Below are 56,590 nucleotides of genomic sequence, written 5' to 3'. Positions count from 1 at the left end.
GACTTTGCGACTGCCGCTAAGATAATGTCAGGTGTGATTAAATCGGATGTCGATGGGAAATTAAAGATGGCGCCCGGACTTATAACTCGTCGCGCAGAGGAAAGCGCGCCGTTCCGTAATGCAGCGGAAATTTCTAGGCAAGAAAGCAAATAGGATCGTTAACATGGGATATTCGCATTGCCCCGCCTTGCGCCAGCGGCTGCGTTCGTTTCCATCGGTGGCAGCCATCACGTTAGCGGCATGGTCGCCATTGCCATCTCAAGCTGCGCAGCCCGGGCATGAGGTTATCGGGAAATGGAAATTCGTCTCCGCTCTGGATTTTACCGTCCCGTCGTCATTGGACGAACAAGAGGCTCAACAACTTCTCGGCCACGTCCTCACGATAAGCAAAAATTGGTCGCGATTTGACGACGGCCAGGATTGCGGGGTACCAGGTTTCGAAACGAAGCGTGTTGAGCCAAGTCTTTATCTACAACGGGAAGCGGGAATCGGCGCTTCAAAGCTAAAGTTGCCAAACCCCGTCACCGTTGTTGATATTAACTGCACTCAAGTCTTCGTCAAGAAACCCAATCGGGTGGTTATATTTTGGGAGGGCTTTTTCTTTGAAGCGGTCCGGGTGAGTCGCTAGCTGCTGCAGCCGGTAAAACACACCGTCCTCAGTCCTCACTGCCCTTCACCTCCAGTAGCTCCTTGTACGGCGCCACCGGCATGTGCATCATGAAAAAGCGGTCCACCTGGAGATGCTCGCGCTCGACCGCCTGAACCAGCTCGCTCACCTGCTGCGGCTGGTTATAGGTGCCGGTCGCCCGGTCCTTCTGGAACGGGTCGCTGCCGTAGAGCAGTTTGTGCGCGGGCAAGTAGGCCATCATCTGGCGCTCCGTGGTGGCGCCGCGCAGCGGGTAAAGCTCAATGCGGTTCGGACCGGTGCCGATCACCGTCTTGCCGCCGACCAGACGCAGGTCGGCCTTGCGGGGCGCATTATGCAGCGTATCGCCACGCCACGAGTACGGCGCACTCAAGGTACGGCGCACGATCGGCTCGGACAGGTCGAGCGCATAGACAGGAATGCCGCGCGCCACATATTCGCGGATGCCGGCCAGGTGCGGCCAGGAGTCGGACGTCGTCACCATCGCCTTGATCGGCTTGCCGGGATAGCGGCGCTCGGCCTCGGCCAGCACTTTGCGCGAATAGCTTGAAGAAATCGGCGCCTCGATCACGACCAGGCCGTCGCCCTGATCCACCAGGGCCGTGTTCCACGCACCCTCAATCAGCACGATGCCAGGAGCGATCTCGGGGTGCTTGGCGCCGAGCGGCATCTCGGCCGGGTCACGTGGCGGCGCGTCCGGCTTGAACTGCGCGGCAATCGCCTGCGGCACCTCAACCAGGGGCCGGTCGTAGTCGGTTGATACCTTGAACGCTCGCAACATCATGGTGCGGTCCGGCATGCCGTTAATCTGGACGTCCCACTGCATCGGATAACGCAGGCCGCTCTTGTCCAGCCGCCAAAAGCTCCACGCCGTGCGCTGCACCACATCGCCCAGGTAGGCGGCATTGCCGCCGCGTGCGAGCGGGCCGGCGTAATCGATCGCGGAAGGCAGGTGCGTATATTGATTGAGGTAGATGTGCGCGCGCCCCCCGTCCAGCGTGAACCCGACGACCTGGTGCGGCACGCCGTGCAGCACGGTGTCGGCTTCGCGATGGGTGTCGGCGGCGTCCAGTGCGGTGAGCAGTACCCGTTCCGGACTGAGGGCAAGCGCTTCGGCCGCGATCTTAACGTCCTGGCTGGTGCCCGGCATTTGCCTGGTACCAAAGGTCTGCATGGCAACCTGATTCGCCACGGTCATCGTCGAGGTGTAGCTTTCAAGCGGCGTGCGCACCTGCAGGTGGCGGAACAGCCCCCGGTTCGCGTGGTCGCGCAGTTCGGCCAGATCATGAAACTCGATCAGGTACGGGCCTTCGGGCCGTTCGGACTGCTCGAGCATATTGCGGTAGCCTGAAGACTCGAACGAAATTGATTTCACCGAGCGAAGCAACGGTTCGCCGCCCTGGGCTGCAAGCGCCTGCTTCAGGAGTGTCTGGCTGGCCGGGTCCGCAGCAAATGCGGACGAGGCGATGCCAAATGCAGCTAATACGAAGAAATTCCTTGGCTTCATGTCATCCTTGGTCTTTTGGAATTTGACCGGAGGATAGCCCAGGATTTGAGCACCAACAAGCTGTTCATTTTTCCATATGCACAAGCCGGCAGGTGCGCAGAGAGGGTCGGCTTATCGTTCGTTGAAGGGAAAATGCCCCCAGTTTACGGGGTGATGTTGCTCTGATTGCAAGTCAGGGTCTTTGTCAGGCGCTCTGTTATTTATTTACAATTGGAAGCGGGAACCGCACGGCGAATCTCAATCCCCTCCCCTGGGGCATGTCCGACAGCTCGATCCGCGCCCGATGCGCCAGCGCGATGTCACGCACCACGGCCAGTCCCAGCCCGCTGCCCGGCACCTTGTCGTCCAGCCGCACGAAACGGTTGAATACCAGCGCCCGCTTTTCTAGCGGGATGCCTGGGCCTGAATCCTCGACGATCAACCAGGCGCCCTCTCCGCCCGAGCCGCAGCGTACTGTCACCGTACCGCCCGCCGGCGTGTAGCGCAGCGCGTTGTCGATCAGGTTGTCGATGAGGTCGCGCAGCAGGAAAGGGTTGCCCGCCACCAGCGCGCGCTCCAGGTCGAAGCCGAGATCCTGTCCCTTCTTGTCGGCCTCGCCGACGAAGTACTGCACGGACTCCTGCACCAGTTGCGCCAGATCCACGGTCTCCAGCCTCGCCTGCGCGACCCCGCCCGGCGTGGCGCGCGCCAGCGCAAGCAGCTGGTTGGTCTGGCGGATCATGCGCTCGTTCGCCACGCGCATCAGGTTCAGCGAGCCGGCGGTCTCGGGGTCGCCTGCGTGGCGCGCCGCCAGCCATTCGAGTTGCACCAGCATTCCCGCCAGCGGCGTGCGCAGCTGGTGCGCCATGTCGGCCAAAAAGTCGTGGCGCGCCTGCGCGCCTGCCTGCACCTTGTCCAGCAGCTCGTTGAAGGCGCCGACCACGGGGACCAGCTCGTGTGGAACGTCGTCCAGCTGCACCGGGGTCAGGTCCTCGCCGTCGCGTGCGGCCAAGTTGGCGCGGGTGCGCGACAGCGGCAGCAGGCCGTTGGTCACCGACAGCCAGAGCAGGCCGATCAGGCCAAGCGAGAGTGCCAGCTCGATCAGCGCGAGCGAACGCAGCGTGGCCGAGCGGATCCGGTGCAGTTTGCGCATGGTGCGCGCGACGCCGATCTGGACCGTCTGTCCGTTCGCCGTCTCGGTCGTCAACGCCACCGCGCGCACCGGCTCGCCGCCGATGGTGGCGTCGTGCGCCGCCCCGTCCCTGGCTACCAGCGGCACCACGGCATCGCCCGCCAGCAGGTGTCCTTCACTGTCGCGGACCGAGAACCAAGTGGCATCGACCAGGTCGGCGCGCGGCATCTGCAGCGGCGCGTCGGGATCGCCGCCCTGCACCTGCGCCGCCAGCATGGCTGCGGCGTCGAGCAGCGCCTGGTCGAACGCGACCTGCGCCGGCGCCCACGCCAGCAGGTAGGTCAGCGCGGCGCCGGCCAGGTTGACGACGACGATCGGCCCGACCAGCCATTTGAGCAGCCGGACCCGGATGCTGCTCATGCCGCCATCTCGAGCATGTAACCGAAGCCGCGCACGGTTCGGATGTTCACGCCCGCACCTTCCAGCTTGTTGCGCAGCCGCGAGACGTAGACCTCGACCGCGTTCAGGGTCAGGTCTTCACCCCACGGGGCGATCGCATCGATGATCTGCTGCTTGGATACCACCCGGCCCGCGTGCCGCAGCAGGTATTCGAGCACCGCCCATTCGCGCACCGACAGTTCGAGTTCGCGCGCGCCCACGCAGGCGCGGCGCGCCGCGACGTCCAGCGTCAGCTGGCCGAACGTCTGCGCGGCCGGGTGGGCCGCGTTCCTGCGCGCGAGGGCACGGATGCGTGCCACCAGCTCTGCGCTGGCAAACGGCTTGACCAGGTAATCGTCCGCGCCCAGCTCCAGCCCGTGCACCCGGTCCTCGACCGCATCGCGGGCGGTGAGCAATAAGACCGGAAGCAGGCTGCCGCGCGCGCGCAGGCGCCGCACGACCTCGAAGCCGTCGATGCCGGGCAGGCCGATATCGAGCACCGCCACCGCCGGGCTGCTTGCCTGCAGCAGCTGGTCGGCGCGCAGGCCGTCGGCCGCCAGCTCGACCTGCATGCCCTGGGCCTGCAGGACCCGGACCAGGCCGTCGGCGAGAACGGTGTCATCTTCGACCAGTAAAACGTGCATGCGCAGGGGAAAGTGATTTTGGATGGCCCCATTATCGGGCATTTCATTGCGCGCCCCCAAGAAAAACGATAACGGCCGGCATTTTGTCTAGTAGGACTGGGCTGACAAAACATCATGCAAACAGCCTACACCGTTGCGACGGCTAATCTTATGTTCGGCACCGGACTATAGCTTTAATGTACTTCCATCGCGATGAGGCAAGAAAGCAGCCCCTGCATCTGCCCATCGCCCCAGCTGTAAGTCAGAGATAAAAGGACAGAAAATGAACAACACTCAACTTGGTGGTGCCACGCAAAAAGCGAAAACGGTAAACCAGATTCCTTCGTCGAGCGAGGAATTGAAAGTTGCGTCCCGTCCGGTTGTCAGTTACAGCGGCACCCAGCAGAATGAACTGCTCGCCGCGCTCCCACGCCAAGACCTGGAAACCCTGTTTGAGCACTTGGAACTGGTGGCAATGCCGTTCAGCAAAGAGCTGTTTGAATACGGCAGCAAGCTCGACTATGTCTATTTCCCGACCACCGCGATCGTGTCGCTGGTGTACGTGATGGAAGACGGCGCCACCACCGAAATCGCGGTGGTCGGCCACGAGGGCGTGGTCGGGGTGTCGCTGTTCATGGGCGAGCGCGCCATGTGCAGCGCGGTGGTGCAAAGCGCCGGCTACGGCTACCGCCTGAAGACCCAGTACCTGCGCGACGCCTTCGTCAAGGGCGGCACCCTGCCCCAGCTCTTGATGCGCTACACCAATGCGCTGTTTGCCCAGATGGCGCAGAACGCGGTCGGCGGCCGGCACAGTTCCATTGAGCAAAAACTGTGCCGCTGGCTGCTCGACCGTCTGGACCGCTCGCCTTCCAACGAGCTGAAGGTCACCCAGGAACTCATTTCGATCATGCTGGGTGTGCGCCGCGAGAGCATCACGGCCGCCGCCGGCAAGCTGCAGGACGAGGGCCTGATCCAGTACCGCCGCGGCAACATCACCGTGCTGGACCGCCAGGGCCTGGAGGACTATGCCGGCGAATGCTACAAGGTGGCCAAGTCGGAATACGACCGCCTGCTCATGGATGTCGCCCGCTAGCGCAGCGCGGCCCCGTTCGCCCGCTGTGCCGGCGCGGGGGCGGCGGTGCCATTGTCAACGAATGCTGTATGCTCCACCGGCTTTTCCAGCACCTCCGGCAACCGCCCCTGCGGCGCCGGCCTGGCCTTGCCACCGTTCTCGCCGTCGGACGCCGCGACCGGTATCCAGGCGCTGACGCAGGTGCCCGTACCGCCCGCGCCGCGCTCCACCTTCAGCGATCCGCCCAGCAGCAAGGCGCGTTCGCGCATGCCGAGCAAACCGTGCGACTTGGGCCGCGCCAAGGCATCCGGCGCGATGCCGATGCCGTCATCCTCCACCAGCAGGGACAGGGCCTTTTCCTCGCGCACCAGGTGCACCGTCACATGCCGCGCCTGGGCGTACTTGGCCACGTTGTTGAGCGCTTCCTGGGTGATCCTGAACAGCGCGATCGCCTGCATCGGCGCCACCGCGTCGACCTCGCCTTCGATCAGCACATCGCATTCGATCCCGGTTACACGAGCGTAATCCCCGCCGTAGCTGTGCAGCGCAGCCGACAGGCCCATGTTGTCGAGCAGGCTGGGGCGCAGGTTTTCGATGATGCGGCGCTTGAGCTGGACCGTGTCCACCAGCGTCACGCGCGCACGCGCGAGCATGGCCGCCAGTTCCGGCTCGCTGCGCTCCAGCCGGTCGCGCACGGTCGCCAGGTCCATGCCGATGGCCGTCAGGTTGGCGCCCATCTCGTCGTGCAGCTCGCGCGCCAGGCGCGACTTTTCCTCTTCCGCCACCCGGATCAGGTGGCGCGAGAGCACCGACAGCTGCTCGGTGCGCAGCGCCACTGTCGTTTCCAGCTGGTCGTTGGCCTGCTGCAGCGCCTGCTCGGCGCGCAGGCGCAGGCCAAAGCTGCGCCGGATGCCGGTATAGAACAGCAGGATGACGGCGATTGCCGCGGCGTTGATGCCCAATCCCACCCACACCGCCTGGTGGTACTGGTGATAGAACTCGGCATGCCGTTTGGCCAGCAATTCGTTTTGCTCTCCCGTCATGATCACCACCTGCAACCGGATCTCGTCCATGTGCGCCTTGTTGTCGGGCGCGCTGGCGATGGCCACGATGTCCTGCAAGCCACCCGTGCGGTAGACGTCGAGCGCCTGCTGCATGCTGGCGATGCGGCGCTCGACCAGGTTGCGCAGCTGGGCCAGGTTTTTCAGTTGCGAAGGATTGTCGGCAAGCAGCGTCGTCAGCTTGCCGAATTCACGGTCGACCTCCTGCGGCGCGTGGCGCACCGGCCCCAGGTAAGCGTCGGAGCCGGACAGGAAATAGCCGCGCACGCCGCTTTCGGCATCCGTGACCAGCAGATTCACGTATTGGAGCTCGTCGGCAACGCGCGCGCTTTGCGTCTGCAGCGCATTGGTGGCCTTGAGGGCGTCGAGGTTGCGCAGCAGGGAAAAACCGTTGGCGAGCAGGATCGCGACGCAGGCGCAACAGAGCAAGGTTTTGTAGCGCGGCAGGCTGCGCGCCGGCCGGGCCGTGGTCTCTTTGTTCATCCTCGGTTCCTTTCGCGCGACAAACACTGCCATTATAGTTCCGGACTTGGTCCCCGGCAGTCAAGCAAGCTGAACTGTGCGCAGGTGCGGGATGAGGGTGGCATGGGCGCGCGCAGTGCGCCCGCCAGGCGCGGGCTTAATCCAGCAGATTGTTTTTCATGGCGTAATAAGTCAGGTCGCTGTTGGACTGCAGGCCCATCTTTTCCATGATGCGGGTACGGTAGGTCGACACGGTTTTGATCGAGAGCGACAGGGCGGTACCGATATCGGACACCGTGGCGCCCTTGGCCAGGCGCAGGAACACCTGGAATTCACGGTCCGATAGTTCCGTGTGCAGCGCCGTGTTCGGATCGCGGTCGAAGCTTTGCGCCAGCAGTTCGCCCACTTGCGAGCTGACATAGCGCCGGCCCTGGTGCACGGTGCGCACCGCCGTCTTGAGCTCTTCCGCTTCGCATTCCTTGTTCAGGTAACCGTTGGCTCCCATCTTGAACAGGTTCAGCGCGTATTGCTGCGCCGGATAGCCGGACAGGATCAGCACCGGCAAGTTGGGCTGGCCCTGGCGGATGGTACGCAAGATGTCGATGCCGCTCTGGTCCGGCATCGCAATGTCGAGCAGGAGCACGTCGCAAATCTCGCGCCGCGCGATGTCCAGTGCTTCGCGCCCGGTTGCGCCCTCGGCGACGACATCGAATTCGCTGGACGACGAAAAAATCTGTTTGAAACCTGCTCGAACTATCTGGTGATCGTCACAAATGGCAACGCGTATCATTGTCTTCCCTTAGTTTTCCCTAGTACAGGAAAGAACCGAAGCTGACCCGCACGCTCGGTTGCGCGCTTATTTCAGCAAAAACTGCAAGAGACATTCTAGCACTCTGGCGTTTCGGTACAACAGGCGCACGAATGCCTGAGCACAGGGTCCGTCAGGCCGTGCGGGTACCGTGTTTTAGCAGGTCGAGTATGCCCAGCAGCTCCGTGCGCAGCTGGTCGCTGTCGATGCATGGAACTGCCGGCTCGGCCACGGGTGCCTCGCCTGGGCCAGCCAGCTCGCTGCCACGATTGTCGAGCTTGTTGCGGGCGCCGCTGATGGTGAAGCCCTGTTCGTACAACAGCTCACGGATCCGCCGGATCAGCAACACCTCATGGTGCTGGTAATAGCGGCGATTTCCACGGCGTTTGACCGGTTTGAGCTGGGTGAATTCCTGCTCCCAGTAGCGCAGCACATGGGGTTTGACCCCGCACAACTCGCTGACTTCGCCGATCGTGAAATAGCGCTTGGCCGGGATCGGCGGCAATGTGGTCAGTTCAATCTTGGTCGGACGGTCGTTCATTGGCAACTATTAAGCAGCACGCGCCATCGACGGGGCCGGGCTGGTCTCTTCGACCATGCCCTTGAGCTTCTGGCTGGCATGGAAAGTCACGACGCGGCGCGCCGTGATCGGGATCTCTTCCCCGGTTTTTGGATTGCGGCCAGGCCGCTGCGGCTTGTCGCGCAATTGGAAATTGCCGAAGCCGGACAGCTTGACTGCCTCGCCGCGCTCGAGCGCATTGCGGATCTCGTCGAAGAAGGTCTCGACCATGTCCTTGGCCTCGCGCTTGTTCAGGCCGACCTGCTCGAACAGCAGTTCGGCCAGCTCGGCCTTGGTCAGGGTCGGCAGTTCCTTTTCCGCTTCCCGCCGTACCCGGGCGACCTGCATCGCACGATGCAAGTCGGCCGCAAGCGCCTCCTGGAGTACGGTCGAATCAACGTCGTTGTTGTTAATTTTGAAGCCCTGCCTTCAGTTCAAAACGTTCGTTTTGGAGTGGTCATGCGCGCAGACGCGCGTCGCGTTGTTCTATTGCAGAGCGCGCCAGCGCGGTCATTACGGTCTCGACGGCTTCGTCCTGCAATGTCGACTGAGTATCTTGCAAGCTAAAGCGGAACGCAAGACTTTTTTCATCTTGTTGCAATCCCTTGCCGCGATATTCGTCAAATAAAACAACGGCTTGCACGATATTACCCAACGGGTGCGCCTTGATCGCGGCCTCAAATGTGTCCAGCACGTCCTGCGCGGCGACATCTTGCTTGACCACCAGCGCCAGGTCGCGCGTGGCGCCCGGGAACTTCGAAATCTCGGCATGCCGCGGCACCACGCGCGTGGAGAGCGCCTCGGCGTCGACCTCGAACAGCACCGGCGCCTGCGGCAACTCGTACTTTTGCAGCCAGCGGGGATGCAGTTCGCCGATCACGCCGACCGGCTTGCCGTCGATCTCGATCACGGCCGAACGGCCCGGATGCAGCGCCGGATGCGTGGCCTTGGCAAAGCGCAGCTGGCGCGGCGCGAACAGCGCTTCCAGGTCGCCCTTGACGTCGAAATAGTCGACCGGACGCGAAGCCGCGCCCCACTGCTCGTCCAGCGCCGGGCCGTAGGCAATCGCCGCCACGCGCTTGGGCTGGTCGATGCCGGCGACCGACAGCGGGCCGTCGCAGGTTTTCGGGTCACGCCGGAACACAGCGCCCACCTCGAACACGCGCACCCGGCCCGCCTTGCGGTTCAAGTTGTAGCGCACGTTGGCGACCAGGCTGCCGATCAGGATCGAGCGCATCACGCTCATCTGGCTCGCGATCGGATTTTGCAGGCGGATCGGCTGGTCGTTGGCGGCAAAGTCGCGCTCCCAGGCTTCTTCCACGAAGCTCATGTTGACCACCTCCTGGTAGCCCAGGTCGGCCAGCTGGTGGCGGATCGCGAACAGCGAACGGGTGTTCTCCGGCTCGATCAGCATCGCCGACGGTGCTTTCGGGGGCAGCGCCGGGATGTTCTCGAAGCCGTACACGCGCGCGACCTCCTCGATCAGGTCTTCCTCGATCTCGATGTCGAAGCGGTACGAGGGCGCGGTCACGTGGAAAACACCGGGCTCGCAGGTGAACGGCAGGTGCAGGCGCGTGAACACATCGGCCACCACCGCGTCGGTCAGGGGCACGCCAATCACCTGCGCCGCACGCGCGGTACGCATGCTCACCGGTTCGCGCTTTGGCAGGTTCACCGCCTGGTCGTCGACCGGGCCGACTTTGGTGTCAAGCGTGCCGCAGATTTCCACGATCAGCGCGGTCAGGCGCTCGATGTGTTCCACGGTCGTGGCGTAGTCGACCCCGCGCTCGAAGCGGTGCGCGGCGTCGGTCGAGAAGTTGTAACGGCGCGCGCGGCCGCGGATCGCGTCCGGCCACCAGAACGCGGCCTCGAGGTAGATGTCCGTGGTGTCCAGCGTCACCGCGGTCGAATCGCCGCCCATGATGCCGGCCAGCGATTCGATTTGGGCGGCGTCGGCGATCACGCCCACCGTCTCGTCCACCTGCACCGTGTTCCCGTTCAGGAGCTTGAGCTCTTCGCCCTTGCGGCCCCAGCGCACATCCAGGCCGCCGTGCATCTTGGCCAGGTCAAACACGTGCGACGGACGGCCCAGCTCCAGCATCACGTAGTTCGAGATGTCGACCAGGGCCGACACCGAACGCTGGCCGCTGCGCTCGATGCGGCGCTTGAGCCATTCGGGCGTGGCGGCCCGGGCGTTCAGGCCGCGGATCACGCGGCCGGTAAAGCGGCCGCACAGGTCTGGCGCGCTGATGGTCACCGGCAGCACTTCGTCAAGCGTGACCTCCACCTTGCGCGCCGTCGGCACCGACAGCGGCTCGCCGGTCAGGGCCGACACTTCGCGCGCCACGCCCAGCACCGACAGGCAATCGGCGCGGTTCGGGGTGAGCTTGATGGTCAGCTTCAGGTCGTTGAGCAGCAGGTAGTCGCGGATGTTCTGGCCGACCGGCGCGTCTTCCGGCAGCTCCAGCAGGCCACTGCTCTCTTCCGAAATCTTCAGCTCCTTGGCCGAGCACATCATGCCCTGCGACTCGACGCCGCGCAGCTTGCCGACCTTGATCTCGAACGGCTTGCCGTCCGCGCTAGGTGGCAGCACCGCGCCGGCCATCGCGCACGGCGCCTTCATCCCGGCGCGCACGTTGGGCGCGCCGCACACGATATTGAGCATGGTGCCGGTGCCGACGTTCACGGTGCACACGTTCAGGCGGTCGGCGTTCGGATGGCGCGTCACTTCCAGCACCTCGGCCACCACCACGTTGGTAAACGGCGGCGCGACCGGTTCGACCTCTTCGACTTCAAGGCCGGACATCGTCAACAGGTGGGTCAGTTCGTCCGAAGTCATCTTCGGATCGACCATGGTACGGAGCCATTTTTCGGAAAATTGCATATTCGTTGCCTTCTACTGCAGGAGGATTGTCAGTTGAACTGCTTCAGGAAGCGCAGGTCGCCTTCGTAGAACAGGCGCAGGTCGTTGATCCCGTAGCGCAGCATCGTCAGGCGCTCAAGGCCGGAGCCGAACGCGAAGCCGATGAACCGCTCGGGATCCAGGCCGTAGTTGCGCACCACCGTCGGGTGCACCTGGCCGGCGCCCGACACTTCCAGCCAGCGTCCCTTGAGCGGGCCGCTGCCAAACGCGATGTCGATCTCGGCCGACGGTTCGGTGAACGGGAAGTACGACGGGCGGAAGCGCACCTGCAGGTCTTCGGTCTCGAAGAAGGCTTTCACGAAGTTCAGGTATACGCCCTTCAGGTCGGCAAAGCTGATGTCCTCGCCGATCCACAACCCCTCGACCTGATGGAACATCGGCGAATGGGTGGCGTCGCTGTCGACGCGGTAGGTGCGGCCCGGCGCGATCACCTTGATCGGCGGCGTGTGGGTGCGCGCGTAGCGAACCTGCATCGGGCTGGTGTGGGTGCGCAGCAGCAGCGGCTTGCCGGTGCTGTCGTCACCCTCGATATAAAAGGTATCCTGCATCGAACGCGCCGGGTGGTTTTCCGGGCTGTTCAGCGCAGTGAAGTTGAACCAATCGGTCTCGATCTCGGGGCCGTCGGCCACGTCGAAACCGATCGAGCGGAAGATTTGCTCGACACGTTCCCAGGTGCGCATCACCGGGTGGATGCCGCCCATCGAACGGCCGCGGCCCGGCAGCGTGACGTCGATCGCCTCGGCGTTCAGGCGCGCTTCCAGCTGCGCGTTCGCCAGCTGATCGCGGCGATCAAGCAGCGCCTGTTCGATCCGGCCCTTGGCCACGTTGATCAGGGCGCCCTGTGCGCGGCGCTGTTCAGGGTCGAGCTTGCCGAGGCCCTTCATCAGTTCGGTCACCTGGCCAGTCTTGCCCAGGTATTTCGCTTTTGCGTTTTCCAGGGCCGCGGCATCCAGCGCGGCCTCGAAGTCAGCCTGGGCCGAGACGACGAGTTCTTCCAGCGAGTTCATGTGTTCTGTTCCTGTCTTTCAGGTGGCCTTTTCGACGCCACAATCAAAAACGGGGCACAGGTGTGACCCTCTGCCCCGCTTCTCGAGCGCCGCGGTACAGCCGGCGCTGGTATTACATTTGCAAAGAATCGCTTAGGCAGCGAGCTTTGCCTTAGCCGCATTGACAATCGCGGCGAATGCCGGCTTGTCATGCACAGCCATGTCGGCCAGGACTTTGCGGTCCAGTTCAATCGCGGCTTTCTTCAGGCCGTTCATGAATGCGCTGTAGGTCATGCCGTGCGAACGCGAAGCAGCATTGATACGGGTGATCCACAGGGCGCGGAAGACACGCTTCTTGTTGCGGCGGTCACGGTATGCGTACTGGCCAGCGCGCATGACTGCTTGCTTGGCAATACGGAATACTTTGCTGCGGCGACCACGGTAGCCTTTGGCAAGTTCAAGAACCTTCTTGTGACGGGCACGTGCAGTAACCCCACGTTTTACTCGAGGCATAGTAGCTCCTTAGGTATGTGAGATTAAGCAGACGGCATCATGCGGTAGACGCTTTGGACGTCGGACGCATTGATGTTACGGGTACCGCGCAGTTGGCGCTTGTTTTTGGTGGTTTTCTTGGTCAGGATGTGACGCTTGAACGCCATACCCGATTTCACAGTACCACCCGGACGCACGCGAAAACGCTTCTTCGCGGAGCTTTTGGTTTTCATTTTTGGCATAGTCATCTGCCCGTTACGGGCAGCTCCATAGCTGACAGGATTGCAGGTGGCAGCCCTTTGCTGCTCTTAGATGCCTGCTTTCACTTGTCTTGCAGCGGATGCGCGGGGTGCCGACGCTCCACTACAACCTGTTTCTACAAACAGGAAACGCGGATTGTAGCACAGTCCAGGGCAAACAATATAGGGGGTGATTCGGCATTCGTAGGGGACGCGGGGCCGCCGAGGACCTGTGCGCACGCGGTACGTTTGAATGTCGTTGGCTCCAGAATGCACACGTACTGTGCGCACGCTGTACGGTTGTATGCCGTGGGCGCTGGTACGCACCCGTGCCGCGTGCGCACGGGTGCGCACCCTACGCCGCGACATGAAATAAGACCGGGCCCGGACCACAGGTTGACACCCGCAGCCCGGGCCCGGCCCGGAGCAATTTCAGCGAAAACGCGAAAGCTTACTTCTTCTTTTTCGGCGCAACCACCATGATCATCTGGCGCCCTTCGAGCTTGGGGAACTGCTCGACCTGGCCATACGGCTCCAGGTCGCCGCGCAGACGCTCGAGCATGCGCATGCCAATGTCCTGGTGTGCCATCTCGCGGCCGCGGAAGCGCAGCGTGATCTTGGTCTTGTCACCATCCTCCAGGAACTTGATGAGGTTGCGCAGCTTGATGCTGTAATCGCCCTCGTCAGTACCCGGACGGAATTTGACTTCCTTGACCTGGATGACCTTTTGCTTGAGCTTGGCTTCGTGCGCTTTCTTCTGTTCCGAATACTTGAACTTACCGTAGTCCATCAGGCGGCAGACTGGCGGACTCGCGTTCGGCGCGATCTCCACCAGGTCTACGTTCGCCTCTTCGGCCAGACGAAATGCTTCAGCCAGGCCCACAATGCCCAGCGGCTCGTTATTCACCCCGTTCAGACGCATTTCCGGGTAGGTGATTTCGCCATTGATGCGATGCTGCTTGTCAGTAGCTATGTTGTTTCCTTTGAAAAGTTGGATATTCGGCCGCTTAGTTCGCCTTGGATTCGACCTCGCCTCGGAGGCGTTCCACCAGCGCATCGACGGACATCACGCCCAGGTCGACATTGCCACGTGCACGGACGGCCACGGTTTGAGCGTCCCGCTCTTTATCGCCAACAACCAGAATGTACGGCAGTTTTTGGACGGAATGCTCTCGTATTTTATAGGTAATCTTCTCGTTCCGCAAATCAGCGTGCACCCGGAATCCAGCCTTCTTCAGACGTGCCTCAACCTCTTTCACGTAGTCGGCTTGCGCATCTGAAATGTTGAGGATGGCGACTTGCACCGGAGCCAGCCACAGCGGCAACGCACCTGCATAGTTCTCGATCAGGATACCAATAAAACGCTCCATGGAGCCCACGATTGCACGGTGCAACATCACCGGCACCCGGCGCGTGTTGTCTTCCGCAACATATTCGGCGCCCAGGCGGCCCGGCATCGAAAAGTCGACCTGCATCGTGCCGACCTGCCAAGGACGGCCCAGGCTGTCCTTCAGGTGGTACTCGATCTTCGGGCCGTAGAACGCACCCTCGCCCGGCAGCTCGGTCCAGGCGACGCCGCAGCTCTTCAAGGCCGAACGCAGCGCCTCTTCGGCCTGGTCCCACACCTCATCCGAGCCGATGCGGTTACTTGGCCGCAGCGCGATCTTCACGTCGATGTTCTCGAAGCCGAAATCGCCATACACCTCCATCGCCTGCGCATGGAAGGCCGTCACTTCGGCGGCGATCTGCTCTTCGGTGCAGAAGATGTGACCATCGTCCTGGGTGAAGCCGCGCACGCGCATCAGCCCGTGCAGCGCGCCCGAGGTCTCGTTGCGGTGGCACTGGCCGAACTCGCCGTAACGCAGCGGCAGGTCGCGGTAGCTGCGCAGCCCGGCGTTGTAGATTTGCACATGGCCCGGGCAGTTCATCGGCTTGAGCGCGTACGAACGGTTCTCCGACTCGGTGGTGAACATGTTCTCGCGATAGTTGTCCCAGTGACCGGTCTTTTGCCACAGCGTCACGTCGAGGATCTGCGGCGCCTTGACCTCGCTGTAGCCGTTGACCTGGTACTTGTTGCGCATGTACTGCTCCACCTGCTGCCAGACGGTCCAGCCTTTCGGATGCCAGAAGATCAGGCCCGGCGCCTCTTCCTGGAAATGGAACAGGTCGAGCTGCTTGCCCAGCTTGCGGTGGTCGCGCTTCTCGGCCTCCTCCAGCATGTGCAGGTACTGCTCCTGCTCTTCCTTCTTGGTCCAGGCGGTGCCGTAGATACGCTGCAGCATTTCGTTATTGGAGTCGCCGCGCCAATAGGCACCGGCCAGCTTCATCAGCTTGAACACCTTCAGCTTGCCGGTCGAGGGCACGTGCGGACCGCGGCACAGGTCGGTGAAGTTGCCTTCGGTGTACAGCGACACGTCCTCGTTCTGCGGGATCGAGGCAATGATCTCGGCCTTGTAGTCCTCGCCGATCGACTTGAAGTACACCACGGCCTCGTCGCGCGGCAGCACCTTGCGCGTGACCGGCTCGTCCTTTTTGGACAGCTCGACCATTTTCTTTTCGATCGCCTGCAGGTCTTCCGGAGTGAACGGGCGCTTGTACGAGAAGTCGTAATAGAAACCGTTTTCGATGACCGGGCCGATCGTGACCTGCGCCTCGGGGAACAGCTCCTTGACCGCGTACGCGAGCAGGTGCGCCGTCGAGTGACGGATCACGTCCAGCCCTTCCGGATCCTTGTCGGTGACGATCGCCAGGTCGACGTCGCGGTCGATCAGGAACGAGGTGTCGACCACCTTGCCATCGACCTTGCCGGCCAGCGCCGCCTTGGCAAGGCTAGTGCCGATGCTGGCCGCCACCTGGGCCACCGTCACCGGGCCGTCGAATTGACGGGCGGAACCATCGGGAAGTCGCACTTGAACCATACTGTTCTCCATATCGGCGCGCGGCGCCTGCTAAGTGGTAATTCGGAAGATTGAAAATTCTGGACGAAAAAAAACGCGCACCAGGCGCGTTTTTATCAGTGTGTCGAGCAAAAGAACACCATACCGCGTCTAGCGATTCCCCCACAACAACGTTGTAGTTCGCGGTGTCATAACCGTGGCTGCCTTTCTCGCTCTTACTTTTGAGTGTTCTGGTGGGCGGTGCAGAATTCGAATCTGCGACCCCTTGGATGTCGACCAAGTATTCTAACCAGCTGAACTAACCGCCCGTAGATCGCCATTATAGAGGCCCGCGCCGGAGGACGCAAGGCTTACACACCGAAAGGTTGAATTTATGGAACAATTAGGCGGTCGGCAAGAGCCGCCTGCCCCAAGCGTACTCGGCAGTTCGCGTGACCTCGCACAGGTTGAAGAGCGCTCCCCGACGGTATCGTGATTCCATTCGTCGACTTCATCTGGAGGGCTCAAATGTTCGCAAGGAACGCAATGCTCAGGATGCTCGCTTTGCCCCTGCTGGCCGCGCCTCTGTTCGCGCTGGCCGGAGACATTCAATACACGCCGATCTTCCTTCCCAAAGACTTCGGTGCTCATTATCTCGGCAGCAACGGACAGGTCGTCGGCGCGGTCGAGGCGCCCCACAGTCCCGGAGATTTGCAGGCGGCGATCTGGTCGAACTCCCAGCTTACGCTCTATTCAACCCCAAACACAATGTTCAATGTGATCAGCCCGGATGGACGCTACATTCTCGGGACACGGGACGATTACATCGAACCCAACGTGTTCTTCTATGACAACGGAACGGAGACCACGATTCCAATGGTGCCCCACGTCTGGGCCGAGGCAAATGCCGTCAACAACTCCGGGCAGGTGGCGGGCACCCTCGTCGTCAATGGACCGCAGGGCCAAAACGAAGTCGGCTTCGTGTACGCGAATGGACAAATCGAATATTTGGGACTGAACAGCGGCGCCGACTGGCGGGTGTACGACATGAACGCGGCAGGGGTCGTCGTTGGCAATTTCTCCGCCAACAATATGTCGCACGCTTTTATGTATAGCAATGGCGTTACGACAGACCTTGGCTCGTTGTACTGCGGCGATTACAGCTTTGCTTACGGGATCAACGACGCTGGCGACATTGTCGGCATGTTCGGGACTGCGAGGGATGAGCACCCTTTCCTGTATTCGGCGGGAACGATACTTGACCTTGGAACGCTCGGCGGCACGATCTCCCGAGCAAATGCCATCAATAACCATGGCCAGATCGTCGGCGCCAGCAATACGGCGAACGGGGACTTGCATGCATTTTTGTATTCAAACGGGCAAATGCTTGACCTGAGCGACATGGTGCAGGGGCTCAATGACTGGACATTGATGTATGCCTATGGCATCAACGATGCCGGACAGATTCTGGTGAGTGGCTGCCCGACCGGGGGCGGCGGCTGCAGCATGCTACTGCTCGAACCGCTCACCGCCGTGCCGGAACCGTCCACCTGGGCGCTGCTGCTTGCCGGGCTGGGCGGATTGGCGTACCGCTTCAAGAGGCGGCGGACGGCAAGCGCCTGATCCCGCGCGAGGCGGCGACCTGTCCGGAGTGGGCGGAAATGGCTTTTCTGCAAAACTTGCAGTAGCCTTGAGGACGCCGCCCATTTACACTTTGCGGTTTTGCGTACCCTGACACGACCGCCCATGCCGAACCAGCAAGCCCAAGAATCTTCCGCCCACCTGCACGCCCACCTCGCCGGCGACGCGCGCCACGCCCACGTCATCGAGTCGCGCAGTCAGAAATCGATGGCGCTGGCGCTCGGCCTGACGCTGCTGTTCTCCGTGGTCGAAGCCGTCACCGGCTTCATGTCCAACTCCCTGGCGCTCATTTCCGACGCCGGCCACATGCTCACCGATGCCGCCGCGCTCGGCCTGGCGCTGCTTGCGCAGGTCATCGCCAAGCGTCCGCCCTCGGCCCGCCACTCGTTCGGCTTCGTGCGCGCCGAGGCGCTGGCGGCATTCGTCAACAGCCTGGCCATGCTGGTACTGGTCAGCTGGATCGTCTACGAGGCCGGGCACCGGCTGACCAGCCCGCAGCCGGTCCAGGGCGGCACCGTGCTGGTGGTCGCCGCGATCGGCGCGGCGATTAACATCGTCGTCGCCTACGTGCTCTCGCGCGGCGAGCAGAGTATCAACACCCGGGCCGCCATGATCAACGTGCTGGGCGACCTGCTCGGCTCGGTCGCCGCCATCGTCGCCGGCGCCGTCATCCATTTCACCGGCTGGATGCGGATCGACCCGATCCTGTCGATTTTCGTGTCGCTGCTGATCCTCAGGTCCACCGCCGGCATCCTGCGCGAGTCCTACCACTTCCTGATGGAAGGCGTGCCACACCAGATTGACTACCTGCAGGTCGGCGCGGATCTGCAGACGGTGCCCGGCGTGCTGTCGGTGCACGACCTGCACGTGTGGGACATGTCACCCGGCAATCCTGCCCTGATTGGCCACCTCGAAATCCGTGACCTGGGGGAATGGCCCGCCGTGCTCCAGGCGGTGCGGCAAATGTTGCTCGACAAGCATGGGATCGACCATATTACGCTGCAACCGGAGACACACGACTAGTCTCGCTCGGCAAACCTTGCGCGACTGCGCTGCATAACCACGTCGCCCTCGCGAAGGCGGGGGGCCATACTGAGCGGGCCATATCCGAACAGGTTCCGCTCTCGTTGACCTGGGGTGTAGCACGCGATCTATGGGGGGAACAGCGCCAGTGCGCTGTTCCCGCCTGCGCGGGAAGTCGTTTCCGGCAATGCCGGGAACGACGGGCCAAGCAGTGGCGCGATCGACACGAGATTCCCGCACCTGGCGGTGATATATAGCCTTTGGAAACGTCCTCCAAGCGAACCGGGCATGACAAATTAAAATTTCCTCGGCCTTCAGCTTGCTTCAACGAGAAGCGCGGTGACTAGAATGCGAAGTGCGACAGGGCGTGCGCGTCACGCGTCGCTTCAGTGCTCGCTTTTTTGGAGGAAATGCTCATGTTCCGCAAATTGCTGGCCGAATTCTTCGGCACTTTCTGGATTGTCCTTGGCGGCTGCGGCAGTGCCGTCCTGGCCTCGAGATTCCCCGAGACCGGGGTGGGCCTGGCCGGTGTCGCGTTCGCCTTCGGGCTGGCGATGCTGACCGGGTGGTACGCGCTCGGGCCGATCTCGGGCGGCCACTTCAATCCGGCCGTCACGTTTGGGCTGTGGACCGCGCGGCGCTTCCCGGGCACGCTCGTCATTCCCTATTTCATCGCCCAGGTCATCGGCGGGATCGTCGCGGCCGCCATCCTGTTCGCCATCGCCAATGGCGGCCCCGCCTTCGACGTGGCCGGCGGCTTTGCCGCCAATGGCTTTGGCGATCACTCGCCGGGAGGCTACTCGTTTGCCGCGGCGATCGTATCGGAACTGGTGATGACCTTCATGTTCGTGCTGGTCGTCTGCGGCTCTACCAATATCCGCGCACCAGTCAATTTCGCCGGCCTGGCAATCGGCCTGGCACTGACGCTGGTACACCTGATCAGCATTCCGGTCACCAACACCTCGGTCAACCCGGCGCGTAGCACCGGCCCGGCGGTGTTCGTCGGCGGCTGGGCAGTCGCGCAGCTATGGCTGTTCTGGATCGCCCCGCTGGTCGGTGGAGGAATTGCCGGTTTGGTCTACCATTACCTGCTCGAGCGCGAGGTCGAGCCGACCATGGTCGGCCAGCAGGAACCGGGGTGGCGCCCGGCGCACCCGTAAGCGCCCCGCCGCGCTTGCGAATGGCCTCGGGTCAGCGTTCGCCCGAGGCCAACTCGATCCGGCGCCGGATTTGCGCCAGCGCGGCAGTGTCACCAGCCGCCTCCGCCCGTTTGGCCGCCACGCCCAGCCACATCAGCAACGGACGGCGCCAGCCCTGGCCGGATGCCGTGTCGATCGCCTTGCCGATATCTGCCGGTGTGATGCGCTCGGCCTTGAACAGCGCCCCGGCCGCGACCATGCGCGCCAGCGGGTCGCCGACCGCTGCCAGGCTCCCGTTGGCCACCACGCTGCGGTGCTGCTCCGGCAGCAGGCCGGGCTGCAGCCCCTGCCAGTTCCCCGACAAATAGGCCGCGTAGGCACGCTGCGCGGGCGTCGCATCGGGCGCCAGCGCGGCAAAACCCGGGCACCCGTCAAATACCAGGCTGGCCACTTGGGCGGCGCAGCGCACCAGCTCCACCTGCGCGACCAGATCAGGGCGGCCGGTGCTCGCGGTATCGCTGCGGGCGCGCGCGAACTCGACGCTTGCTGCCGCACTGTCCCCCGCCAGGTAGGCGTCGGTAAAAGCGCCCAGTGAATCGTGCGCGTTTTGCTGCCATGACGGCGGCGTCGGCTTGCTGGCGCAGGCGCTGAGCAGGATGATGGCAACCCAGGCTAGTTTTCTCATGGCAGTTTGATCTCCGTGTCGCGAGCGAAAGGCCACTTGCTGTTGATTTCATTGACCAGGCGATTGACCTTGCGCAGGCTGGCGTCGACTTCGCCGCGCAGCCTGCCCAGGTCCTGCGTGGCCACCTTCGCATTCGCGCCAATAGCCTGGGCCTCGGCCAGCACCGCATCGGCTTGCTTCAGGGTCCCGCGGGCGTCCTGCAGCAGGCCGTTAAGCTGGCTGATCGAGGCCTGGGTCTCGTCCATCAAGCCGCTTTTGCCGAACACGCGCTGGTCCGCCTTGTTCAGCAGGTCGTTCACGCGATCCAGCGTCTGCAGGAACTTGCGCGCCTCCTCGTCGCCGCCGAGCGTGCCGCCCAACACGCCATATTTGCCGGTCAGGCGCCCCGTCAACACGTCAACGTGAGCCAGCGTCGAATTGATGTGCGAGTCCTCGCGTGTCATCGTCTCCACGTTTTCCAGTACCTGGCGCGCGGTCGACACCAGGCGCGGAATCTCGGCCGAAGCGTCGCCGCGCAGGACGGTGCGATGCGCGCCCGGCGGCAGCGGCGGATCGGTCAGCACGCCGGAAAACGCCTTCAGTCGCGTCTCGCCCACGATGCTGCGCTCAAGCGTGAAGACGCTCGACACGCGCAGCCATTTGGCGTCATTGCTCGGCACGTCGACCCGGATCTGGACCTTGCCGTCCGGCCCCAGCTCCACCTGCCGCACGCGCCCGATCGGAAAACCGGCGAAGGTCATGTCCATCCCGGGAATCACGCCTTCCGAGTCGTCCGCCACCAGTATCAGGCTCTGGGTCGGTTCGAACACGCCGCGCGCGTACATCACATACAGCACGAAAGCGACGATCAGGGCGCCGACCACCACCAGCAGGGACACGGCCTTGGCCTCAACGTGCCGGGGTTCGTCGGATGTGGGTTCAATCATGGTTTGCCTTTGGTTGGATCAGATGGTGTACTTGATGGCGAGGGAGCTGGCCTCGATCAGCAGCAGCACGAACAAGAGGCGCAGCGCGCCCGGCTGCACGGTCGACGCGCGCCGCGCCGGATAGCGCGCCAGTTCGAGAATGGCGGCGGTCGGGATCACCGCCACCGCCAGCCCGAACAGCACGGTCTTGAGCACGAAGCTGATCGTGACCACCGGATCGAACACGCGGCCGACAGTGCGCGTGTACTCGGTCAGGCCCCACGGCGACAGGCCGTAGATGTTCAGGTAGGCCAGCACCAGCACGATCGTGCTGCTGATCATCGCCAGGCTCAGCACCGCGAATGCGTTGGCGATCACCTGCGGCACCAGGTCGCGCCGCAACCGGCGCAGCGCTTCGCTGCTCGCGGCCGGCTGCGGGAGGCCCTCGCGCGCCAGGCCGATGGCGGCCGCATCGAACGCCATCCCGGCGCGCAGCGCGGCGAACATCGCCGCCGACAGCGGAATCAGTTCCAGCACCAGCACCCGCACCACCATCTCGAGCGCGTAGAACGACAGGCCGTAACTGCGCGCGGTGACCAGCACGATGCGGATGATGACCAGGCTGACCAGCGCCGACAGCACCGTGAACCAGGGCAGCACCTGCCAGGTGCTGGCATAGATATAGCGCGACGTGGCCAGCCGGTTTTCGCGGTTGTAGGTCGACGGCGAAAACGCCATCACCAGCGCCACGGCGCCAAGGTGCAGCGTGTACCACCAGCTGTGCAGGTAGCGCAGCAGGCGAGCCGCCAGGAGGCGCGGACGGATTGTCATTGGGGCGGTGTGTAGCATGTTTCTGGAATTAGTGTCTGGCGAATTTCGGTACGGCTTGCCGGAGGGCGTAGGGTGCGCACCTGTGCGCACGCGGTCAGCGTAAGCCGGCTTGCGGCTACTGCGCCACTACGCTGCGTTCGCGAACCGCGTGCGCACAGGTCCTCGGCGGCCCCGCGCCCCCTACGAAAGCAGCGGCACACGCCTACTGTCTGCGCGCCTCCTGCACCCCGGCGACCTCGCCGATCGCGGCCAGCGCCTTGTTCAGCTGCTCGGTCGCCCGAATCTCGGCCGTGAAGATCATGCGCGCCAGCCCTTTGGAGCTTTGCGTGTTCACGCCGATCACGTTGATCTTCTCGCGCGAGAACACCTCCGAAATATCGCGCAGCAGGCCCTGGCGGTCCACCGCCATGATGAACAGGTCGACCGGGTACACCGTATCCATCTCTGCCGCGCCCCACGCGGTTTCGATCACGCGCTCCGGGTTCCTGGCGCTCATCTCGGCAAAATTCTTGCAGGTGAGCCGGTGGATCGATACCCCCTTGCCGCGCGTGACGAAGCCGACGATGGGGTCGGGCGGCGCCGGCTTGCAGCACTTGGCCAGCTGGGTCATCAGCCCTTCGGTGCCCACCACCAGCACGCCCGACTTGGCGCCCTGCTCCACGCTCGAGGCGCGGCTCTTGTTCAGGACGACTTCGTCATCGACAGGCGGTGCCACGACGGTCTCGTGCAGCGCGGCCTCGACATGGCGCAGGCTGAACTTTTCCTTGCCCACGGCGATGAACAGGTCGTCGAGCTTGGGAAAGCCCAGCTTGTGCGCCAGCGCCTCCAGGTTGACCGCGGTCTTGCCCTCGCGCTGCAGCGACTTTTCGACCAGCGCCCGGCCCTGTGCCAGGGTCTCTGCCTGCTCCAGCGCGTGGAACCAGGCACGGATCTTGGTGCGCGTGCGGTTGCTGGCCGCGTATCCCGCGCTGAGCCAGTCGCGCGACGGGCCGCTGCTACCGGCCTGGCCCTTGGCGGTGATGATCTCGACCGTCTGGCCGTTCTTGAGCGGCGTATTTAACGGCACCATCACGCCGTCGACCTTGGCGCCGCGGCAGCGGTGACCAATCTCGCTGTGCAGGTGGTAGGCGAAGTCGATCGGCGTGGCGCCAACCGGCAGTTCCAGCACCCGCGCCTGCGGCGTGAGCACGAAGATGCGGTCGTCCAGCGTGGTGGCCTTGAGCTTTTCGACCCATTCCTTCTCGGCCGCCTCGCCATCGTGCTCGGCGACCGCGTCGGCGACGTCGCTCTTCCATGCCAGCAGCTGGCGCAGCCAGGCAATCTTCTCGTCGTACTTCTGGCTCTTGAAGTTCGAGCCGCCATCCTCCTTGTAGCGCCAGTGCGCGGCGATCCCGTACTCGGCGAAGTTGTGCATCTCCTGGGTGCGGATCTGCACTTCCAGCGGCCGCCCGTCCTCGGCGGTGACCACCGTGTGCAGCGACTGGTAGCCGTTGGGCTTGGGGCGCGAGATGTAGTCGTCGAACTCCTGCAGGATCGGGGTCCAGATGTTGTGCACCAGCCCCAGCACCGTGTAGCAGGCCTTGATGTCGGACACGATCACGCGAAATGCCCGCACGTCGTACAGCTCGGAGAAGTCGAGCTCCTTGCCGCGCATCTTGTTCCAGATGCTGTAGATGTGTTTCGGCCGACCGGTTACTTCGGCCTTGATTCCGGCCGCCGCCAGCTCGCGCTGCAGGCGTTCGATCGCCGATGCCACGAAGCCCTCGCGCGCCATGCGCTTCTCTTCGAGCATCCTGGCGATGCGCTTGTAGGTCTCCGGTTCGATGAACCGGAAAGCCAGGTCCTCCAGCTCCCACTTGAGCTGCCAGATTCCGAGCCGGTTGGCGAGCGGCGCGTACAGGTCAAGCACCTCGCGCCCGTAGGCATGCGTGTCTGGGTCAAAACGCTTGATGTCGGCGAAGTAGCGCAGCGTGCTCACGCACGAAGCCAGGCGCACCAGCACCACGCGCATGTCCGAGGCCATCGCCAGCAGCATCTTGCGCAGCGTCTCGATCTGCGCGCCCATCTGCTGCGCCGCGTTCTTGCCCCGGGCGACCGGCTGCTGCGCCGCGGTCAGGTCGCGCAGGCGGATCAGCTGGTGCACGCCCAGCACCAGGTCGGCGACCTCGGTGCCGAAGCGCTCGCCCAGGCCTTCGGCTACGCCCGGGTCGAACAGCGCCAGCTCGAACAGCAGGCCGGCGATACGGGTCTCGGCGTCGCTGCGCAGGAAAGCCAGGGCGCTGCCCACGCCGAGCGAGAATTCGAAAGCGTTCTGGCCGGAGGTGGCTATGCGCTCGCCATAGGCCGCGCCTGCATAGTCGAGCGCCGCGCGCACGCGCGCGGCGTCCTCCGGGCGCAGGCCCTGGACCATCGACGTGGTGGCGTCGCCGAGTGCGGCGGTGGAAACCATCGGATTAACGCAGTGCGGCGGTGATGCAGATCTCGACCAGGCAGGCGGGGTTGGCCAACTTGGCTTCGACGGTGGCGCGCGGCGGCGTGTGCCCTTGCGGCACCCACTCGTCCCACACCGCATTCATGCCCGCGAAGTGCGCCATGTCGGAGATGTAGATTTGGCACGTCAGGATGCAGGTCTTGTCGCTGCCCACTTCGTTAAGCAGGCGGTCGACATGGCCGAGCACCTCGCGCGTCTGGCCTTCGATGTCCTGCGTGGTGTCTTCGGCGATCTGCCCGGCAAGGTACACCGTCTCGTTGTGAACGGCGATTTCGGACAGGCGCTTGCCAACGTGCAGTCGTTTGATTTCCATGGTTTCTTTCAATTTGCGGCTTCTCAGCCGGTTAAAAATTCTCGCGCGATCGCGATCTGGTCGTCGTGGATGAATGTGGGGGCGTGGCCGACATTTGCAATCTCGACCAGCCTTGGCCTGGGTCCGCGCCGTGTCATCTCAAGCGCGGTCTCATGCGTCAGCAGGTCACTTTGCGCGCCGCGCACGAGCAGCGTCGGGCAGCGGATCGCGTCGTACGCGGCCCACAGCTCGGCCTCGTCAAGCTCGGCGCGCTCAAGCGTCATCGCCCGAAACGGCTGCGCCAGCGCCAGGTCGTAGTGCCGCACCCACTGGCCGTCCGGCTGCTGGCGCAGCACGTCCCTGGCCAGCTTGTGCCATTCCTCTTCGCTGTGCTCGCCGAACGACACCGACACCCGGCGCACGAATTGCTCGCCGGCCTCGAAGGTCGGAAAGCGCAGGTCCTGGCCGATGTAATCGCCAATGCGCTGCATGGCCTCCTGGTTCAGCACCGGGCCGATGTCGTTCAGGATCAGCTTGCGGATCGGCGTGCCTTCCAGTGCCGCGAGCTTTATGCCGATCAGCCCGCCCATCGACGTGCCGAACCAGTGCACGCTGCCTTGGGCGTCGTTGGCGGTGACGCGCGCGATCAGCGTGACCATGTCGTTCACATACTGGTCGAGCGAATACAACCCGGCCCTCTTAAGCGGATCGGACCGGCCGCGGCCCGCAATATCCGGCGCCACCACGCGGTAGCGGTCGCACAGCGCCTGCGCCAACTGGTCAAAGTCGTCGGACACGCGGGTGACGCCATGCACGCACACCAGCACGTTCCGGTTGGCCGGGTCGCCCCATTCCTTGTATGCGACCCGGTGCAGGCCCGCGGGCGAGCTGCACACGACGCTATTGAGTCTTGCCTCGGTCATCCACTGCTCCAACTGACGAAAATTCGTTCTTCCACAATACCGCAACCGCACATTTTAGCGGTCGTTGCGATTAGAATTCTACCAATTCTGCGCCACGCACCCGATCACCCACCTAAAGAGGACGCAATGAAATCCAGCATGTTAAGCGGTAAAACGGCGCTCGTCACCGGTTCGACCTCCGGCATTGGCCTGGGAATGGCGCGCGCATTGGCCGAACACGGGGCCAACATCGTGTTCAACGGCTTTGGCGATGCACGCCAGATCGAAAAACTTTATACCGACGTCGGCAAAGAATTCGGCGTCCAGACGGCTTACCACAATGCCGACATGTCCAAGCCGGCCGAGATCGAGGCGATGATGCAGTTCGCGACCGACAAATTCGGCGGCGTCGACATCCTGGTCAATAATGCTGGCATCCAATTCGTGGCCAACGTCGAGGATTTCCCCGTCGACCGCTGGGACGCGGTCATCGCGATCAACCTGACCTCGGCGTTCCACACCACGCGCCTGGCGCTTCCAGGGATGAAGAAAAGGAACTGGGGCCGCATCATCAACCTGGCCTCGGCACACGGCCTGGTCGGCTCGGCCGGCAAATCCGCCTACGTGGCGGCCAAGCACGGGCTGGTGGGACTGACCAAGGTGACCGCGCTGGAGAACGCGCACAGTGGAATCACCTGCAACGCGATCTGCCCGGGCTGGGTGCTCACTCCGCTGGTACAAAAGCAGATCGATGACCGTGCCGGGCGCGAAGGCATCAGTGCCGACCAGGCGCGCAAGGAGTTGCTGGCCGAAAAGCAGCCGTCCGGCGAATTCGTTACGCCGGAGCAACTGGGCGCGCTCGCCGTGTTCCTGTGCAGCCCGGCCGCCGACCAGGTGCGCGGCGCGGCCTGGAACGTGGACGGGGGCTGGACGGCGCAATAAGCTGCTTCCCCGGCGCCTGCACGTCATTACAGACGAGCTCTCGGGAGTCCGCTATGATTGCGTCTTCACAACTTTTGAGAAGACGACCATGCGGACCTGGGCCAAGAATCTCCTGCTGGGCACCCTGACCATGATTGCGGCCGCGGCCGCGCAGGCAGCTCCGGTGCTGCTCACCCCGGACCGGGTCTGGACCGGCGAAGGCGCGCCGCATGCGGGCTGGGCAGTGCTGGTGGACCAGGGCCGCATCCAGGCCGTCGGCCCGGCCGGCAAGATGACGATCCCGGCGGATGCGCAGCAGCTCAGCTTGCCGGGCAAGACCCTGATCCCGGGCCTGATGGACCTGCATTCGCACGTCCTGCTTCACCCCTACAACGAAACCACCTGGGACGACCAGGTGATCAAGGAAGCGCCGGCCTATCGCACGGCGCGTGCGGTGCGGCACGCCTTTGATACGCTGCAGGCCGGCTTTACCACCCTGCGCGACCTGGGCACCGAAGGCGCCGGCTACGACGACGTCGGCATCAAGCGCGCCATCGAAGAAGGCATCGTGCCCGGGCCGCGCCTGTTGGTGGCGACCAAGGCCATTGTCGCGACCGCCAGCTACGGTCCGGCCGAACGCAACTACCGCCCCGACATGGAACTGCCCTACGGCGCGCAGGAAGCGACCGGCGTCGACGAGGCGGTCAAGGCGGTGCGCCAGCAGGCATCGCACGGCGCGGACTGGATCAAGTTCTACGCCGACTACCGCACCGGCATCGACGGCAGCACCCGCCCCACCTTTACCCTGGAGGAGATGAAGGCGATGGTGGCGGCGGCTCACGTCACCGGCCGCAAGGTGGCCGCGCACGCGAGCAGCGACGAGGCGATCCGGATGGCGGTGCTGGCAGGCGTGGACACGATCGAGCACGGCTACGGCGCGTCGGAAGCCACGTTCAAGCTCATGGCAGAGCGCAAGACGGCCTACATCCCGACCCTGACGGCGCCGGAAGCGATTGGCGAGTATTTTCAAAAACACGTGCGCGGCGGCGCGCCGACTCCAGGGATGCAGCAAGCGGCGCGCGCATTCCAGACCGCGCGCAAGGCTGGCGTCGTGATCGGCAACGGCAGCGATGTCGGCGTCTTCACGCACGGCACCAACGTGCGCGAACTGGAGTGGATGGTCCGCCTGGGCATGACACCCACCGAAGCGCTGCGCGCCGCGACCGTGGTCGCTGCGGAGATCCTTGACAAGGCCAAGGACCTCGGTCAGCTCAAGCAAGGCATGCTGGCCGACGTGGTCGCGGTCGATGGTGACCCGACCGCGGACATCACGGCACTGCGCAAGGTCGGATTCGTGATGAAAGGCGGGACAGTTTATCGCCGGCCTTGACGGTCGGTTGGCCGCACGCGCGACACGCAACGCAAACCGAAGATTGTAGGGGGGCGCGGGGCCGCCGAGGACCTGTGCGCACGGGGTACGGTTGAGCAGAGTTTGCTCGGCGTGTGGCCGAATGCGCACTCCTGTCACCGCGCCGGCTCGCGGCTACCGCTCCACTACGCCACTTTCGCGAACCGCGTGCGCACAGGTGCGCACCCTACGTCGCTTGCGGCCGCCGCTCCACACGCCATGTTCGCGAACCGCGTGCAAAAAATGGTCAGACCCAAATACCGTTCACTTGTGCGCCGTGGGCTTTTCCGTTGTCGGAAACTCACGCTCCTGCGCCACCATGAATTTCGCGAAACAGCCCCGGGCTGACGCCGAAGCGGCGCACGAATGCCTTGGAAAACTGCGCTTGGTTCGCGAAGCCGGTCTTGGCCGCGATCTCCTTCAACGAAGTCTTTGCCTCCAGAAGGTGGCGCGCATAATCCAGGCGCAGCGTCTCGACGAAGCGGGCCGGCGTTTCACCGACCGCCTCCGCAAAGCGGCGGTGGAAGTTACGGGGCGACATACCGGCCCGTTCGGCCAGGCGGGCCACGTCCAAACGCTCGGCTATGTGCGCGAGAATCCAGTCCAGCAATGCCGAAAACGCGGAATTCGCCCTGGCCTGGGCCGCCAGCACGGGGCTGAACTGGGACTGGTAACCGGGGCGCCGCGCGTACAGCACCAGGCGCTTCGCGATGGCGTTCGCCACACGGTCGCCAAGGTCGCGCGCCACAAGCGCCAGGCACATGTCGATGCCGGTTGTGACGCCGGCCGAAGTCCAGACCCGGCCATCCTCGACGTACAGCGCATTGGCATCGACCTCCAGGTCCGGATAGCGGCGGCCCAGCACGGCAGTCGCTTCCCAATGGGTGGCCACGCGTTTGCCGCGCACAAGTCCGAACGCGGCCAGCACGAATGCGCCGGTGCAAATCGAGCCATAGCGCCGCGCCCCGGCGCTCGCCTGCACCATCCAGGCACGCACTTCCTCGTTCTGCGTCACAGCCTTGAGACCTTCCTTGTCGCCGCCGACGATAAGAACCGTATCGACCGTGCCAGCCGCCAGGCCGCACAGTGGTTCCGTATGCAGCACCACCCCGCTGTTGCTGGTGATGGGGCCGCCTTGCGCCGACAGGATGTGGACGCGATAACACTGACTGCCTGCCGCATCGTTGGCTGCGGCGAAGACGGCGGCGGGCCCCGTGACATCCAGGATCTGGATTCCATCAAAGACCAGCAGCGCGACATTCCCGGGTGTTTTCATTGGCAGAATTTAACCAGAGTTTGTCTTTGCTGCCAATCATGTCCATTCCTAGAATGGGTTCCTCACCACCTCCGGAGCCTGAACATGAGCACATCCTGCCACCTTGGTTTTCTGCTGTTCCCGCAAGTGACCCAGCTGGACCTGACCGGGCCTGCGCAAATCCTCGGGCGCGTCCCCGGCGCACAGGTCCACCTGCTATGGAAGTCGCATGACCCGGTGGCGACCGACATCGGTTTCACCATCAACCCGACGAGCACCTTCGCCGACTGCCCGCAGCTGGACGTCCTCTGCGTCCCTGGCGGATTCGGCATCGAATGCCTGCTCGACGACGAAGAGACGCTTGGCTTCCTGCGCCGGCAGGGGGCGCAAGCGAAATACGTGACCTCGGTTTGCAATGGGTCACTGGTGCTGGGCGCCGCAGGACTGCTGCGCGGTTACCGCTGCGCGTGCCACTGGATGTGGCGCGAACTTCTGCCCCACTTCGGCGCGGTGCCGGTGGCCCAACGCGTTGTGCGCGATCGTAACCGGATTTCCGGCGGCGGCGTGACAGCCGGGATCGACTTCGGCCTGGCGCTCGCCGCCGAACTCGCGGGCGAGGAGGTGGCAAAGACGCTGCAGTTGGCTTTCGAGTACGATCCGCAGCCGCCATTCGCCTGCGGCTCACCCGAAGCTGCGGGGCCGGAACGAGTGGCCCGCTTGCAAGCGCTGCTGGGTGACCGGGTTGCGAGAGTCATGAAACGAGTCCAGCTGCTGTCTCCACACGAGTAAGCGAATGCATTCCAACATGGCAGCAGACGCAGGTGCGGGTTGGGGTTTTCCACAATAGCTGACCCCGGCTCTTTGCGTAATGATTCACGCTCATTACCAATAGCGCATGTTCAAGTGCCATGAAAAAACCATTCTATAAAGTCCTCTACGTGCAGGTGCTGTTCGCCATCATCGTCGGCGTCCTGCTCGGCGTGTTCGACCCCGGTCTTGCCGCCAAGATGAAGCCATTGGGAGACGGCTTCATCAAACTGATCAAAATGATCATCGCACCAGTTATCTTCTGTACGGTGGTGGCCGGCATTGCCGGCATGCAGGACATGAAGAAGGTCGGCCGCGTCGGCGGCAAGGCCCTGCTCTACTTCGAAGTGATTTCCACCTTCGCGCTGGCGATCGGCCTGATCGTCGCCAACCTGGTCAAGCCCGGTGCGGGCTTTAACGTCGACCCGGCAACGCTCGACACCCACGCGATTGCCGAATACACGGCCAAGACCAAGTCGCTCTCGACCGTCGACTTCCTGATGAACATCATCCCGAACACCTTCGTGGATGCGTTCGCCAAGGGCGACATCCTGCAAGTGCTGCTGATCGCGATCCTGTTCGGGGTCGCGCTGTCGCTGCTGGGCGAACGCGGCCGTCCCATCACCAAGTTCGTGGACGACCTGTCGCACGTGATTTTCGGCGTCGTCGGCATCGTGATGAAAGCCGCCCCGGTCGGCGCGTTCGGCGCAATGGCCTTCACCATCGGCAAATACGGCCTGGGCTCGCTGCTGCCGCTGGGCAAGCTGATCGGTTCGTTTTACCTGACCTGCGCACTGTTCGTGATCATCGTGCTGGGCATCGTCGCCAAGCTCACCGGCTTTTCGATCTTCCGCTTCATCTCGTACATCAAGGAAGAACTGCTGATCGTACTGGGCACCAGCTCGTCGGAAAGCGCCCTGCCGGCCTTGATGCGCAAGATGGAAAAGCTGGGCTGCTCGAAATCGGTGGTGGGCCTGGTGGTTCCGACCGGCTACTCGTTCAACCTGGACGGCACCAACATCTACATGACGATGGCCGCGCTGTTCGTGGCCCAGGCAACCAACACCGACTTGACGCTGACCCAGGAACTGACGATCCTGCTGGTGGCGATGCTCACTTCGAAAGGCGCATCGGGCATCACTGGCGCCGGCTTCATCACGCTGGCGGCCACGCTCGCGGTGGTGCCGACGATCCCGGTCGCCGGCATGGCACTGATCCTTGGTATCGACAAGTTCATGAGCGAGTGCCGTGCGCTGACCAACTTCATCGGCAACGGCGTGGCGTCGGTGGTGGTGTCTAAGTGGGAGGGTGAACTCGACCACGATCAACTCAAGCGTGAACTGGCGCACCCCTCGCATCTGGAAGAGGACAAGGAACTGTTCCCAGAACGCAAAAAGGCGGCCTGAGCACGGCACCTTCCTCACTCAAGCCGGGTTCGCCCGGCATTTTTTTTGTACGGTGCGCGACCGCCGCGGGCGCGCACTCTAAAATGGCATCAGCAGCACGTGCGGGGGTTTTTCACAATAACCGACCCCGACCGCTTGCGTAATGATCCACGCTCATTACCAATCGCGCAGGTCTAAGTGCCATGAAAAAACCGCTCTATAAAGTCCTGTACCTACAGGTGCTGTTCGCCATTATCGTCGGCGTCCTGCTCGGCGTGTTCGACCCCGGTCTTGCCGCAAAGATGAAGCCATTGGGAGACGGCTTCATCAAACTGATCAAAATGATCATCGCCCCAGTCATCTTTTGTACGGTGGTGGCGGGCATTGCGGGCATGCAGGACATGAAGAAGGTCGGCCGGGTCGGCGCCAAGGCCCTGCTCTACTTTGAAGTGATTTCGACCTTTGCGCTGGCAATCGGCCTGGTCGTCGCCCACCTGATCCAGCCCGGCGCGGGCTTTAACGTCGACCCGGCAACCCTCGACACCCACGCGATTGCCGAATACACGGCCAAGACCAAGTCGCTGTCGACCGTCGACTTCCTGATGAACATCATCCCGAGCACCTTCGTGGATGCGTTCGCCAAGGGTGACATTTTGCAAGTGCTCCTGATCGCGATCCTGTTCGGCGTCGCGCTGTCGCTGCTCGGCGAACGCGGCCGCCCGATCACCAAGTTCGTGGACGACCTGTCGCACGTGATCTTCGGCATCGTCGGCATCGTAATGAAAGTCGCCCCGGTCGGCGCGTTCGGCGCGATGGCCTTCACCATCGGTAAATACGGCATCGCTTCGCTGCTGCCGCTGGGCAAGCTGATCGGTTCGTTCTACCTGACCTGCGCACTGTTCGTGCTCATCGTGCTGGGCACTGTTGCCAGGCTCACCGGCTTTTCGATCCTGCGCTTCCTCTCGTACATCAAGGAAGAACTGCTGATCGTTCTGGGCACCAGCTCGTCGGAAAGTGCCCTGCCGGCCTTAATGCGCAAGATGGAAAAGCTGGGCTGCTCGAAATCGGTGGTGGGCCTGGTGGTACCGACCGGTTACTCGTTCAACCTGGATGGCACCAACATCTACATGACGATGGCCGCGCTGTTCGTGGCCCAGGCGACCAATACCGACCTGACGCTCATCCAGCAACTAGCGATCCTGCTGGTGGCGATGCTCACTTCGAAAGGCGCATCGGGCATTACCGGCGCCGGCTTCATCACGCTGGCAGCGACCCTGGCGGTGGTGCCGACGATCCCGGTGGCCGGCATGGCCCTGATCCTGGGCGTCGATAAATTCATGAGCGAATGCCGCGCACTGACCAACTTCATCGGCAACGGTGTGGCGTCGGTGGTAATGTCCAAGTGGGAGGGCGAACTCAACCACGACCAACTCAAGCGTGAACTGGCGCACCCCTCGCATCTGGAAGAAGACAAGGAACTGTTCCCAGAGCGCAAAGAGGTGGCCTGAGCGCAGCTCTCCTCCTCGATCTAAAGCCGGGTTCGCCCGGCTTTTTTTGTTTGAGCGGGAGAGACTGTCTCCAGTAATTCTTTGATATTGGTCAACTTATCCGTAATGCTCGAGTGAGAGCATAGCTATTTGCATTTGGAAAAACTCGCGATTGTCCCATTCAACGCGCATATCCGCGGAATAGAAAAAAGGAGGACGTTTGTGATTCCGTTCCTTTTGCTAGTCGTTATCTTCGTGCTGATTGCCTACAGTAGGACCAGCCGGATGGTCGATCAATTTCAGAAGATGCGCAGTGAGATAGCGGAGCTGCGGGCCGCCGTCGGGAGGCTGGAAGAGGAACGAAAACGAGAGGCAGGCGACATTGGCTCGCCAGCGGTCAGCGCACCAATCGCCGAGGAGACGATTCATAGTCCGCAATCCGAAGCGAAAGCATCGGGCACCGAAGCCTGGTCGAAAACAGATGCCAGCGCCACTTCGGGAGAGGGCATCTTTCAGGAAGAGCCCCTACCGATCAGTTCCGTCTCAAGCACGGATGATCCCGAATCGCGCTCCGCGCAGAATCCAATTAGCCCGCCAGAAGTCAGCCCACTGGCTCACATGCAAGATGCAAGGGCCGTGCATCCCCCAGCAGAACCAACCATCGGCTCGGGCGCGAGACCACCGGGCGACGGCGCTGTTACCAGATTGCTCGGCAGGGCTAAGCAATGGCTTTTCACCGGCAACCTGGTTGCGAAATTGGGATTGGTGATCTTGTTTGTCGGGGTTGGATTCCTGCTCAAGTACGCCGCCGAAAGAATTCATATCCCGATCGAGGCGCGCATCGCCGGCGTGGCAGCGGCCGACCTGGGATTGCTTGTCTGGGCGTGGCGCATTCGTGTCACGCGCCGTGATGTGGCGCTGCCGGCACAAGGCGCGGCCATTGCGATCCTGATGCTCGTGGTATTCGCCTCCCATCATTCCTTCAACCTGATCCCCGCCTTCTTTACCTTCGGCCTGCTGGTCGCGTTGACAGCCTTCACCTGCCTGCTGGCCGTTTTGCAGGAGGCCGTCTGGCTTGCGGCATTCGGAATCGTGGGCGGATTCGCCGTGCCGATCCTGATTACAACCGGAAAAGGCAGCCATATCGCCTTGTTCTCATATTATGCATTGCTCAATTTCGGCGTCTTCTTCATCTCGTACGCACGCGCATGGCGTTTGCTGAATCTTCTCGGCTTTGGATTTACGTTCATCGTCGGCGCGGCATGGGGCTGGAGCCGATATGTTCCAGACCACTATTTTTCAACCCAGCTGTTCCTTATCCTGTTCTTCCTGCTTTACGTTGCGATTGCGATTGTCTTCGCGCACAGGCGCGCGCCGCAGCTAAAGAAATACTTCGACGCCACCCTGCTCCTTGGAACGCCAATGATCGCATTTGGATTGCAGTACGGGCTGGTTCGGGACAAAGAATATGGAATGGCGCTGTCAGCGCTAGCCCTGAGCGCCTTCTATCTTGGCCTTGCCAATGTCCTGTGGCGGCGCGCCCAAATCTGGCGTCCACTTGTCGAAGCATTCCTCGCGCTCGGAGTAGTGTTCGGGACGCTGACATTGCCACTTGCCCTCGATAACCGATGGACATCCGCAGCGTGGGCCCTGGAGGGTGCGGGATTCGTCTGGGTCGGGCTTCGCCGGAAGCAGCCGAGCGTCTGGATCTTTGGCCTGTTGGTCCAGTTCGGCGCATGGATGGAGTTCATGACCACCATGGCCTCACCACATGGCCACATCACGGCCGAATCGCATATCTGGCTCGGATTCCTGTTCCTGGCGGGCAGCACATTCGGGATGGCCAGTTCCTTCAGGCGCCAGGCAGGAGACAACGCCAGCAGCGGATTTGCCGACGCGTCCAACATCTTTCTTGCGATCGCGGGCTTTTGGCTGCTGAGCGGATTATGGTACGAAGCCTACCTGCGGACGCAGCATGGCGCATTCCATAACATGCTGGTCGCGCTCGCTTTTCTGACAGCCATCATCTTGAATTTGATCGCGTCGAGAATGCAGTGGGAATACGCCCGCACGCTGGCATTGATTGCCCAACTCGCCGGTGCAATTGGATGGATCGTCGTGGCTGGATGGGAATGGGGTTCGCTGGAGATGCTGCGCCACCGGCCAGCGGACGAACCATTCCTTGGCCCGCTGATGATTGCTGCCGGCGCCCTGCTCACGAGCTGGAGCATGCAGAAAAGGCTCCGCGAGGACGAAGACAAAAAGATTTCAAACGCGATTCTGCTATGGGGCGGCTTCTGGTGGTTCGGCCCGTTGCTGTACAGCGTATCCGGCAACGCACTGCGCTTGCTGCCATCGCAGGGCGACGTTTACTGGGTGCTTTTCTATGACCTGCTCGCGATCGGATCGGCCATCGCATTTATCTGGCTGTCGCGCCGCCTGGCCTGGCGGGCGCTGCGCTGGTTTGGTCTGATGATCTGGCTCCTTCTCACGCTGCGCACCGTCGAGATCCTCGGCACGCTTTACCGGGACGACTATATGCCAGCAGTGCCGCGATGGATATCTTATGCGGCCGTGTGGCTGGGTGGCGAACTGCTGCTCGTAAAATGGCAGGCAGCAGGCTGGCCGATCAAACCCGTCTTCATGAAGATTCTGCATCTGATCAAGGCGGGCGGACCGTGGCTGGCCATCTGGCCCGCCGGGGGCATTCTCGTCTCGAATTGGCTGGTTATAGCTTCCAGCGGTACGGGCCTGTCCACTTCCGGCAGCTGGTCCACCTATCTCCCCGCATGGGTGATGATGCTCGCCATCGCCGCTGTAATGGTTCGCACCCGGGCCGAAGCCTGGCCAACCAAACCCGTCAGCGATTGGTACAGAAGCGTCCTGATTCCGTGTGCGGTTGCCTGGTCCCTGTTGCTCGTAGCCGTTTGGAACCGCCAGCAGGATGGCAGCATGGACCCGCTGCCCTATCTTCCGCTACTCAACCCGCTCGACCTTACCACCGGTTTTGCGGCGGTACTTGCGATAGCCACGCTTCGCATGCTACATGCCGAGTTTGCTGCAAGCGCCGCAGCCAGGGAACTGGTGGGCAAATTGCCGCAGATCGGCGGGATCGCCGCCTACGCCTGGTTCAACCTGATGCTGCTGCGAAGCGCCTCGCATTTCCTTCATATCCAATACGAATTCGAGGGATTGGCATCATCGCTATTTGTGCAGGCAATGCTGTCCCTCGTATGGACGGGCACCGCGCTGATCCTGATGCGCCACGCATGGCGTCGCAAGCTGCGCAGCCAATGGGGCGCTGGCGCGGTCCTGCTCGCCATCGTCGTCGTCAAACTGGCGTTGGTCGATTTGTCCCAGTCGGGCTCCCTGGAGCGCATCGTTTCGTTCGTCGGTGTGGGCTTACTGATGCTCATCATTGGTTACATCGCTCCCTTCCCCAAGGCGGAGGCGGACGAGCAGAATACGCTGGCGGCATAGTTGCCTGAACCTGGAGTGTGTATGAGAAGCTTATCCTGTCTGGCATTGTCGGCACTGTTCGGATTCGTCCTGACCCCAATTTCACCTGCAGTAATGGCCGCTGCCGAGCCGACGACGCGCGACAGCGCCGCCGAGTACAGTCACCTCATCCCCCTGACTGTCAGCGGCAGGCAGGGCATTGTGCAGTTCCAGCTGCCACGTGACGCCTACCTGCGCTCGCACTCGGCCAACCTGAACGATCTACGATTGTTCGACGCGGATGGCAGAAAGCTTTCATTCAGCCTGACCGCGCCGCCGGCACAATCACGAACGAGCCGGCGCGCCGCGCCGGTGCGCATATTCCCGGTGTTTGAGGCTGGTCGCGCCGGGTCCCCATTACCACACGGGCTGGAAATCCGAACCTCCGCCGACGGCTCCGTGCTTTCGGTCACTACCAGGGGCACGGTGGCGCTTAACCAACCAGCCGATCTCCTGTCCAGCCTCATCCTTGACATCGGGCCTGCCGCAGGGCCCGATGGCAAGCAGGCCGGCCAGCTCATCGATGCCTTAAGGTTGACATTACCGGCAGGGACTTCGAACTACTCGGCACGGGTCGCCGTGGAAGTCAGTGATGACCTCAAGTCGTGGAGAACGGTGGGCGAATCGAACCTTAACTGGCTAGTCAACAACCAGACCGAACAAATCGCGAACGACCGGCTCGAGTTCGCGCCGACTGCATCGCGCTATGTTCGCCTGTCCTGGGTCGAAGGAAACCCGATCGAATTTGCCAAGATCATTGCCGAGTTCCCGATTGCGAGCTCGTCGCCGCGCCACGTCGAAACGCTCCTGGTAGCGGCCCAGCCAGGACGTTTCGGACAAGACCTGTTCTATCCGACGCCGGTTGCGATACCGGTCGAGAAATTGGGACTGCAGTTGACGCAACAAAATGTATCGTTACCGGCTGTACTTGGACAGTATGTGGAGCGGCCCAGCCGCAACCTTCGTGCGGACAGGACCTACGAATTCACTCCAAAGCTAAAAGCCACTTTTTTTCAGTTTGCGCAGGATGGGGCCAGAAGAGCCTCCGGTGATTTGCCAATTGCGTCAACCCATGCGGAAAACTGGGTACTTCGGCCGGACGGCCCGCTTACCGAACAACCCGCGCTACGCATTACCTGGTCGCCTGCGACTATCGTCTTCGTTGCGAACGGACGTCAACCCTTCACCTTGGCCGTGGGTCGCCCGGATGCCCAGTCGGCGCAACTTCCGCTGTCCCAGGTCGCGCCCGGCTTTACAGCGGACGAGCTTCGGGCCGTCGAACAGGCTGTGCCAGGCGCAACACGCGAGCAAACGCCCACGGCGCCAAATCAGACAATGTCCCCGGTCGAATCAGCACGGTGGCGGATCGTTGTGCTGTGGGCCATCCTGATTCTCGGAGTTGCCATCCTGGGATTCATGGCCTGGAAACTGACGGCGCAGATGCGCAACGAGAGCGGCGATAGGACGTCGAACACATGAAGTGGCTCGCCTGCATTAGTTTGAATACTTTGCCTCATAGTCCGGGTCGAGCGTCCCCATCAATCGATCCCAGAAAAGGAAGTAGTACCCGTAGTTGTAGCGCCCTGTCGCATGGTGGACATTGTGTGCCATGGACGTGTTGATCCAGCGCCCGAGCCAGTGCCCGGCCATGGCGCGCGGATAAAGTTCATAGCCGAGGTGTCCATAGACGCCGTAGATTAGGTTAAGCCAGCCAATGATCACGAGTGCCGCGCCGGTGGTCGGAATGATGAACAACGAAATCACGCTCGAACCGCTGAGCACAATCGCTTCGAGCACGCTCATCGAATATGTCGTCAACGGGTTTGGATTGGTGGAGCGGTGATGGGTCCGATGGAACCAGCGGAACAGGCGGCGGTGATGCATCAGCCGGTGGGTCCAGTAAAACCAGGTGTCCTGGATCAGCATGAGCAAGACGATGCTCAAAAAGAAATACGGCCAGCCACGGTCGCTGATATTCCAGTAGAAGCGAAAGTGCTTGCCCAAGCCGAGCGCAAACAGTATCGGCACGACCAGGCCAAACACCAGTACCGGGCCAATGCTGCTCAGGATTTCGCGCCCGAACTGTCGCGCCGGGACCTGCCGCACTTGCAGTCGCATGCGCAGGCCCGGACGGTAATGCCACCAAAGCCATATCGCGCCAAACACTGCTACGACGATCAGGTAGTAAAGCGCGGCGCGCCAGATGTTGGCTGACGCGCGGCTGATCCAAAATTGGACTTGAGGAGAAGTCGACCAGTGGCCAAGCACGTCTCACCTCATTTGAAGCGGAAAAGGACATCCACCGATTGCCGCAGCTTCATGGCTTGAATCTCGAAAATCGCCTTCAGGTCGACCTGCTGGGCAGACGCGCTGCGCTGGTAGGTGAAATCCTCGCGTACCAACCCCATCACCGATCCCAGGTTCTTCAACTGGCCCGGCGTGACTCCTGCGACCGGCCCGAGCTTGCGGCCGAACCCCTCCGCCATGACCTGCCCCTTGCGGCGGGCATCGCGGATTGCCTGGGTGATCAGGTCGGCCTCGATCTTGTCGCGCTCGCTCGAATCGAACGCGGTCGAAAAGCCGCCGAGGTTCGGCTTGCCGACCAGTCCGCCGGCAATCGCACGCCACTTCGACAGGTCGCGCACGTTCAGGTGCACCACGCATTTGACGTCGTAGAGCGGCGTTGGCGAATCGCTCTTATGCAGTTCCTGGCGCACATCCCGGACCGCAACGTCGTCGACTGGCAAGCCCTGCTCCTCCACCAGCGTGCGCACCTCGGCAACGCGCTCCTCGACCACCGCCCGCGCCACTGCCGGGTCCGCGTCGGTGGCCACAATTTCAAAGTCGATCTCACCGATGTCGGGCATGGCGAAGATCAATGCGTTCCCCGTCGCATGAATGAACGGATAGTCGGGCAATTGGGAAGCAGAGCCAGTAGTCGAGACCAGCGCGAGTGCCATCAGGAGGGCGATTTTCTTGATCACATGTACTCCGGGAAAGTTAATTGAACAGCCAGAATAGGAGCATTAGACAAACTTGTCTACATTATTTTTCAGGACGTCAGCCGCCTTTGAAAATTTTATAGACAAACTGATCTAGAAAAGATAGTCTAAATGTTGTTCATGTTATTTTCGTAAGGAACAGTCATGGCCAAGACCCCCGCACCCTCCAAACCGACGGCGGCCGAACTCGACCTGTTGCAAGTGCTGTGGCCACTCGGCTCGGCAACTGCGAAGCAGGTTCATCAGCAGATCCAACGGGACCGCCCGGAAGTAACCTACGCCAACGTCCTGCGCCTCATGCAAGTGATGCACAGCAAAGGGCTGCTGATCCGTGACGAGAGCGAACGCTCCCACGTCTACGCCCCGGCGCAGCCGAAGGATTCGCTGCAGACCAATCTGCTGAAGGACCTGATGCAGCGCGCGTTCTCGGGCTCGGCCAAGGCGCTGGTGCTGGCGGCCCTGAAGACCGGCATCTCGAAAAAAGAACGCGAAGAAATCGAGAAGCTGCTCAAGGAGGACAAGGAATGAATGCCTCCGTGCTCGTGCCGGCAATCGGCTGGACGCTGGTCCACTTCCTCTGGCAAGGCGCGTTGATCGCTTGCGCGACCGCGATCGGCCTGACTGTGCTGCGCAACGCCAGGCCGCATGCGCGCTACCTGCTCGCCTGCTCCGCATTGCTGCTGTGTCTGGTTTGGCCAGCCATCGATCTCTGGGTCCGTCTTGCGGAGACAAATTCGATGGGCGGCGCCATGACCGGCGCACCCGCGATCACGTATGGACCCGCTGTCAACACGGCAAATCTGGTGGGATACTTCGCCAACAAGCTGGGCTTGATCGTGGCGCTATGGGCCGCCTGCGCGCTCGCGCTGGCGCTGCGGATGGCGCTGGGCCTGCTGTGGATCGGCCGGATGGCCGGGCGCAATGCCAACGATCGCCACTGGCAGGCTAGGATTGACCAGATGGCCGCCAGGTTCGGGATCACGCGTGACGTCCGCCTGCGCGTGGTCGACGGCCTGGCCAGCCCGATCACCGCCGGTTGGTGGCGCCCGGTGGTGCTGGTGCCGGCCGCGCTGGTGTCCGGCATGCCGCCCGAACTGCTCGAAGCGCTGCTCGCGCACGAACTGGCGCATGTGAGGCGTTTCGACTACCTCGTCAATCTCGGCCAGAACGTGGTCGAGACCCTGCTGTTTTACCACCCCGCGGTCTGGTGGATCTCGAATCGCATTCGTACCGAGCGCGAACAGATCGCGGACGATTTAGCCGCAAGGATGCTCGGCGAACCACGGCGCCTGGCCCTTGCCCTTTCCGAACTGGAGCGACTCCAGTTCTCAACCCACCACCTGGCCCAGGCGGCCAACGGAGGAGATCTCATGTCACGCATCAAACGATTGGTACGTCCCCAGACCCAGGCGCTGAAATGGAAGGCGGCCCTTCCCGTGGTCGGCCTGGCCGCCCTGTGCATCGGTCTGTCGGCATGTGCCACTGCTGAAAAGGAAACGCAGGCAACTCTGCCCGACACGGGCGCCGTTGCAAAATTCAGTTCCTGCGCAAAGCCGGTCTGGCCACAAGAGGACCTGGCCGCAAACCATGAGGGCACAGTCACACTGCAATTCCTGGTGGACGCTAGTGGCACAGCCAAGGATTCGCGCTTGGTGAAATCAAGTGGCTATCGCAGCCTGGACGAGGCGGCACGGGAAGGCATCGCGAAATGCCAATTCCAGCCTGCGACCAAGAATGGCAAGCCGGTGGAAGGATGGATGCAAATGCAGTACGTGTGGGTGGCCCACTAAGAACAGTCAGGCCATGTAAAGCCGGGTTCGCCCGGCTTTTGTCAGACAATGCAATATGTGTGGGAAATTAAATAAGAGCGGTTCGGGCAGGCGTGGGCGCATTTCGCCCACGCGCCGATTGCCGTAATCAGACCGCCGACAAATCCAGCTCGGCGCCGGTTGCGGCAGCAATCTCTTCCTTGGTCACGCCCGGTGCCAGTTCCACCACCTTCAGCCCGGCGCCGCTCACATCGATGACGCACAGGTCGGTGATGATGCGGTCGACCACGCCCACGCCCGTCAGCGGCAAGTTGCACTTCTTGAGGATCTTGTGCGACTTGGTGCCATCCTTGGCGGTCGCCACGTGTTCCATCACCACCACGACGCGCTTGACGCCGGCCACCAGGTCCATTGCGCCGCCCATGCCCTTGACCATTTTGCCGGGGATCATCCAGTTGGCCAGGTCGCCGTGCTCGGATACCTGCATCGCGCCCAAGATCGCCAGGTTGATCTTGCCGCCGCGGATCATGCCAAACGAATCGGCCGACGAGAAGAACGACGCGCCGGAGATCGCAGTCACGGTCTGCTTGCCGGCGTTGATCAGGTCCGGATCGACCTCGTCGTCGCGCGGGAACGGGCCGATGCCGAGCAGGCCGTTTTCCGACTGCAGCCACACTTCCATGTTGCTGGGAACATAGTTGGCGACCAGCGTCGGCAAACCGATGCCCAGGTTGACGTAGAAACCGTCCTGCAGTTCTTTGGCCGCGCGTTCGGCCATTTGATCACGAGTCCATGCCATGTTTGTCTCCGATGCTGGTCTTAGTTGGGACGCACGGTGCGCTGTTCGATGCGCTTTTCCGGGTTCGGGTTGTGGACGATGCGGTGCACGAAAATGCTCGGCGTATGCACCTGGTCCGGATCGATCTCGCCGACTTCGACCAGCTTTTCGACTTCCACGATGCAGATCTTGCCCGCGGTGGCGACATTCGGATTGAAGTTGCGCGCGGTCTTGCGGTACACGAGATTGCCGGCGCGGTCCGCCATGTAGGCCTTGACCAGCGATACGTCCGGCATCAGCGAACGCTCCATGACGTACATTTCGCCGTCAAATTCGCGCTCTTCCTTGCCCTCGGCAACGATGGTGCCGTAGCCGGTGCGGGTAAAGAAGGCCGGAATGCCGGCGCCGCCGGCGCGCAGCTTTTCCGCCAGCGTGCCCTGCGGGGTGAATTCGAGTTCGAGTTCACCGGCCAGGTATTGGCGTTCGAATTCCTTGTTCTCGCCGACGTACGAGGAAATCATCTTCTTGATCTGGCGCGTCTGCAGCAGCAGGCCCAGACCGAAGCCGTCGACGCCGGCATTGTTCGAGATCGCGGTCAGGTTCTTGACGCCGGAATCGCGCAGCGCGGTGATCAGCGCTTCCGGAATGCCACACAGGCCGAAGCCGCCCACGGCGATGGTCTGACCGTCCTTGACGACACCCTCCAGTGCCGATCTCGCGTCAGGATAAACTTTGTTCATACTCGTGTCCCCTTTTTTGGTTAAGCCGAAGGCCCCCGGGCGTTCCCGGTACTGCAGAGTAGAATCTCAGCATAAAATACGCCCGGCGAAAGCACAATACAGTAGAACTACCAGCTTCCTACCCACGAGCGAGCGCGAATTGGACCCGATGAACCCATCATACGCCATTGATTACGAAATGATTTTCCAGCATGCGCCGGTGGGCATGTGCATTTCGGTGAACCGGGTGATTCAATCCGGCAACGAGGCGCTGGCGTCGATGTTCGGCTATGAACGCGGCCAGTTGGACGGCCAGTCGTTCTCGGTACTGTATCCGACCATGGACGAGTTTTTGCGCACGGGCGACCGCATCATCCCGATCATGAACGCCAGGGGCCGCTATTCGGACGAGCGCATCATGCGCCGCGGGGACGGTGAATTATTCTGGTGCCACGTGACGGGGCGTGCGCTTAATTCGCTTGACCCGCTCGGCGCCGGCGTCTGGACGTTCGAGGATGTCAGTGAAAAGCGGCCGGTGACGGCCGAGCTGACGCCGCGCGAACGCGAGATCGCGGCGCTCTTGGTCGAAGGCAAGACCAGCAAGATGATCGCGCGCGAGACCGACCTGTCGCCCCGCACCGTGGAAATGCACCGCGCACGGCTGATGCGCAAGTTCGCGGCAGCAACCTCGTCGGAACTGGTGCACAAGCTGGTCGGCGTAACGCGTTAGAGCGACTGGCTTCGCCTACAGGGCCGTCATGCCGTCGTCCGCGGTAATCACCGCACCATTGATAAAGTGCGACTCCTCGGCCGCGAGCAGGAGCAGCAGCCCGTCCAGGTCTTCCGGCTTGCCCGGGCGCTTGCGCGGCAGCATGTCGAGCAGTTTCCTGCCCTGGTCGGTTTCGAAGTAGTCCTCGTTCATCTCGGTCGAAATGTAGCCGGGACAGATCGCGTTCACGTTGATGCCGTAGCGGCCCCACTCCACCGCCATCGCCTTGGTCATCTGCACCACGCCGGCCTTGCTCATGCAATACACGCCGATCTGCGGCAGCACCCGCAGGCCCGCTACCGAAGCGATGTTCACGATCCTGTGCTGCTTTCTCGGATCGCCCTTGGCGCGCGCGATCATGCGCTTGGCCACCTGCTGCGCCACGAAAAACGCGCCACGCAGGTTGGTGTCCATCACGTAGGTGTAATCCTCCTCGGACACGTCCAGCAGGCGCTGGGTGCTCGAGACGCCCGAATTGTTGACCAGGATGTCGAGCGGACCGGCCTCGGTCTCGGCATGCGCGACCGCGGCCTTGATACTGGCAAGGTCGGTCACGTCCAGCTCAACCACGTGCGCGGCGCCGCCCTCCGATTCGATCTCGGCACGCAATTCCTTCAGGCGCTCGACCCGGCGCGAGGCCAGCACGACCTGCGCACCGGCGTTGGCCAGCGCCTTCGCAAACCGCGCGCCCAACCCGCCCGAGGCGCCAGTCACCATCGCAATCTTGCCTTCAAAGTTCACTTCTATGCCCACGGTCGGCTCCTGTTGATGTTCGCGCACTACGGCTCGCTGGGATGCCGTAATCATTACACAAATTGCCAGTTTAGATTGCCGTGTCTAATAATCCTCGTAAAATGACTGGCCAAGTTGCAATCAGCATCAAAAAGCCGCACACTCGTGCTTAAATTTTTTCAATCATACATACAACGATGACAGAGACAAACAACATCCTCGATCAATACGGACCGCGCGAATCGATGGAGTACGACGTGGTCATTGTCGGCGGCGGCCCGGCGGGGCTGTCGGCGGCAATCCGCCTGAAGCAGCTGGCGGCCGAACGGGGCAAGGAAGTGTCGGTCTGCGTCCTGGAAAAAGGCAGCGAGATCGGTGCGCACATCCTGTCCGGCGCCGTGATGGATCCGATCGCCCTGAACGAACTGTTCCCGAACTGGAAGGAACTCGGCGCCCCGCTGAACACGCCCGTCACCGAGGACCAGGTCCTGTTCCTGACCGAAACCAAAGCCTACCGGACGCCTAACTTCATGGTGCCCAAGGCCCTGACCAACCACGGCAATTACGTCATCTCGCTGGGCAACGTCGTACGCTGGCTCGGCCAGCAGGCCGAAGCACTTGGCGTCGAAATCTTCCCCGGCTTCGCGGCAGCGGAAGTGCTGTACAACGACGACGGCTCGGTCAAGGGCGTCGCCACCGGCAACATGGGCGTGAACCGCGAAGGCCAGCCGACCGACGCCTTCCAGCTCGGCATGGAACTGCACGCCAAGTACACCCTGTTTGCGGAAGGATCGCGCGGCCACTTGGGCAAGCAGCTGATCGCGAAGTATGACCTGAACAAGGGCAAGGACCCGCAGACCTACGGCATCGGCATCAAGGAGCTGTGGGAGATCGATCCGGCCAAGCACCAGCCCGGCCTGGTGATCCACAGCGCCGGCTGGCCGCTCGACAACGACACCTATGGTGGCTCGTTCCTGTATCACCTGGAGAACAACCAGGTCGCGGTCGGCTTCGTCGTCGGGCTGGCTTACCGGAATCCGTACCTGTCGCCGTACGAAGAATTCCAGCGCTACAAGACGCACCCGGCGATCCGCACCTTCTTCGAAGGCGGCAAACGCATCTCCTACGGGGCCCGCGCGATCACGGCGGGCGGCCTGCAATCGCTGCCCAAGCTGGTATTCCCGGGCGGCGCGCTGATCGGCTGCGATGCCGGTTTCCTTAATGTGAGCCGCATCAAGGGCAGCCACGCCGCGATCAAGACCGGCATGCTGGCCGCCGATTCGGCGTTCGCCGCGCTCTCCGAGAACCGGCAGGGCGACGAGCTGGTGAGCTACCCGGCCTCCTTCGAGCAATCGTGGCTGCATGAAGAACTGCACGTGGCGCGCAACTTCAAGCCGTGGATGAGCAAGGGCCTGATGCTGGGCACGATCATGACCGGCATCGACCAGATCGTCTTTCGCGGCAAGGCGCCATGGACGCTGCACCACCAGCACGCCGACCATGAATGCCTGCAGACCGCCGACCAATTCAAGCCAATCGCGTACCCCAAGCCGGACGGCAAGCTGACGTTCGACCGCCTGTCGTCGGTGTTCATCTCGAACACCAATCATGCGGAAGACCAGCCGGTGCACCTGACGCTCAAGAACCAGGACGTGCCGGTGGACGTGAACCTGGCGCGGTTTGCCGGTCCCGAGCAGCGCTACTGCCCGGCCGGCGTCTATGAGTTCGTCAAGACCGAAGAAGGCAAGGACCGCCTGCAGATCAACGCCCAAAACTGCGTGCACTGCAAGACCTGCGACATCAAGGACCCGTCGCAGAACATCGTGTGGGTCACGCCGGAAGGCGGCGGCGGGCCGAATTATCCGAACATGTAAGCCCAGTAGTTGGCCCTCGTCCCCGCGCAGGCGGGGACCCATGCTGAACGTCCATATCACGCTGCCTATGGGGGGGCGCCGAGCCCGGGAACGACGTGCCATCTTTCGTGCGCTGGTGATTCACGTTACGATATTTTCGCGCCGCAGGCCCGACGGTTTATTCCCGCGACGCCTTGGCCATCGCCTCGAATTCTTCTGGCTGCATCGGCCGCGCGAACATGAAGCCCTGCGCGTAATCGCAGCCGGCGTCCTGCAGGAGCGCGCGCTGCACCCGCGTCTCCACGCCTTCCGCCACCACCTTGAGCCCCAGCTTGTGGGCCATCACGATGATCGCCTCGCACAGCGCAAGGTCCCCCACATCGTCCTCCAGGGTCGTGGCGAACGTCTGGTCGATCTTCACGTAGTCGATGTCAAACCGCTTCAGGTGCGACAGCGACGAGTAACCCGTGCCGAAGTGGTCGAGCGCCACCTGCAGCCCCATCGCCTTGTACCGGCGCAGGCGCTCGATGACCTGGTCGACGCCATCGAGCAGCACGCCTTCGTTGATCTCGATGATGATGCTTTGCGGCGGTAGCTGCAGCTCGCGCAGGTAGTCCAGCCACGCCTGGTAAAGCGCCGCGTCGCGCCGGAACTGCACCGGCGATTTGTTGACCGTGACTTGGAACTGCGGGTCGATCGAGCGCTGCCAGCGCTGCACCTGGCGCGCCGCCTCGCGGAACACCCAGTCGCCCAGTTCCACGATCAGGCCGCTGGTTTCGGCGAAGGGAATGAATTCGGCAGGCCCGAGCAGGCCGCGCGTCGGGTGGCGCCAGCGCAGCAGCGCCTCGGCCTTGTGCACCACGCCGGTGGCGAGCGAGATGATCGGCTGGTACCAGATCTCGAACTGCCTGTTTGCCAGCGCCGCGCGCAGGTCGATTGCGATGTTCTGGCGCGCCAGCGCCGCTTCCTGCAGGTCGGGCGTGAAGTAGCTATAGCGGTTGCGGCCGGCCTTCTTGGAGGCGTACATCGCCTGGTCGGCGTGCGCGATCAGGTCCGCCATTTCGCGGGCATCGGGCGGATAGAGCGCAATGCCGATCGAAGCCGATATCTCGGCCTGCTCGCCGGCCAGCACGAAGGGCTTCGCCAGCGCATCGATGATGGACTGGGCGATGCGGTCGACGCTGCCGACCCGCTCCAGCCCCGCCAGGAGCACGGTGAATTCGTCCCCGCCCAGGCGCGCCAGGGTGTCGGACGCGCGCACGCAGCCGGCGATCCGGCGCGCCGCTTCCGCCAGCAGCAGGTCACCCATCGCGTGCCCGAGGCGGTCGTTGACCTCCTTGAAGCGGTCCAGGTCGATGTACAGCAGCGCCAGGAAGGCGGCGCTGCGGTCGGCCTTGCGCATCTCCTGGCGCATCCGGTCGCGGAACATGTGCCGGTTCGGCAGCCCGGTCAGTTCGTCGAAGTTGGCCTGGTGCCAGATGCGTTCGGCCGAGGCGCGCTGCTGGGTGATGTCCGACACCAGCGCCAGCGCGCCCAGGTAGCGGCCGGAAGGATCGAAGATCGCATTGGTCGCGACGCTGACCCACATCGCGCTGCCGTCCTTCGGTATGAACTTGAGCTCGTGGCGCTCGACCAGGCCCTGGCGGCGCCGCGCGATGCTACGCTCGAGCAGCGCCTTGCCCTCCTCGTCCATGAAGCGCGACAGGGGCTGGTCCAGGATGTCCTCGATCGGGTAGCCGAGCAGCGCCGCCATCTTGGGGTTGACGAAGGTGGTGCGGCCAAAGGCGTCGACTTCCCAGATGCCCTCGTCGGCACAGTGCACGATGCGGCGGAACCGTTCCTCGCTGCGCTCGAGCGCTTCGAGCCGGCCCTCGACCGGTTCGACCACGATGCGGCAGGCCTGGCCGCTGCCGTCGGCGCTGCCGACCAGGGTGACATCAATCGCCTGCGCGTGCTGCGCCAGCCGCAGCGGCAGGCGGCAGCGCCTGGGTTCGCTGTCGTTGAGCGCCTGCTGGAAAAAACCGTCGAAGTCAGCCCGGTGGCCTGGCTCGACAAAGCTGCGCAGGCGCAGGTTGCCGGGCCGGCCGCGCGCAAAGCCGAGCATCTGGGCGCCGGCCAGGTTGGCCTGCAGGATCGTGCCGTCGAAGGCGACGACAAAGTAGCCGCTTGGTGCCAGCAGGTACAACTCGTTGTAGCGCGCCTGTTCCTGCTCGCGCCGCAGCCGTTCGATGGTCACCCCACTGTCGAGCTGCTCGTCCGCCAGGGACGGATCGCCCGGCGCGCATTCACCCTGCCTGGCTGCCTGCACATCGTCGTTGTCCATCGCACCTCACGCGAGCTGACGAAATTACAATATGTAACAGGAAGCCTAGCACGGCCTCGCGCTTGCTGTCGAGCTAGTGTTGCAGATGCGCCCGGTTCAGGCGGCGCTCGGCACGCCGCTGCAACTGCTCGAAGGCCAGGCTCAGCAACCAGTAGATGGCTGCCGCCGCAATGTAGAGCGGCAAAGGCTGGAAGGTGGTCGCGATCACTTCCTTGGTGGCCAGCATCAGTTCGGTCATGGTAATCACCGACACCAGCGAGGTGTCCTTGATCAGGCTGATCAAGGTATTGCTCATGGCCGGCACCGCCACCCGCAGCGCCTGCGGCAGCACCACGTGGTACAGCGTCTGCCAGTAACCGAGGCCAAGGCTGAAGCTGGCGCGCCACTGGCCCTGGCCGATCGCCGCGATTGCGCCGCGCAGGCTCTCCGACAGGTAGGCGCCGGCATTGAGCGAGAGCGCCAGCACGCCGGCAGTGACAGGGGTGAATTCGATGCCGATGCTCGGCAGGCCGTAGTAAATCACGAACAGCTGCACCAGCAGCGGCGTGCCACGCATGACGCTCACATACAGCACAGCCGGCGCGCGCACCAGCGCCCACGGCGAAATGCGCATGAGCGCAATCGGGAATCCAAGCAGCAGGCCGCCAAGCATCGAGGCCAGCGCGAACAGCAAGGTGTAGAGCGCCCCGGTCAGCATGACCGGCGCGGCCTCGCGCAACAAGTTAAACAGATCCATGAAGCAGCGGCCGCTCAGGGCTGGCGGGTGGCGTCCACGCCAAACCACTTGAGGGAAATTTGCTTCAGGCTGCCGTCCTTTCTTGCTTGCTCGAGCGCCTTGTCGATGGCGGCCTTGAAGCCGGGATTCCCCTTGCGGAACGGAATGCCCATGCGCGACACGTCGCCCACCTTCGGGCCTTCCTTGATCGGCAGCGGCGAATTCTTCAGCAGGTAGCCAACCATCAGGTTGTCGTTCAGGGCCACGTCGATGCGGCCGAAGGCCAGGTCTTGCAGGGTTTCCGGCGTGGCCGGGTAGCTCTTGACATCGATGCCGGGAACGGCCTTGGCCTGCTGCTCGAACACGGTGCCCTGCCCCACCCCGACCTTCTTGCCTTTCAGGTCCGCCAGGCTGGAATAGGTCGCACGCTCGTTCTTGCGCACGATGAGCTGCGGCATCGAATACGTGTAGGGTTCCGAAAAGTCGAAGACCTGCTCGCGCTTCGGGGTGATGCCGACCTGGCTGATGATGACATCGTACTTGCCGGCGGAGAGCCCTGCCAGGATGGCCGACCATTCGGTGCTGACGAATTCCGGTTTCAAGCCGAGCTTGGCCGCAAGCAGCCGGGCGACGTCGACGTCAAAACCGGTCAGTTGCCCGGTTTTCTGGTCCTTGAAATTAAACGGCGGATAAGTGCCTTCGAGCGCGATGCGCAGCGTGCCGCGCGCCTTGGCCTCAACCAGCAGATCGGCGGCATAAGCCGGCACGGCCAGCCCAGTGGCGAGAAATAGTGAGCCGGCGAGCGCACCGGCGGCCAGCAGTTGACGGCGGAAATTGGTGTTCGAATCCTTGTTCATGCAGTCGGCTCTCCGGTTTACAAGCTGAGTTCGCTTTTATAACCGAAAACATACCGAACGAACAGGAGATTTCTGTCAATACCAGGATCGGCGCCCGCGCGCACCAAAGTTGTGGCCGGTGACCAGCAGCGTGCTTTCGACCAGCATCGACATGCCGAGGATCAGCTGCACCAGCTTGTCATCCGGCAGCACCCAGATCTGGCCGGATGGCGGCTCGGTACCGGTGGCCGCCACAATCAGCGGCGCGATCCAGGCAGCATCGGGCTCCACGTCGAGGATGACCGCGTCGCCGCTGGTCTGCATGTAGACCTGGCCGCCTTCGGACAGCGCAAAGCAGATGCCGTGGCCGGTTTCCTGCGGTTTGACCAGCTCCTGCATCGCGCGGTTGTGCTCGTCGATCCACAGCTCGACGTCCTGTGGCGTTTCCAGAGGAGTCCACGGGCGCGGACGAAAACGCGGGCGCGACAGCGAGTCGTTCGAGGAATTCATTGCAAATGCTGCGAAGAAATGGAAGCTGCGTATCGTACGGTATTTCCCCGTGCACGTACATGGCCAATGAGCTAGGATCATCGATCATGTGTCAGCGACAGGAGGCGAGCATGAAATGGAAAGAGCAGCCATACCATCCGGGGCACAGTGGCTATGTGTCGGAATTCGGGCGGTTCATCGATGGCTACCTGGCGAACCATCCCAAAGTGCAGCAGGATCAGCTGCGCGGCTGGTATATCTGGTGGGATCACAAGGTCAACTTTGACGAGCTGGAGCGCGAGCACCAGTCGGAAGTGCCGGTGCACAATTACTACTACGAGTAAGGCGGCCCATGCGCGGTCGGGGACGCCACCTGGACCCGTAGGGTGCGCACCTGTGCGCACACTGTACGGTTGCGCAGCGTTTGCGTCCGCGTACCCCAGGGTGCGCAGCTGCTGCTGTTTCTCTGGAAATTGCTGGTGCTTTGCATCCGCGTGCGCACGGGTGCGCACCCTACGCCTCCTGCAAGCCGTACGAGGTATCTAGCCGCCCTGCAAGTCGGCAATGCGCGCCTCGACCCGGTCACCATCGATCAGCAGTTCCCCCGCCGCGACCGGCAGCTTGAAACGGCGGCGGCCGGCGCTACCGGGATTGACGTACAGCACGCCGCCGCGCCAGCTTGCGGCGGGTTGGTGCGAATGCCCGGACACGACCACGCGCAGCCCTTCGGCCGCGGAATCGAACGTGAGCTGCTTCAGATCGTGGATCACGTACACGTCCACCGCGTCAAAGCGCAGCCGCGCCGTTTCGGGCAACGCCGTCGCCCAGGGCGCGGTATCGTTATTGCCGCGCACGGCCGTCAGCGGGGCCAGCGCCGCCAGTTGCTCGAGAATCTCGGCGTTGCCGATGTCGCCACCGTGGATGATGTGGTCGCTGCCGGCCAGGAAGGCGAGCGTCTCCGGCCGCAGCAGGCCGTGGGTGTCGGAAACCAGGCCGATGCGCATCAAGCTAGGAGGAACGCGGGCGCCGCACCTTGCCCGTCAGGTAGATCGAATAAAGGGCGGCAGCGCCGACCAGGATGTAGATCAGGCGGGTGCCGGGACTGCGCACGCCGAACAGGTCGGCCACCACATTGACGTCGAATAGCCCGACCATCGCCCAGTTCAGCCCGCCAATGATCAGCAAGACCATTGCGATGTAGTCGATCGCACCCAGGGCCGAGCGTGTGCGCACGCGCAACGCCACGCGCCGGTCAGGAATCTGCCTGCGGTCCATGGTTGGGGAAATTGTTGCCATCGCTCTCTCCTTGGAAAGACAAAAGTTCCGGGGCTCTGCCCGTACGACAGCAAAAATACCCGAGAGTTTGATCGGGCGGCGCCTTACCGGCGCGCCGTCAACCCTTCCAGGTCCGGTTCAGGCCGGTGTCGGTATGGATCCAACCGCCTTTCGGTCCCGAGCGGTAGTAGAAGCCAACCCCGCCCTTGCGAAAGCTCTGCACCAGGCCGCCCAGCACTTCCTGGTTCAGGCTGGCGATGCGGATGTCGGCCGCCTTGCCCGACATGTGCAGCGACTGGCGCGCCGCCGGCACGCCCGATTCGATCAAGCGCTTGTTCGAGGCCGGCGTGCGGTAGCCCGACAGGATTTCGAGCGGCTGGTCGAGGCCGTACCTGCCGATGAACGCCTGCGTGCCCCACAGGGTTTCCAGCAGCTTGGGATCGATCGGCATGGTCGCCTTGCCGTTCACGTCGCGCAGGATGTGGCACAGTTCCTGGTAAGCGGAATCGATGATCTCGCCGTCTTTCCAGTACAGCACCTTGGTCTTTTCACCGCTTTGCGGGCGCACCAGCGCCAGCGTACGCGGCTTGACCCAGAAATCGAGGTCGAGCAGTTGCGCATCGAACAGGTCCGGCGGCGGCGCCAGTCCGGCGGACGGCGCCTCGGCCTGCGCGCTCTGGATTACCGGCTTGGCGCTGGCGACGGTGCGCGGCGACGGGGTGGCATGCGCACAGCCGATCAGCGGAGCGGACATGGCCCCCAGCGTGGCCAGGCTTAAACCCTGTTGAAGGAACTCTCTGCGTGAAGCCATAACGTACTCATCCATTGCAAGGCGCTTACTATAGCGCAATGCGAGTACGGATAAAAGCGGGGGGGGGCGCCGAGCCGGCGCCGGACGAGCGCCACGGCCGCTGGTTATTGGCTACTGCAATTGCAAAAACGACTGCGCGCGGCGCCGGCCACGGCCGATTCGACGGCATCCAGACGTTTCCACAGCAAGTCGCATTCGAGCCCGAAACAAGTGACTTCCTTGCCGGCGTTGCAATAGCCGTGCCGCTCGAAGAACGCGCTGGCCGAGGCCGGGCTTTGCAGGTGCAGCTTGCTGATGCACCAGACGCGCGCCTGCTCTTCGATGCCGGCGAGCAGCGCCTGACCAATGCCCTTGCGCAGCGAACCGGGCTGCAGGTAGCACAGGGCCAGCTTGCCTGCCTGGGTCAGCAGTGCAAGGCCCAGCAATTCGCCGTCGCGCTCGGCAACCATTGCAAAATTACTGGGAGTGGTAAACCAGGTCGCCACGTTCTGCGGCGTCTTGTTGGCGAGCCAGTTGTCCAGTACGCCAGGGCGGCCATGGTGATCGCGCGCGCAGCACTCTTCGATCGAGCGGCGTAACAGCGCGCAGGCCGCCGGCGCATCAGCCGCCACAGCTTTTCGAATTGCGATTCCCATGTACATCCAGCATAGACAATAAAAGCAAACCGGGCCGAGAGGCCACAGATCGGACTATACACCGAAAGGGCCGGACTCTGCTGTCGCCATACATACGGCGCCAGGCTGTCTAAGCATATGACGAAACTGTCGTTCCGTTTTTGCTCCAGATTTTGCACGATGCATTGTTTCCACAAAAATGCTAAGCGAGAACAATATGACGAACCAACCAAAGTCCCTCCTCCGACGACTCGTCCTTGCCCTGGCGCTGGGTGCTGCCCTGCCGCTCGCCGCCAGCGCGGCACCGGTCGAGCTGCTGAACGTTTCGTATGACGTGGCGCGCGAACTGTACAAGGACATCAACCCGGCCTTTGTCGCCGACTACAAGAAGGCCACCGGCGAGACGGTGATCGTCAAGCAGTCGCACGGCGGCTCGAGCAAACAGGCGCGCGCCGTGGCCGACGGCCTCGATGCTTCGGTGGTGACGATGAACCAGGCCAACGACATCGACTTCCTGGCCGATCGCGGCCTGGTCGCGAAGGACTGGGCCAAGAAATTCCCGAACAACGCGGCGCCGTACTACTCGACCATGGTGTTCCTGGTGCGCAAGGGCAATCCGAAGCAGATTCGCGACTGGCAGGACCTGGCCAAGCCGGGCGTGCAGGTCATCATCCCCAACCCGAAGACCGCGGGCAACGGCCGCTACAGCTACCTGGCGGCCTGGGGCTCGGTGATCAAGAAAGGCGGCAACGAAGCGCAGGCGCGTGACCTGGTGCGCGCCATCTTCAAGAACGTGCCGGTCCTGGATGCCGGCGGCCGCGCCGCCACCACCACCTTCACCCAGCGCCAGATCGGCGACGTGCTGGTGACCTTCGAGAACGAAGTCAACCTGGTGCGCGCCGAGGGCCGCGGCGATTTCGACGTGGTCTATCCGTCGATGTCGATCCTGGCCGAATCGCCGGTGGCGGTGGTGGACAAGGTGGTGGACCGCAAGGGTATCCGCAAGGAAGCGACCGCGTATCTGAACTTCCTGTACACGGAAACCGGCCAGACGATCGGCGCCAAGCACTTCCTGCGGGTTCGCAACGAAAACGTCATGAAACAGTTCGCGCAGAACTACAAGCCGGTGCAACTGTTTACTGTGGAGGATGTTTTCGGCGGCTGGAAGGCGGCCCAGAAACGCCACTTCGACGATGGTGGCGAGTTCGATAAGATCTACGAGTCGAAATAATTCCCATCGCCGTCATTCAGGATTGATGGCGGGCGCCTGGTTTAAGTAGAAAAGCCACTACACCCGGGACACCGGTGGTAGTGGCTTTTTGCATAAAAGGGATGTTTCTAAGGGTCTGGGCCGCAAACCGCCCAGTCCGTCGGCCTGCTTGGAACCCTCATTTGAAGACGGCATTGCAGATCAACAGGCACGGTCGAAACGGAATGGCGGCCTCCCCGAACAAAAACGAAATGCGATACATTCCGGCCAAAGATGAAAAAGCGACCTTGGGGATTTTCATCAGGACAAGCCGGAGATTTACCCTAGTTCGGCCTCCCTGACGTTGCCAAGCATGGTTTTTCATCACGACTTGTCCTGTCATCCAGAAGGTCGTACACGTCCCATGCTCCCTGATAATTCTCCTTTCGTACCAAGACTGCAACAATCTCGCTGCCACGGTTCCCCTTAACGAAAAAACGCAGGCCTGCACAACTCACGCTGTTCGGTCGCATCTCATAGTTGGCTCCTATCAGCACGACGAAGCTGACCGAGCCGACATTATTGGCTACCACTTCCGATCGCCTAATTGTCGTCTTCGCCAAGGAGTAGGAATCAGAAGCCCTCGCCAATAGAAACTCCCCCATGATTAGGAGAATGATCAGGCCAAGAATTACAAAAATTGGTATCAGCGCTTTTTTCAATGTTATTTTTTGCATGTAATTTGCGGCTCCAATCGTTCGGTACGTCCCGTACACAAATTAAGGCGGTCTCTCCCACGCCGCCAGCCATTTCCTTGCCGACGCCAATCCCAGAACTCAAGCCTTCGAAGGTATTGTCAGTTCAATCATAACAGCAAAGTCGCCAATCTTAACCAGCGCTGCCATCCTCGAATGGTTACGGTCGCTGGCCTGTCAAGTGCGTCAAACGTCCTCCTCATCCCGTTGCGGCTGGTGCTGGCCATTGCCGGAATGACAGAAACTTGCTTTGGTCAAATCACTTGATCGATAGTAATTGGGAAATAACGCAACTCTGGTGCACTTTTGCGCCCTTTTTTGCACTTTTTAGCCGCATGTAGGGCGTGCGCCATAGACATTTCCCAGTGGTTGGTGATATCTTTCAAGTTAAGATTAGTTGCCCCAAAGCTAGACGTTGGACAACGTCAGCTGCGCCGCCGTGGCGCCCTTCCAACCCATACCTCACGCACAACATGAAGAAACTGTTCGCCGCAGTCCTGATGTCGGTGTCCGCCGCGGCCGCTTTTGCGGTGCCGTTCGGCTCACAGTCGGTGCTGGTCGTCGAAGACGACACCGGCAAGGTCCTGCTCGAAAAGAATGCCGACTCGGTCGTGCCCATCGCCTCGCTGACCAAGCTGATGACCGCGATGGTGATCCTCGATGCCAAGCAAGACATGGACGAGCTGATTGAAATCGACAAGAGCGACGTCGACACGCTCAAGCACAGCACTTCACGGGTGCCGGTCGGCGCCTCGATCGCGCGCCGCGACGTGCTGCAGCTGGCCCTGATGTCGTCCGATAACCGCGCGGCCGCCGCGCTGGCGCGCACCTACCCGGGCGGTTCGGTCGCATTCGGCGCTGCCGTCAAACGCAAGATCGCCGCGCTCGGCATGACCCAGACCGTGATCGAGGAACCGACCGGGCTGTCGCCGCAGAATCGCTCGACCGCCGCCGATCTGGTGAAGATGGCCAGCGCCGCTGCGAACTACCCGGACATCACCCGCATCACCACCGATCCGAAGGACATCATCAAGATCAAGGGCCGCGACGTCGAGTACCACAACACCAACCGCCTGGTCGGCGCCAAGGGCTGGGACATCGGCCTGTCCAAGACCGGCTACACCCAGGAAGCCGGGCGCTGCCTGATCATGCGCGTGAAAGCCGCCGGCAAAAACGCGACCATGGTGCTGCTCAACGCCGGTGCCAATTCGGTGCGCATCCTCGACGCGCTCAACATCCGCCGCCATGTGCTGGGCGATTCGGCGCCGACCGCACTGACGGCCGACAACCCGATGCGCGTGAAGGTGTCCTCTGGAGGCGGCCGCGTCAAGCACGTCAAGGTGCGGCGCCACCGCCGGCCTAAGACCGGCGCGTGATTCAAGGGGCCAAACGGCCCCTTTTTGTTATGCGCTGTCAGCGGTAACGTGGGTTTCGTAGGGTGGGCGGGGTGAGGCTGGCCAGTGGCCAGCCGAACGAACGCCCACGCGT

General features: G+C 62.6%; 54 protein-coding genes and 1 tRNA gene (1 of these 55 cut by a window edge). 20 read left to right on the top strand and 35 right to left on the bottom strand.

Annotated features, from left to right (window positions below; all coding sequences use genetic code 11):
• Together E4O92_RS07745 and E4O92_RS07740 are read left to right on the top strand one after the other, a co-directional pair.
• A protein-coding gene (locus E4O92_RS07745) for a glycoside hydrolase family protein (protein ID WP_229483146.1) crosses the window boundary here: on the top strand, positions 1-153 show its 3' end. Its footprint begins 387 nt before the window's first position; the window shows 153 of its 540 coding nt (coding positions 388-540); its start codon lies beyond the left edge, outside the window; the stop codon is at positions 151-153.
• Between the two features lie 10 nt (positions 154-163).
• Positions 164-628 (top strand): hypothetical protein, encoded by a 465-nt coding sequence (locus E4O92_RS07740; protein WP_135189184.1) that lies wholly within the window; start codon positions 164-166, stop codon positions 626-628.
• A gap of 28 nt (positions 629-656) precedes the next feature.
• Here E4O92_RS07740 and E4O92_RS07735 read toward each other — a convergent pair whose 3' ends face one another.
• From E4O92_RS07735 to E4O92_RS07725, 3 genes are all read right to left on the bottom strand, one after another.
• Positions 657-2,153 carry an MBL fold metallo-hydrolase gene (locus tag E4O92_RS07735; protein WP_135189183.1) on the bottom strand — a complete coding sequence of 499 codons (1,497 nt, stop codon included), beginning with the start codon at positions 2,151-2,153 and terminating at the stop codon, positions 657-659.
• A gap of 196 nt (positions 2,154-2,349) precedes the next feature.
• Complete coding sequence (locus E4O92_RS07730) at positions 2,350-3,684, bottom strand: sensor histidine kinase (protein WP_135189182.1); 1,335 nt, start codon at positions 3,682-3,684, stop codon at positions 2,350-2,352.
• Positions 3,681-4,346: a response regulator transcription factor gene (locus E4O92_RS07725; RefSeq protein WP_135189181.1), complete on the bottom strand. Its 666-nt coding sequence runs from the start codon at positions 4,344-4,346 to the stop codon at positions 3,681-3,683. The genes E4O92_RS07730 and E4O92_RS07725 overlap by 4 nt, the downstream gene beginning before the upstream one ends.
• Before the next feature lie 262 nt (positions 4,347-4,608).
• Between E4O92_RS07725 and E4O92_RS07720 the strand changes: the two genes are divergently transcribed.
• Complete coding sequence (locus E4O92_RS07720; RefSeq protein WP_135189180.1) at positions 4,609-5,418, top strand: Crp/Fnr family transcriptional regulator; 810 nt, start codon at positions 4,609-4,611, stop codon at positions 5,416-5,418.
• Here the strand turns inward: E4O92_RS07720 and E4O92_RS07715 are convergent.
• The 11 genes from E4O92_RS07715 to E4O92_RS07665 all read right to left on the bottom strand — a co-directional run bounded on the left by E4O92_RS07715 (position 5,415) and on the right by E4O92_RS07665 (position 16,132).
• Entirely contained in the window at positions 5,415-6,941 is a 1,527-nt protein-coding gene (locus E4O92_RS07715) for a CHASE3 domain-containing protein (RefSeq protein WP_135189179.1), read from the bottom strand. The genes E4O92_RS07720 and E4O92_RS07715 overlap by 4 nt on opposite strands.
• Positions 6,942-7,077: 136 nt before the next feature.
• A complete protein-coding gene (locus E4O92_RS07710) occupies positions 7,078-7,710 on the bottom strand; it encodes a response regulator (protein WP_135189178.1) in 633 nt (210 codons plus the stop codon).
• A 151-nt stretch (positions 7,711-7,861) separates the two neighbouring features.
• The gene (locus E4O92_RS07705) at positions 7,862-8,269 is read right to left on the bottom strand and encodes a MerR family transcriptional regulator (protein ID WP_135189177.1); all 408 of its coding nucleotides are present in this window, start codon (positions 8,267-8,269) and stop codon (positions 7,862-7,864) included.
• Positions 8,270-8,278: 9 nt separating this feature from the next.
• Positions 8,279-8,635, bottom strand: a complete 357-nt coding sequence (locus E4O92_RS07700; protein WP_135189200.1) for an integration host factor subunit alpha — start codon at positions 8,633-8,635, stop codon at positions 8,279-8,281.
• Between the two features lie 109 nt (positions 8,636-8,744).
• Positions 8,745-11,171 (bottom strand): phenylalanine--tRNA ligase subunit beta, encoded by a 2,427-nt coding sequence (gene pheT, locus E4O92_RS07695; RefSeq protein ID WP_135189176.1) that lies wholly within the window; start codon positions 11,169-11,171, stop codon positions 8,745-8,747.
• Between the two features lie 29 nt (positions 11,172-11,200).
• Positions 11,201-12,217, bottom strand: coding sequence for a phenylalanine--tRNA ligase subunit alpha (gene pheS / locus E4O92_RS07690; protein ID WP_135189175.1), 1,017 nt, complete (start codon positions 12,215-12,217; stop codon positions 11,201-11,203).
• 132 nt (positions 12,218-12,349) lie between these two features.
• Positions 12,350-12,709 (bottom strand): 50S ribosomal protein L20, encoded by a 360-nt coding sequence (gene rplT, locus E4O92_RS07685; RefSeq protein ID WP_135189174.1) that lies wholly within the window; start codon positions 12,707-12,709, stop codon positions 12,350-12,352.
• Positions 12,710-12,732: 23 nt separating this feature from the next.
• A complete protein-coding gene (gene rpmI, locus E4O92_RS07680) occupies positions 12,733-12,930 on the bottom strand; it encodes a 50S ribosomal protein L35 (RefSeq protein WP_056135342.1) in 198 nt (65 codons plus the stop codon).
• Between the two features lie 448 nt (positions 12,931-13,378).
• The gene (gene infC / locus E4O92_RS07675; RefSeq protein WP_267873783.1) at positions 13,379-13,924 is read right to left on the bottom strand and encodes a translation initiation factor IF-3; all 546 of its coding nucleotides are present in this window, start codon (positions 13,922-13,924) and stop codon (positions 13,379-13,381) included.
• Between the two features lie 10 nt (positions 13,925-13,934).
• Positions 13,935-15,845, bottom strand: a complete 1,911-nt coding sequence (gene thrS / locus E4O92_RS07670) for a threonine--tRNA ligase (RefSeq protein WP_135189172.1) — start codon at positions 15,843-15,845, stop codon at positions 13,935-13,937.
• Positions 15,846-16,055: 210 nt separating this feature from the next.
• A tRNA-Val gene (locus E4O92_RS07665) sits at positions 16,056-16,132 on the bottom strand.
• Positions 16,133-16,349: 217 nt separating this feature from the next.
• Here E4O92_RS07665 and E4O92_RS07660 point away from each other — a divergent pair.
• The 3 genes from E4O92_RS07660 (at position 16,350) to aqpZ (ending at position 19,627) form a co-directional block, all read left to right on the top strand.
• Complete coding sequence (locus E4O92_RS07660; RefSeq protein ID WP_167759727.1) at positions 16,350-17,426, top strand: HAF repeat-containing PEP-CTERM protein; 1,077 nt, start codon at positions 16,350-16,352, stop codon at positions 17,424-17,426.
• A 123-nt stretch (positions 17,427-17,549) separates the two neighbouring features.
• Complete coding sequence (locus E4O92_RS07655) at positions 17,550-18,467, top strand: cation diffusion facilitator family transporter (protein ID WP_135189170.1); 918 nt, start codon at positions 17,550-17,552, stop codon at positions 18,465-18,467.
• A 416-nt stretch (positions 18,468-18,883) separates the two neighbouring features.
• On the top strand, positions 18,884-19,627 hold the full coding sequence (gene aqpZ / locus E4O92_RS07650; protein WP_206076831.1) for an aquaporin Z: 744 nt from the start codon (positions 18,884-18,886) through the stop codon (positions 19,625-19,627).
• Between the two features lie 31 nt (positions 19,628-19,658).
• Here aqpZ and E4O92_RS07645 read toward each other — a convergent pair whose 3' ends face one another.
• From E4O92_RS07645 to E4O92_RS07620, 6 genes are all read right to left on the bottom strand, one after another.
• Positions 19,659-20,291, bottom strand: coding sequence for a hypothetical protein (locus E4O92_RS07645; protein ID WP_135189168.1), 633 nt, complete (start codon positions 20,289-20,291; stop codon positions 19,659-19,661).
• On the bottom strand, positions 20,288-21,217 hold the full coding sequence (locus tag E4O92_RS07640; RefSeq protein WP_135189167.1) for an MlaD family protein: 930 nt from the start codon (positions 21,215-21,217) through the stop codon (positions 20,288-20,290). Before E4O92_RS07640 ends, E4O92_RS07645 begins: the two co-directional genes overlap by 4 nt.
• Positions 21,218-21,235: 18 nt before the next feature.
• Positions 21,236-22,027, bottom strand: a complete 792-nt coding sequence (locus E4O92_RS07635; RefSeq protein ID WP_229483142.1) for an MlaE family ABC transporter permease — start codon at positions 22,025-22,027, stop codon at positions 21,236-21,238.
• Positions 22,028-22,229: 202 nt separating this feature from the next.
• Positions 22,230-24,476: a RelA/SpoT family protein gene (locus E4O92_RS07630; RefSeq protein WP_135189165.1), complete on the bottom strand. Its 2,247-nt coding sequence runs from the start codon at positions 24,474-24,476 to the stop codon at positions 22,230-22,232.
• A gap of 4 nt (positions 24,477-24,480) precedes the next feature.
• The gene (locus E4O92_RS07625) at positions 24,481-24,831 is read right to left on the bottom strand and encodes a RidA family protein (protein WP_135189164.1); all 351 of its coding nucleotides are present in this window, start codon (positions 24,829-24,831) and stop codon (positions 24,481-24,483) included.
• Between the two features lie 23 nt (positions 24,832-24,854).
• Positions 24,855-25,733, bottom strand: a complete 879-nt coding sequence (locus E4O92_RS07620) for an alpha/beta fold hydrolase (protein ID WP_135189163.1) — start codon at positions 25,731-25,733, stop codon at positions 24,855-24,857.
• Positions 25,734-25,871: 138 nt separating this feature from the next.
• Between E4O92_RS07620 and E4O92_RS07615 the strand changes: the two genes are divergently transcribed.
• Together E4O92_RS07615 and E4O92_RS07610 are read left to right on the top strand one after the other, a co-directional pair.
• Entirely contained in the window at positions 25,872-26,654 is a 783-nt protein-coding gene (locus tag E4O92_RS07615; RefSeq protein ID WP_229483140.1) for a 3-hydroxybutyrate dehydrogenase, read from the top strand.
• An 88-nt stretch (positions 26,655-26,742) separates the two neighbouring features.
• Positions 26,743-28,023, top strand: a complete 1,281-nt coding sequence (locus E4O92_RS07610) for a metal-dependent hydrolase family protein (RefSeq protein WP_135189161.1) — start codon at positions 26,743-26,745, stop codon at positions 28,021-28,023.
• A 319-nt stretch (positions 28,024-28,342) separates the two neighbouring features.
• On the opposite strand, the gene E4O92_RS07605 is transcribed toward E4O92_RS07610, so the two are convergent.
• On the bottom strand, positions 28,343-29,317 hold the full coding sequence (locus tag E4O92_RS07605) for a GlxA family transcriptional regulator (protein WP_135189160.1): 975 nt from the start codon (positions 29,315-29,317) through the stop codon (positions 28,343-28,345).
• An 84-nt stretch (positions 29,318-29,401) separates the two neighbouring features.
• Here E4O92_RS07605 and E4O92_RS07600 point away from each other — a divergent pair, with 84 nt between their 5' ends.
• From E4O92_RS07600 to E4O92_RS07580, 5 genes are all read left to right on the top strand, one after another.
• Positions 29,402-30,085: a DJ-1/PfpI family protein gene (locus tag E4O92_RS07600; protein ID WP_135189159.1), complete on the top strand. Its 684-nt coding sequence runs from the start codon at positions 29,402-29,404 to the stop codon at positions 30,083-30,085.
• A gap of 119 nt (positions 30,086-30,204) precedes the next feature.
• A complete protein-coding gene (locus E4O92_RS07595) occupies positions 30,205-31,509 on the top strand; it encodes a dicarboxylate/amino acid:cation symporter (RefSeq protein ID WP_135189158.1) in 1,305 nt (434 codons plus the stop codon).
• 182 nt (positions 31,510-31,691) lie between these two features.
• The gene (locus E4O92_RS07590) at positions 31,692-32,996 is read left to right on the top strand and encodes a dicarboxylate/amino acid:cation symporter (protein WP_135189157.1); all 1,305 of its coding nucleotides are present in this window, start codon (positions 31,692-31,694) and stop codon (positions 32,994-32,996) included.
• Positions 32,997-33,197: 201 nt separating this feature from the next.
• Positions 33,198-36,455, top strand: a complete 3,258-nt coding sequence (locus E4O92_RS07585) for a DUF2339 domain-containing protein (RefSeq protein ID WP_229483138.1) — start codon at positions 33,198-33,200, stop codon at positions 36,453-36,455.
• A 21-nt stretch (positions 36,456-36,476) separates the two neighbouring features.
• A complete protein-coding gene (locus E4O92_RS07580) occupies positions 36,477-37,952 on the top strand; it encodes a DUF3999 family protein (protein WP_135189156.1) in 1,476 nt (491 codons plus the stop codon).
• A gap of 15 nt (positions 37,953-37,967) precedes the next feature.
• Here E4O92_RS07580 and E4O92_RS07575 read toward each other — a convergent pair whose 3' ends face one another.
• Positions 37,968-38,741 (bottom strand): sterol desaturase family protein, encoded by a 774-nt coding sequence (locus E4O92_RS07575; RefSeq protein WP_229483136.1) that lies wholly within the window; start codon positions 38,739-38,741, stop codon positions 37,968-37,970.
• An 8-nt stretch (positions 38,742-38,749) separates the two neighbouring features.
• The gene (locus E4O92_RS07570) at positions 38,750-39,457 is read right to left on the bottom strand and encodes an SIMPL domain-containing protein (RefSeq protein ID WP_135189155.1); all 708 of its coding nucleotides are present in this window, start codon (positions 39,455-39,457) and stop codon (positions 38,750-38,752) included.
• Positions 39,458-39,619: 162 nt separating this feature from the next.
• Between E4O92_RS07570 and E4O92_RS07565 the strand changes: the two genes are divergently transcribed.
• A complete protein-coding gene (locus E4O92_RS07565) occupies positions 39,620-40,003 on the top strand; it encodes a BlaI/MecI/CopY family transcriptional regulator (protein WP_135189154.1) in 384 nt (127 codons plus the stop codon).
• A complete protein-coding gene (locus E4O92_RS07560; protein WP_135189153.1) occupies positions 40,000-41,265 on the top strand; it encodes a M56 family metallopeptidase in 1,266 nt (421 codons plus the stop codon). Before E4O92_RS07565 ends, E4O92_RS07560 begins: the two co-directional genes overlap by 4 nt.
• Positions 41,266-41,392: 127 nt before the next feature.
• Here the strand turns inward: E4O92_RS07560 and E4O92_RS07555 are convergent, their stop codons facing one another.
• Together E4O92_RS07555 and E4O92_RS07550 are read right to left on the bottom strand one after the other, a co-directional pair.
• Positions 41,393-42,043 (bottom strand): 3-oxoacid CoA-transferase subunit B, encoded by a 651-nt coding sequence (locus E4O92_RS07555; protein ID WP_135189152.1) that lies wholly within the window; start codon positions 42,041-42,043, stop codon positions 41,393-41,395.
• 20 nt (positions 42,044-42,063) lie between these two features.
• Complete coding sequence (locus tag E4O92_RS07550) at positions 42,064-42,762, bottom strand: CoA transferase subunit A (protein WP_135189151.1); 699 nt, start codon at positions 42,760-42,762, stop codon at positions 42,064-42,066.
• A 148-nt stretch (positions 42,763-42,910) separates the two neighbouring features.
• Between E4O92_RS07550 and E4O92_RS07545 the strand changes: the two genes are divergently transcribed.
• Positions 42,911-43,471, top strand: a complete 561-nt coding sequence (locus E4O92_RS07545; RefSeq protein ID WP_135189150.1) for a PAS and helix-turn-helix domain-containing protein — start codon at positions 42,911-42,913, stop codon at positions 43,469-43,471.
• 15 nt (positions 43,472-43,486) lie between these two features.
• Here the strand turns inward: E4O92_RS07545 and E4O92_RS07540 are convergent, their stop codons facing one another.
• Positions 43,487-44,263 carry an SDR family oxidoreductase gene (locus tag E4O92_RS07540; RefSeq protein ID WP_135189197.1) on the bottom strand — a complete coding sequence of 259 codons (777 nt, stop codon included), beginning with the start codon at positions 44,261-44,263 and terminating at the stop codon, positions 43,487-43,489.
• Positions 44,264-44,439: 176 nt separating this feature from the next.
• Here E4O92_RS07540 and E4O92_RS07535 point away from each other — a divergent pair, with 176 nt between their 5' ends.
• Positions 44,440-46,116 (top strand): electron transfer flavoprotein-ubiquinone oxidoreductase, encoded by a 1,677-nt coding sequence (locus E4O92_RS07535; RefSeq protein ID WP_206076830.1) that lies wholly within the window; start codon positions 44,440-44,442, stop codon positions 46,114-46,116.
• 157 nt (positions 46,117-46,273) lie between these two features.
• On the opposite strand, the gene E4O92_RS07530 is transcribed toward E4O92_RS07535, so the two are convergent.
• The 4 genes from E4O92_RS07530 to E4O92_RS07515 all read right to left on the bottom strand — a co-directional run bounded on the left by E4O92_RS07530 (position 46,274) and on the right by E4O92_RS07515 (position 50,479).
• Entirely contained in the window at positions 46,274-48,418 is a 2,145-nt protein-coding gene (locus E4O92_RS07530; protein ID WP_135189149.1) for a putative bifunctional diguanylate cyclase/phosphodiesterase, read from the bottom strand.
• Positions 48,419-48,491: 73 nt separating this feature from the next.
• Positions 48,492-49,154 (bottom strand): amino acid ABC transporter permease, encoded by a 663-nt coding sequence (locus tag E4O92_RS07525; protein WP_135189148.1) that lies wholly within the window; start codon positions 49,152-49,154, stop codon positions 48,492-48,494.
• Positions 49,155-49,168: 14 nt separating this feature from the next.
• On the bottom strand, positions 49,169-49,990 hold the full coding sequence (locus E4O92_RS07520; RefSeq protein ID WP_135189147.1) for a cystine ABC transporter substrate-binding protein: 822 nt from the start codon (positions 49,988-49,990) through the stop codon (positions 49,169-49,171).
• A 75-nt stretch (positions 49,991-50,065) separates the two neighbouring features.
• A complete protein-coding gene (locus E4O92_RS07515; RefSeq protein ID WP_135189146.1) occupies positions 50,066-50,479 on the bottom strand; it encodes a hypothetical protein in 414 nt (137 codons plus the stop codon).
• Positions 50,480-50,589: 110 nt separating this feature from the next.
• On the opposite strand from E4O92_RS07515, the gene E4O92_RS07510 reads away from it, so the two are divergent.
• Complete coding sequence (locus E4O92_RS07510; RefSeq protein WP_135189145.1) at positions 50,590-50,802, top strand: DUF3460 family protein; 213 nt, start codon at positions 50,590-50,592, stop codon at positions 50,800-50,802.
• A gap of 198 nt (positions 50,803-51,000) precedes the next feature.
• Here the strand turns inward: E4O92_RS07510 and E4O92_RS07505 are convergent, their stop codons facing one another.
• The 4 genes from E4O92_RS07505 to E4O92_RS07490 all read right to left on the bottom strand — a co-directional run bounded on the left by E4O92_RS07505 (position 51,001) and on the right by E4O92_RS07490 (position 53,179).
• Complete coding sequence (locus E4O92_RS07505) at positions 51,001-51,462, bottom strand: metallophosphoesterase family protein (RefSeq protein WP_206076833.1); 462 nt, start codon at positions 51,460-51,462, stop codon at positions 51,001-51,003.
• Positions 51,463-51,466: 4 nt separating this feature from the next.
• Complete coding sequence (locus E4O92_RS07500) at positions 51,467-51,754, bottom strand: DUF378 domain-containing protein (protein WP_135189143.1); 288 nt, start codon at positions 51,752-51,754, stop codon at positions 51,467-51,469.
• Between the two features lie 97 nt (positions 51,755-51,851).
• Positions 51,852-52,544 carry a YcbK family protein gene (locus tag E4O92_RS07495; RefSeq protein ID WP_135189142.1) on the bottom strand — a complete coding sequence of 231 codons (693 nt, stop codon included), beginning with the start codon at positions 52,542-52,544 and terminating at the stop codon, positions 51,852-51,854.
• A gap of 104 nt (positions 52,545-52,648) precedes the next feature.
• Positions 52,649-53,179 (bottom strand): GNAT family N-acetyltransferase, encoded by a 531-nt coding sequence (locus E4O92_RS07490; RefSeq protein WP_307721745.1) that lies wholly within the window; start codon positions 53,177-53,179, stop codon positions 52,649-52,651.
• Between the two features lie 196 nt (positions 53,180-53,375).
• On the opposite strand from E4O92_RS07490, the gene E4O92_RS07485 reads away from it, so the two are divergent.
• Positions 53,376-54,389: a sulfate ABC transporter substrate-binding protein gene (locus E4O92_RS07485; protein ID WP_135189140.1), complete on the top strand. Its 1,014-nt coding sequence runs from the start codon at positions 53,376-53,378 to the stop codon at positions 54,387-54,389.
• Between the two features lie 302 nt (positions 54,390-54,691).
• Here E4O92_RS07485 and E4O92_RS07480 read toward each other — a convergent pair whose 3' ends face one another.
• Positions 54,692-55,084 carry a hypothetical protein gene (locus tag E4O92_RS07480; RefSeq protein WP_135189139.1) on the bottom strand — a complete coding sequence of 131 codons (393 nt, stop codon included), beginning with the start codon at positions 55,082-55,084 and terminating at the stop codon, positions 54,692-54,694.
• A gap of 491 nt (positions 55,085-55,575) precedes the next feature.
• On the opposite strand from E4O92_RS07480, the gene E4O92_RS07475 reads away from it, so the two are divergent.
• The gene (locus E4O92_RS07475; protein WP_135189138.1) at positions 55,576-56,478 is read left to right on the top strand and encodes a serine hydrolase; all 903 of its coding nucleotides are present in this window, start codon (positions 55,576-55,578) and stop codon (positions 56,476-56,478) included.
• The last annotated feature ends 112 nt before the right edge of the window (positions 56,479-56,590 follow it).

Origin of the sequence: Massilia horti, assembly GCF_004614195.1 — a bacterium.
GTDB lineage: Bacteria > Pseudomonadota > Gammaproteobacteria > Burkholderiales > Burkholderiaceae_D > Telluria > Telluria horti.
The sequence above is the reverse complement of the archived record's forward strand: the minus strand, read 5'-3'. Positions and strand labels throughout refer to the sequence as shown.

Coding starts and splice junctions, on each gene's coding strand:
- E4O92_RS07720 (WP_135189180.1), top strand. CDS start 4,609: ATGAACAACACTCAACTTGGTGGTGCCACGCAAAAAGCGAAAACGGTA.
- E4O92_RS07500 (WP_135189143.1), bottom strand. CDS start 51,754: ATGGCAACAATTTCCCCAACCATGGACCGCAGGCAGATTCCTGACCGG.
- E4O92_RS07645 (WP_135189168.1), bottom strand. CDS start 20,291: ATGAGAAAACTAGCCTGGGTTGCCATCATCCTGCTCAGCGCCTGCGCC.
- E4O92_RS07615 (WP_229483140.1), top strand. CDS start 25,872: ATGTTAAGCGGTAAAACGGCGCTCGTCACCGGTTCGACCTCCGGCATT.
- E4O92_RS07490 (WP_307721745.1), bottom strand. CDS start 53,179: ATGGGAATCGCAATTCGAAAAGCTGTGGCGGCTGATGCGCCGGCGGCC.
- E4O92_RS07510 (WP_135189145.1), top strand. CDS start 50,590: ATGAAATGGAAAGAGCAGCCATACCATCCGGGGCACAGTGGCTATGTG.
- E4O92_RS07620 (WP_135189163.1), bottom strand. CDS start 25,733: ATGACCGAGGCAAGACTCAATAGCGTCGTGTGCAGCTCGCCCGCGGGC.
- E4O92_RS07515 (WP_135189146.1), bottom strand. CDS start 50,479: ATGAATTCCTCGAACGACTCGCTGTCGCGCCCGCGTTTTCGTCCGCGC.
- E4O92_RS07725 (WP_135189181.1), bottom strand. CDS start 4,346: ATGCACGTTTTACTGGTCGAAGATGACACCGTTCTCGCCGACGGCCTG.
- E4O92_RS07590 (WP_135189157.1), top strand. CDS start 31,692: ATGAAAAAACCGCTCTATAAAGTCCTGTACCTACAGGTGCTGTTCGCC.
- E4O92_RS07740 (WP_135189184.1), top strand. CDS start 164: ATGGGATATTCGCATTGCCCCGCCTTGCGCCAGCGGCTGCGTTCGTTT.
- E4O92_RS07635 (WP_229483142.1), bottom strand. CDS start 22,027: ATGACAATCCGTCCGCGCCTCCTGGCGGCTCGCCTGCTGCGCTACCTG.
- E4O92_RS07730 (WP_135189182.1), bottom strand. CDS start 3,684: ATGAGCAGCATCCGGGTCCGGCTGCTCAAATGGCTGGTCGGGCCGATC.
- E4O92_RS07605 (WP_135189160.1), bottom strand. CDS start 29,317: ATGAAAACACCCGGGAATGTCGCGCTGCTGGTCTTTGATGGAATCCAG.
- E4O92_RS07545 (WP_135189150.1), top strand. CDS start 42,911: ATGAACCCATCATACGCCATTGATTACGAAATGATTTTCCAGCATGCG.
- E4O92_RS07475 (WP_135189138.1), top strand. CDS start 55,576: ATGAAGAAACTGTTCGCCGCAGTCCTGATGTCGGTGTCCGCCGCGGCC.
- E4O92_RS07600 (WP_135189159.1), top strand. CDS start 29,402: ATGAGCACATCCTGCCACCTTGGTTTTCTGCTGTTCCCGCAAGTGACC.
- E4O92_RS07560 (WP_135189153.1), top strand. CDS start 40,000: ATGAATGCCTCCGTGCTCGTGCCGGCAATCGGCTGGACGCTGGTCCAC.
- E4O92_RS07580 (WP_135189156.1), top strand. CDS start 36,477: ATGAGAAGCTTATCCTGTCTGGCATTGTCGGCACTGTTCGGATTCGTC.
- E4O92_RS07480 (WP_135189139.1), bottom strand. CDS start 55,084: ATGCAAAAAATAACATTGAAAAAAGCGCTGATACCAATTTTTGTAATT.
- E4O92_RS07485 (WP_135189140.1), top strand. CDS start 53,376: ATGACGAACCAACCAAAGTCCCTCCTCCGACGACTCGTCCTTGCCCTG.
- aqpZ (WP_206076831.1), top strand. CDS start 18,884: ATGTTCCGCAAATTGCTGGCCGAATTCTTCGGCACTTTCTGGATTGTC.
- E4O92_RS07735 (WP_135189183.1), bottom strand. CDS start 2,153: ATGAAGCCAAGGAATTTCTTCGTATTAGCTGCATTTGGCATCGCCTCG.
- E4O92_RS07700 (WP_135189200.1), bottom strand. CDS start 8,635: ATGCAGGTCGCCCGGGTACGGCGGGAAGCGGAAAAGGAACTGCCGACC.
- E4O92_RS07625 (WP_135189164.1), bottom strand. CDS start 24,831: ATGGAAATCAAACGACTGCACGTTGGCAAGCGCCTGTCCGAAATCGCC.
- E4O92_RS07630 (WP_135189165.1), bottom strand. CDS start 24,476: ATGGTTTCCACCGCCGCACTCGGCGACGCCACCACGTCGATGGTCCAG.
- E4O92_RS07595 (WP_135189158.1), top strand. CDS start 30,205: ATGAAAAAACCATTCTATAAAGTCCTCTACGTGCAGGTGCTGTTCGCC.
- E4O92_RS07710 (WP_135189178.1), bottom strand. CDS start 7,710: ATGATACGCGTTGCCATTTGTGACGATCACCAGATAGTTCGAGCAGGT.
- E4O92_RS07565 (WP_135189154.1), top strand. CDS start 39,620: ATGGCCAAGACCCCCGCACCCTCCAAACCGACGGCGGCCGAACTCGAC.
- E4O92_RS07640 (WP_135189167.1), bottom strand. CDS start 21,217: ATGATTGAACCCACATCCGACGAACCCCGGCACGTTGAGGCCAAGGCC.
- E4O92_RS07555 (WP_135189152.1), bottom strand. CDS start 42,043: ATGGCATGGACTCGTGATCAAATGGCCGAACGCGCGGCCAAAGAACTG.
- rpmI (WP_056135342.1), bottom strand. CDS start 12,930: ATGCCAAAAATGAAAACCAAAAGCTCCGCGAAGAAGCGTTTTCGCGTG.
- E4O92_RS07705 (WP_135189177.1), bottom strand. CDS start 8,269: ATGAACGACCGTCCGACCAAGATTGAACTGACCACATTGCCGCCGATC.
- pheT (WP_135189176.1), bottom strand. CDS start 11,171: ATGCAATTTTCCGAAAAATGGCTCCGTACCATGGTCGATCCGAAGATG.
- pheS (WP_135189175.1), bottom strand. CDS start 12,217: ATGAACTCGCTGGAAGAACTCGTCGTCTCGGCCCAGGCTGACTTCGAG.
- E4O92_RS07660 (WP_167759727.1), top strand. CDS start 16,350: ATGCTCAGGATGCTCGCTTTGCCCCTGCTGGCCGCGCCTCTGTTCGCG.
- E4O92_RS07655 (WP_135189170.1), top strand. CDS start 17,550: ATGCCGAACCAGCAAGCCCAAGAATCTTCCGCCCACCTGCACGCCCAC.
- E4O92_RS07505 (WP_206076833.1), bottom strand. CDS start 51,462: ATGCGCATCGGCCTGGTTTCCGACACCCACGGCCTGCTGCGGCCGGAG.
- E4O92_RS07520 (WP_135189147.1), bottom strand. CDS start 49,990: ATGAACAAGGATTCGAACACCAATTTCCGCCGTCAACTGCTGGCCGCC.
- E4O92_RS07610 (WP_135189161.1), top strand. CDS start 26,743: ATGCGGACCTGGGCCAAGAATCTCCTGCTGGGCACCCTGACCATGATT.
- E4O92_RS07530 (WP_135189149.1), bottom strand. CDS start 48,418: ATGGACAACGACGATGTGCAGGCAGCCAGGCAGGGTGAATGCGCGCCG.
- E4O92_RS07550 (WP_135189151.1), bottom strand. CDS start 42,762: ATGAACAAAGTTTATCCTGACGCGAGATCGGCACTGGAGGGTGTCGTC.
- E4O92_RS07525 (WP_135189148.1), bottom strand. CDS start 49,154: ATGGATCTGTTTAACTTGTTGCGCGAGGCCGCGCCGGTCATGCTGACC.
- E4O92_RS07715 (WP_135189179.1), bottom strand. CDS start 6,941: ATGAACAAAGAGACCACGGCCCGGCCGGCGCGCAGCCTGCCGCGCTAC.
- E4O92_RS07495 (WP_135189142.1), bottom strand. CDS start 52,544: ATGGCTTCACGCAGAGAGTTCCTTCAACAGGGTTTAAGCCTGGCCACG.
- E4O92_RS07535 (WP_206076830.1), top strand. CDS start 44,440: ATGACAGAGACAAACAACATCCTCGATCAATACGGACCGCGCGAATCG.
- rplT (WP_135189174.1), bottom strand. CDS start 12,709: ATGCCTCGAGTAAAACGTGGGGTTACTGCACGTGCCCGTCACAAGAAG.
- thrS (WP_135189172.1), bottom strand. CDS start 15,845: ATGGTTCAAGTGCGACTTCCCGATGGTTCCGCCCGTCAATTCGACGGC.